The organism is Sporanaerobacter acetigenes DSM 13106, from assembly GCF_900130025.1.
GTDB classification, from domain to species: Bacteria; Bacillota; Clostridia; order Tissierellales; family Sporanaerobacteraceae; genus Sporanaerobacter; species Sporanaerobacter acetigenes.
On the sequence record NZ_FQXR01000008.1, the window covers coordinates 57,672 to 115,342 of the forward strand.

General features: G+C 30.2%; 63 protein-coding genes and 1 riboswitch (2 of these 64 cut by a window edge). Of the genes, 60 read left to right on the forward strand and 3 right to left on the reverse strand.

Annotated features, from left to right (window positions below):
- The 10 genes from fmt to BUA21_RS09215 form a co-directional block, all read left to right on the forward strand.
- Nucleotides 1–822 carry the 3' portion of a methionyl-tRNA formyltransferase gene (gene fmt / locus BUA21_RS09170; protein WP_072744528.1) on the forward strand. 108 nt of this gene lie to the left of the window's left edge, so the window shows 822 of its 930 coding nt (coding positions 109–930); its start codon lies beyond the left edge, outside the window; its stop codon occupies nt 820–822.
- Between the two features lie 38 nt (nt 823–860).
- Complete coding sequence (locus tag BUA21_RS09175) at nt 861–1,553, forward strand: zinc metallopeptidase (RefSeq protein ID WP_072744529.1); 693 nt, start codon at nt 861–863, stop codon at nt 1,551–1,553.
- Between the two features lie 61 nt (nt 1,554–1,614).
- Nucleotides 1,615–2,961: a 16S rRNA (cytosine(967)-C(5))-methyltransferase RsmB gene (rsmB, locus tag BUA21_RS09180; RefSeq protein ID WP_072744593.1), complete on the forward strand. Its 1,347-nt coding sequence runs from the start codon at nt 1,615–1,617 to the stop codon at nt 2,959–2,961.
- Between the two features lie 54 nt (nt 2,962–3,015).
- Nucleotides 3,016–4,062 (forward strand): dual-specificity RNA methyltransferase RlmN, encoded by a 1,047-nt coding sequence (gene rlmN / locus BUA21_RS09185; protein WP_132995901.1) that lies wholly within the window; start codon nt 3,016–3,018, stop codon nt 4,060–4,062.
- 27 nt (nt 4,063–4,089) lie between these two features.
- Entirely contained in the window at nt 4,090–4,827 is a 738-nt protein-coding gene (locus tag BUA21_RS09190) for a Stp1/IreP family PP2C-type Ser/Thr phosphatase (protein WP_072744530.1), read from the forward strand.
- Between the two features lie 14 nt (nt 4,828–4,841).
- Nucleotides 4,842–6,773 carry a Stk1 family PASTA domain-containing Ser/Thr kinase gene (gene pknB / locus BUA21_RS09195; RefSeq protein ID WP_072744531.1) on the forward strand — a complete coding sequence of 644 codons (1,932 nt, stop codon included), beginning with the start codon at nt 4,842–4,844 and terminating at the stop codon, nt 6,771–6,773.
- Between the two features lie 15 nt (nt 6,774–6,788).
- Nucleotides 6,789–7,667, forward strand: a complete 879-nt coding sequence (gene rsgA / locus BUA21_RS09200) for a ribosome small subunit-dependent GTPase A (RefSeq protein ID WP_072744532.1) — start codon at nt 6,789–6,791, stop codon at nt 7,665–7,667.
- Between the two features lies 1 nt (nt 7,668).
- Entirely contained in the window at nt 7,669–8,316 is a 648-nt protein-coding gene (gene rpe / locus BUA21_RS09205; RefSeq protein ID WP_072744533.1) for a ribulose-phosphate 3-epimerase, read from the forward strand.
- Between the two features lie 49 nt (nt 8,317–8,365).
- Nucleotides 8,366–8,466, forward strand: a riboswitch (TPP riboswitch).
- A 76-nt stretch (nt 8,467–8,542) separates the two neighbouring features.
- Nucleotides 8,543–9,085, forward strand: a complete 543-nt coding sequence (gene thiT, locus BUA21_RS09210) for an energy-coupled thiamine transporter ThiT (RefSeq protein ID WP_072744534.1) — start codon at nt 8,543–8,545, stop codon at nt 9,083–9,085.
- Nucleotides 9,086–9,105: 20 nt separating this feature from the next.
- A complete protein-coding gene (locus BUA21_RS09215; RefSeq protein WP_072744535.1) occupies nt 9,106–9,741 on the forward strand; it encodes a thiamine diphosphokinase in 636 nt (211 codons plus the stop codon).
- A 312-nt stretch (nt 9,742–10,053) separates the two neighbouring features.
- Here the strand turns inward: BUA21_RS09215 and rpmB are convergent, their stop codons facing one another.
- Nucleotides 10,054–10,245 carry a 50S ribosomal protein L28 gene (rpmB, locus tag BUA21_RS09220; RefSeq protein WP_072744536.1) on the reverse strand — a complete coding sequence of 64 codons (192 nt, stop codon included), beginning with the start codon at nt 10,243–10,245 and terminating at the stop codon, nt 10,054–10,056.
- 209 nt (nt 10,246–10,454) lie between these two features.
- Between rpmB and BUA21_RS09225 the strand changes: the two genes are divergently transcribed.
- Genes BUA21_RS09225 through BUA21_RS09250 form a run of 6 tightly spaced genes read left to right on the forward strand, consistent with a single transcriptional unit; the run spans nt 10,455 to nt 16,169 of the window.
- Nucleotides 10,455–10,811, forward strand: coding sequence for an Asp23/Gls24 family envelope stress response protein (locus BUA21_RS09225; RefSeq protein WP_072744537.1), 357 nt, complete (start codon nt 10,455–10,457; stop codon nt 10,809–10,811).
- Between the two features lie 18 nt (nt 10,812–10,829).
- Nucleotides 10,830–12,482: a DAK2 domain-containing protein gene (locus BUA21_RS09230; RefSeq protein ID WP_072744538.1), complete on the forward strand. Its 1,653-nt coding sequence runs from the start codon at nt 10,830–10,832 to the stop codon at nt 12,480–12,482.
- Nucleotides 12,483–12,536: 54 nt separating this feature from the next.
- Complete coding sequence (recG, locus tag BUA21_RS09235) at nt 12,537–14,600, forward strand: ATP-dependent DNA helicase RecG (protein WP_072744539.1); 2,064 nt, start codon at nt 12,537–12,539, stop codon at nt 14,598–14,600.
- Nucleotides 14,601–14,657: 57 nt separating this feature from the next.
- Entirely contained in the window at nt 14,658–15,218 is a 561-nt protein-coding gene (rsmD, locus tag BUA21_RS09240; protein ID WP_268801911.1) for a 16S rRNA (guanine(966)-N(2))-methyltransferase RsmD, read from the forward strand.
- A 16-nt stretch (nt 15,219–15,234) separates the two neighbouring features.
- The gene (gene coaD / locus BUA21_RS09245; protein ID WP_072744541.1) at nt 15,235–15,723 is read left to right on the forward strand and encodes a pantetheine-phosphate adenylyltransferase; all 489 of its coding nucleotides are present in this window, start codon (nt 15,235–15,237) and stop codon (nt 15,721–15,723) included.
- Nucleotides 15,723–16,169, forward strand: a complete 447-nt coding sequence (locus tag BUA21_RS09250) for an ATPase (protein WP_072744542.1) — start codon at nt 15,723–15,725, stop codon at nt 16,167–16,169. Before coaD ends, BUA21_RS09250 begins: the two co-directional genes overlap by 1 nt.
- Nucleotides 16,170–16,172: 3 nt before the next feature.
- Here the strand turns inward: BUA21_RS09250 and ylbJ are convergent, their stop codons facing one another.
- The gene (gene ylbJ / locus BUA21_RS09255) at nt 16,173–17,390 is read right to left on the reverse strand and encodes a sporulation integral membrane protein YlbJ (protein WP_072744543.1); all 1,218 of its coding nucleotides are present in this window, start codon (nt 17,388–17,390) and stop codon (nt 16,173–16,175) included.
- Between the two features lie 121 nt (nt 17,391–17,511).
- Here ylbJ and BUA21_RS09260 point away from each other — a divergent pair, with 121 nt between their 5' ends.
- Nucleotides 17,512–18,312, forward strand: a complete 801-nt coding sequence (locus BUA21_RS09260) for a patatin-like phospholipase family protein (RefSeq protein ID WP_072744544.1) — start codon at nt 17,512–17,514, stop codon at nt 18,310–18,312.
- On the opposite strand, the gene BUA21_RS09265 is transcribed toward BUA21_RS09260, so the two are convergent.
- Nucleotides 18,313–19,566: a nucleotidyltransferase gene (locus tag BUA21_RS09265; protein WP_072744545.1), complete on the reverse strand. Its 1,254-nt coding sequence runs from the start codon at nt 19,564–19,566 to the stop codon at nt 18,313–18,315.
- 131 nt (nt 19,567–19,697) lie between these two features.
- Here BUA21_RS09265 and BUA21_RS09270 point away from each other — a divergent pair, with 131 nt between their 5' ends.
- The 43 genes from BUA21_RS09270 to BUA21_RS09480 all read left to right on the forward strand — a co-directional run.
- Entirely contained in the window at nt 19,698–20,888 is a 1,191-nt protein-coding gene (locus BUA21_RS09270; RefSeq protein ID WP_072744546.1) for an acetate/propionate family kinase, read from the forward strand.
- Between the two features lie 73 nt (nt 20,889–20,961).
- A complete protein-coding gene (locus BUA21_RS09275; RefSeq protein ID WP_072744547.1) occupies nt 20,962–21,471 on the forward strand; it encodes a YceD family protein in 510 nt (169 codons plus the stop codon).
- A gap of 18 nt (nt 21,472–21,489) precedes the next feature.
- Complete coding sequence (rpmF, locus tag BUA21_RS09280) at nt 21,490–21,669, forward strand: 50S ribosomal protein L32 (protein ID WP_072744548.1); 180 nt, start codon at nt 21,490–21,492, stop codon at nt 21,667–21,669.
- A gap of 117 nt (nt 21,670–21,786) precedes the next feature.
- Nucleotides 21,787–22,782, forward strand: a complete 996-nt coding sequence (gene plsX, locus BUA21_RS09285; protein ID WP_072744549.1) for a phosphate acyltransferase PlsX — start codon at nt 21,787–21,789, stop codon at nt 22,780–22,782.
- Nucleotides 22,783–22,829: 47 nt separating this feature from the next.
- Nucleotides 22,830–23,069, forward strand: a complete 240-nt coding sequence (acpP, locus tag BUA21_RS09290; RefSeq protein ID WP_072744550.1) for an acyl carrier protein — start codon at nt 22,830–22,832, stop codon at nt 23,067–23,069.
- A 74-nt stretch (nt 23,070–23,143) separates the two neighbouring features.
- A complete protein-coding gene (gene rnc, locus BUA21_RS09295) occupies nt 23,144–23,857 on the forward strand; it encodes a ribonuclease III (protein WP_132995910.1) in 714 nt (237 codons plus the stop codon).
- On the forward strand, nt 23,850–24,938 hold the full coding sequence (locus BUA21_RS09300; protein ID WP_072744552.1) for an elongator complex protein 3: 1,089 nt from the start codon (nt 23,850–23,852) through the stop codon (nt 24,936–24,938). The genes rnc and BUA21_RS09300 overlap by 8 nt, the downstream gene beginning before the upstream one ends.
- A 58-nt stretch (nt 24,939–24,996) precedes the next feature.
- Nucleotides 24,997–28,575, forward strand: a complete 3,579-nt coding sequence (gene smc / locus BUA21_RS09305) for a chromosome segregation protein SMC (RefSeq protein ID WP_072744553.1) — start codon at nt 24,997–24,999, stop codon at nt 28,573–28,575.
- A gap of 19 nt (nt 28,576–28,594) precedes the next feature.
- Nucleotides 28,595–29,704: a signal recognition particle-docking protein FtsY gene (gene ftsY / locus BUA21_RS09310; protein WP_072744554.1), complete on the forward strand. Its 1,110-nt coding sequence runs from the start codon at nt 28,595–28,597 to the stop codon at nt 29,702–29,704.
- An 87-nt stretch (nt 29,705–29,791) separates the two neighbouring features.
- Nucleotides 29,792–30,172 (forward strand): YlxM family DNA-binding protein, encoded by a 381-nt coding sequence (gene ylxM / locus BUA21_RS09315; protein WP_072744555.1) that lies wholly within the window; start codon nt 29,792–29,794, stop codon nt 30,170–30,172.
- Nucleotides 30,172–31,512, forward strand: coding sequence for a signal recognition particle protein (gene ffh, locus BUA21_RS09320; protein ID WP_072744556.1), 1,341 nt, complete (start codon nt 30,172–30,174; stop codon nt 31,510–31,512). Before ylxM ends, ffh begins: the two co-directional genes overlap by 1 nt.
- A gap of 33 nt (nt 31,513–31,545) precedes the next feature.
- Nucleotides 31,546–31,818 (forward strand): 30S ribosomal protein S16, encoded by a 273-nt coding sequence (gene rpsP, locus BUA21_RS09325; RefSeq protein ID WP_072744557.1) that lies wholly within the window; start codon nt 31,546–31,548, stop codon nt 31,816–31,818.
- A gap of 21 nt (nt 31,819–31,839) precedes the next feature.
- Nucleotides 31,840–32,070 carry a KH domain-containing protein gene (locus BUA21_RS09330; RefSeq protein ID WP_072744558.1) on the forward strand — a complete coding sequence of 77 codons (231 nt, stop codon included), beginning with the start codon at nt 31,840–31,842 and terminating at the stop codon, nt 32,068–32,070.
- A gap of 46 nt (nt 32,071–32,116) precedes the next feature.
- The gene (rimM, locus tag BUA21_RS09335) at nt 32,117–32,620 is read left to right on the forward strand and encodes a ribosome maturation factor RimM (RefSeq protein ID WP_233242585.1); all 504 of its coding nucleotides are present in this window, start codon (nt 32,117–32,119) and stop codon (nt 32,618–32,620) included.
- The gene (gene trmD / locus BUA21_RS09340) at nt 32,617–33,354 is read left to right on the forward strand and encodes a tRNA (guanosine(37)-N1)-methyltransferase TrmD (protein ID WP_072744559.1); all 738 of its coding nucleotides are present in this window, start codon (nt 32,617–32,619) and stop codon (nt 33,352–33,354) included. Before rimM ends, trmD begins: the two co-directional genes overlap by 4 nt.
- A gap of 103 nt (nt 33,355–33,457) precedes the next feature.
- Nucleotides 33,458–33,805, forward strand: a complete 348-nt coding sequence (gene rplS, locus BUA21_RS09345) for a 50S ribosomal protein L19 (protein WP_072744560.1) — start codon at nt 33,458–33,460, stop codon at nt 33,803–33,805.
- Nucleotides 33,806–33,860: 55 nt separating this feature from the next.
- Nucleotides 33,861–34,703, forward strand: a complete 843-nt coding sequence (gene ylqF, locus BUA21_RS09350; protein ID WP_072744561.1) for a ribosome biogenesis GTPase YlqF — start codon at nt 33,861–33,863, stop codon at nt 34,701–34,703.
- Nucleotides 34,704–34,719: 16 nt separating this feature from the next.
- Nucleotides 34,720–35,325, forward strand: a complete 606-nt coding sequence (locus tag BUA21_RS09355; protein WP_072744562.1) for a ribonuclease HII — start codon at nt 34,720–34,722, stop codon at nt 35,323–35,325.
- A gap of 24 nt (nt 35,326–35,349) precedes the next feature.
- On the forward strand, nt 35,350–36,759 hold the full coding sequence (locus BUA21_RS09360) for a hypothetical protein (protein ID WP_072744563.1): 1,410 nt from the start codon (nt 35,350–35,352) through the stop codon (nt 36,757–36,759).
- Nucleotides 36,760–36,761: 2 nt separating this feature from the next.
- Nucleotides 36,762–37,040 carry an EscU/YscU/HrcU family type III secretion system export apparatus switch protein gene (locus tag BUA21_RS09365; protein ID WP_072744564.1) on the forward strand — a complete coding sequence of 93 codons (279 nt, stop codon included), beginning with the start codon at nt 36,762–36,764 and terminating at the stop codon, nt 37,038–37,040.
- The gene (locus tag BUA21_RS09370; protein ID WP_072744565.1) at nt 37,033–37,386 is read left to right on the forward strand and encodes a YraN family protein; all 354 of its coding nucleotides are present in this window, start codon (nt 37,033–37,035) and stop codon (nt 37,384–37,386) included. The genes BUA21_RS09365 and BUA21_RS09370 overlap by 8 nt, the downstream gene beginning before the upstream one ends.
- A gap of 67 nt (nt 37,387–37,453) precedes the next feature.
- Nucleotides 37,454–38,983 (forward strand): YifB family Mg chelatase-like AAA ATPase, encoded by a 1,530-nt coding sequence (locus tag BUA21_RS09375; protein ID WP_072744566.1) that lies wholly within the window; start codon nt 37,454–37,456, stop codon nt 38,981–38,983.
- Between the two features lie 4 nt (nt 38,984–38,987).
- Complete coding sequence (gene dprA / locus BUA21_RS09380) at nt 38,988–40,085, forward strand: DNA-processing protein DprA (RefSeq protein WP_072744567.1); 1,098 nt, start codon at nt 38,988–38,990, stop codon at nt 40,083–40,085.
- A gap of 35 nt (nt 40,086–40,120) precedes the next feature.
- On the forward strand, nt 40,121–42,220 hold the full coding sequence (gene topA, locus BUA21_RS09385; RefSeq protein ID WP_072744568.1) for a type I DNA topoisomerase: 2,100 nt from the start codon (nt 40,121–40,123) through the stop codon (nt 42,218–42,220).
- 165 nt (nt 42,221–42,385) lie between these two features.
- Entirely contained in the window at nt 42,386–42,916 is a 531-nt protein-coding gene (gene hslV, locus BUA21_RS09390; protein ID WP_072744569.1) for an ATP-dependent protease subunit HslV, read from the forward strand.
- 15 nt (nt 42,917–42,931) lie between these two features.
- Nucleotides 42,932–44,323 carry an ATP-dependent protease ATPase subunit HslU gene (hslU, locus tag BUA21_RS09395; RefSeq protein ID WP_072744570.1) on the forward strand — a complete coding sequence of 464 codons (1,392 nt, stop codon included), beginning with the start codon at nt 42,932–42,934 and terminating at the stop codon, nt 44,321–44,323.
- A gap of 13 nt (nt 44,324–44,336) precedes the next feature.
- Entirely contained in the window at nt 44,337–45,119 is a 783-nt protein-coding gene (codY, locus tag BUA21_RS09400; RefSeq protein ID WP_072744571.1) for a GTP-sensing pleiotropic transcriptional regulator CodY, read from the forward strand.
- A gap of 320 nt (nt 45,120–45,439) precedes the next feature.
- Nucleotides 45,440–45,847: a flagellar basal body rod protein FlgB gene (gene flgB / locus BUA21_RS09405; protein WP_072744572.1), complete on the forward strand. Its 408-nt coding sequence runs from the start codon at nt 45,440–45,442 to the stop codon at nt 45,845–45,847.
- A gap of 2 nt (nt 45,848–45,849) precedes the next feature.
- A complete protein-coding gene (gene flgC, locus BUA21_RS09410) occupies nt 45,850–46,290 on the forward strand; it encodes a flagellar basal body rod protein FlgC (protein ID WP_072744573.1) in 441 nt (146 codons plus the stop codon).
- Nucleotides 46,291–46,302: 12 nt separating this feature from the next.
- The gene (gene fliE, locus BUA21_RS09415) at nt 46,303–46,602 is read left to right on the forward strand and encodes a flagellar hook-basal body complex protein FliE (protein ID WP_072744574.1); all 300 of its coding nucleotides are present in this window, start codon (nt 46,303–46,305) and stop codon (nt 46,600–46,602) included.
- A 28-nt stretch (nt 46,603–46,630) separates the two neighbouring features.
- The gene (gene fliF, locus BUA21_RS09420; protein WP_072744575.1) at nt 46,631–48,160 is read left to right on the forward strand and encodes a flagellar basal-body MS-ring/collar protein FliF; all 1,530 of its coding nucleotides are present in this window, start codon (nt 46,631–46,633) and stop codon (nt 48,158–48,160) included.
- 12 nt (nt 48,161–48,172) lie between these two features.
- Nucleotides 48,173–49,177: a flagellar motor switch protein FliG gene (gene fliG, locus BUA21_RS09425; protein ID WP_072744576.1), complete on the forward strand. Its 1,005-nt coding sequence runs from the start codon at nt 48,173–48,175 to the stop codon at nt 49,175–49,177.
- Nucleotides 49,170–49,916: a FliH/SctL family protein gene (locus BUA21_RS09430; RefSeq protein WP_072744577.1), complete on the forward strand. Its 747-nt coding sequence runs from the start codon at nt 49,170–49,172 to the stop codon at nt 49,914–49,916. The genes fliG and BUA21_RS09430 overlap by 8 nt, the downstream gene beginning before the upstream one ends.
- 5 nt (nt 49,917–49,921) lie before the next feature.
- Entirely contained in the window at nt 49,922–51,256 is a 1,335-nt protein-coding gene (gene fliI / locus BUA21_RS09435; RefSeq protein WP_199228972.1) for a flagellar protein export ATPase FliI, read from the forward strand.
- Between the two features lie 14 nt (nt 51,257–51,270).
- Nucleotides 51,271–51,711, forward strand: a complete 441-nt coding sequence (fliJ, locus tag BUA21_RS09440) for a flagellar export protein FliJ (RefSeq protein ID WP_072744578.1) — start codon at nt 51,271–51,273, stop codon at nt 51,709–51,711.
- 11 nt (nt 51,712–51,722) lie between these two features.
- Nucleotides 51,723–52,958, forward strand: a complete 1,236-nt coding sequence (locus tag BUA21_RS09445; protein ID WP_072744579.1) for a MotE family protein — start codon at nt 51,723–51,725, stop codon at nt 52,956–52,958.
- Nucleotides 52,959–52,984: 26 nt separating this feature from the next.
- Nucleotides 52,985–54,334, forward strand: a complete 1,350-nt coding sequence (locus BUA21_RS09450) for a flagellar hook-length control protein FliK (protein WP_072744580.1) — start codon at nt 52,985–52,987, stop codon at nt 54,332–54,334.
- A gap of 11 nt (nt 54,335–54,345) precedes the next feature.
- Complete coding sequence (locus tag BUA21_RS14485; protein WP_199228970.1) at nt 54,346–54,714, forward strand: flagellar hook assembly protein FlgD; 369 nt, start codon at nt 54,346–54,348, stop codon at nt 54,712–54,714.
- Between the two features lie 15 nt (nt 54,715–54,729).
- On the forward strand, nt 54,730–55,110 hold the full coding sequence (locus BUA21_RS09460; protein WP_072744581.1) for a TIGR02530 family flagellar biosynthesis protein: 381 nt from the start codon (nt 54,730–54,732) through the stop codon (nt 55,108–55,110).
- 78 nt (nt 55,111–55,188) lie between these two features.
- Nucleotides 55,189–56,556 carry a flagellar hook protein FlgE gene (locus BUA21_RS09465; protein ID WP_072744582.1) on the forward strand — a complete coding sequence of 456 codons (1,368 nt, stop codon included), beginning with the start codon at nt 55,189–55,191 and terminating at the stop codon, nt 56,554–56,556.
- 52 nt (nt 56,557–56,608) lie between these two features.
- On the forward strand, nt 56,609–56,821 hold the full coding sequence (locus BUA21_RS09470; protein WP_072744583.1) for a flagellar FlbD family protein: 213 nt from the start codon (nt 56,609–56,611) through the stop codon (nt 56,819–56,821).
- Between the two features lie 3 nt (nt 56,822–56,824).
- Nucleotides 56,825–57,610, forward strand: a complete 786-nt coding sequence (locus BUA21_RS09475; RefSeq protein ID WP_072744584.1) for a motility protein A — start codon at nt 56,825–56,827, stop codon at nt 57,608–57,610.
- Nucleotides 57,610–57,671, forward strand: partial view of an OmpA family protein gene (locus BUA21_RS09480; RefSeq protein WP_084604225.1) — the start only. 658 nt of this gene lie beyond the right edge of the window; the window shows 62 of its 720 coding nt (coding positions 1–62); its start codon is at nt 57,610–57,612; its stop codon lies off the right edge, out of view. The genes BUA21_RS09475 and BUA21_RS09480 overlap by 1 nt, the downstream gene beginning before the upstream one ends.

The following is a 57,671-nucleotide window of genomic DNA, read 5'->3' on the forward strand; positions in this document are numbered from 1 at the left end:
AAGGGTAGGGGTAAAAAACTATTACCTACTCCAGTAAAGAAAAAAGCTCAAGAATTGAATTTAGAAATATATCAACCTAAAAAAATAAATTGCGAAGAATGCATTCAAAGAATAAATGAGATAAATCCAGATTTTATAGTTGTAGCAGCTTATGGACAAATACTTAAAAGTGAAATTCTTTCAATACCTAGATATGGTTGTATAAATATACATGCTTCATTATTACCTAGATATAGAGGTGCAGCTCCGATAAATTGGGCAATAATAAATGGTGAAGATGAAACGGGAATAACTATTATGAAAATGGAAGAAGGACTGGATTCTGGAGATATTCTTTTAAAGAAAAGCATACCAATAACTGAAGCAGATGATTCTATAACTATTCATGACAAACTTTCAAAACTTGGTGGAGAACTTATCATTGAAGGATTAATGGGAATAGTAGATGAAAGCATAGTAGCGGTCAAGCAAGACCACTCAAAATCCACATATGCACCTATGCTAGATAAAAAATCAGGTAAAATTGATTGGAATAAATCAGGGAAAGATATAAGAAACCTTGTTAGAGGTCTAAAACCTTGGCCTTTTGCTTATACTTTTTACAATGATTTGAATATAAAAATACATGAAGTGAGTATAATAGATAAATATAAAGATGGTGAGATTGGAGAAATAGTCAAAGTTTCCAATGAAGGTGTATTTGTCAACTGCAGTGATTCGACTATTGTGATTGAAGAATTACAATTTCCGGGGAAAAAGAAATTACAGGTTGAGGAATATATTAGAGGAAATACCATTGAAGAAGGTACAATACTTAAATAGTATTTTATATAAATAACCTGTAAAGGAGGCTATTTAAAATGTATGGTGGATATTATTATGGTGGATCCGGAACATATTTGTATTTGCTCATTCCAGCACTAATATTGTCTCTATATGCACAGGCCAAAGTAAACAATACTTTTAGCAAATACCTTAGGGTATCTAGTTATTCAGGCTATACGGGTAGAGAAGTGGCTAGAATGATATTAGATAGAAATGGTTTATATGATGTAAGAATAGAACAAGCTGGGGGACAACTTACAGATCACTATGATCCTAGAACCAAGGTTATCAGATTGTCTTATGATGTATACAATGGAACTTCAATAGCTGCATTGAGCGTAGCTGCTCATGAGGTAGGCCATGCTATTCAGCATGGAGAAGGCTATTTTCCATTGATTTTAAGAAATAATATTGCACCTATTGCGAGTATTGGGGCAAGATTTGTATGGATTTTTATTTTGTTAGGTTTTGCTATAAGTCCATTATTGTTAGAAGTAGGGATAATCTTATATTTGGGCATAGTTCTTTTTCAAGTTGTTACTTTGCCAGTAGAATTTAATGCAAGTAATCGGGCTTTGGCACAATTAGAATCTGGAATTGTGTCTGCAAATGAAATAGGTCCTGCAAAAGAAGTTCTAAAGGCAGCTGCATTGACTTATGTAGCTGCAACATTGGTAGCGATAGGTCAGCTTTTAAGACTTATTTCATTATCGAATAGAAGAGATTAAAGGGGGTTTGCCCCCTTATTTTTTTGTTATATTTGTGTATAATGTTTTTGGAGGGAATGAAATGACAAAAAATGCTAGAGAAGTTGCTTTAAATATATTAATAGAAATAGATGAAAAAGGTGCATATTCGAATATTGTTTTAAATAAAATTGGAAGAGAGAAATTAAGTAAATTAGATGAAAATTTTGTTAGGGAGCTGGTATACGGTGTATTAGAAAATAGATTGTATTTAGATTGGGTAATAAAAAAATTTTCAAAGATTAAATTAAAAAAAATTGAACCAATCATATTAGAAATATTGAGAATGGGGGTATATCAAATCGTGCTTATGGATAAAATTCCAGATAGTGCAGCAGTTAATGAATCAGTTAAATTAGCAAAAAAATATTCTCATATTGGTTCTGCGAAGTATGTAAATGGATTGCTTAGAAATGTATCTAGAAATAAAGATAGTATTAGAGAAATAGATTTAGAAGATAAAAAAGAGTATTTAAGGATAAAGTACTCACATCCAGAATGGATGATAAATAGATGGCTAGAGGAATTTGGAGAAGAATTTACGGAAGATTTGTGTAGGGCAAATAATACTAGACCTAAATTGAATATAAGGATCAACACATTGAAAATAAAAAGGGAACAACTAAAATATATATTAGAAAGTAAGGGTTATATTGTTTCTAACACCAACTATGCTAGTGACGGATTGATAATAGAGAATCCACAAGGAATTATAGATATTGAAGAATTTAAAGCTGGTTTCTTTATCATACAAGATGAAAGCAGTATGCTTGTATCTCAAATTTTGGATCCTAAGGAAGGTAGTCTGGTTTTAGATTTATGCAGTGCTCCAGGAGGTAAAACTACTCATATTGCTCAAAAAATGAATAACCATGGGAAAATTTTAGCTAGAGATATTTATGAACATAAACTAAAACTAGTTCAGGAAAATTCAAATAGACTTGGAATAGATATTATTAAAACAGAAAAATTTGATTCTATAGAATTAGATGAAAATTTAATTGAGAAAGTAGACTATGCATTGATAGATGCACCATGTACTGGATTAGGAATGATACGAAGAAGACCAGAAATAAAATGGAATAGAACAGAAAACGATATTGTAAATATGAGTGATATTCAGTATAAGATATTAAAAAATGCTAGCAAATATTTAAAGTCTGGGGGAACACTTGTGTATAGTACTTGCAGTATAGAAAGAGAAGAAAACATTGATATTATAAATAAATTTATTAGTGAAAATGAAGATTTTAAATTAGTTAGTGTTGACAATTTATTGGATTCGAAGGAAAATGTAAGCACAGCTAAGGATGGATATATTGAGTTATTTCCACATATACATGGTACTGATGGTTTTTTCGTAGCCAAACTTTTAAAGAATTATAGATAAATTTTTGTTGACTGTGATATAATATTTAATTAAGAAAAAGTTAGGAGGGGTTTTTTGTACTATAATGATTTAAAGTCCTTTTCTTTAGATGAAATGAAATCAATATTCGTTGAAATGGGACAAAAGGAATATAGAGCAATACAAACTTTTAAATTTATACACCAAAACATGGTGAATTCCATAGAAGATATAACTGTTCTATCTAAAAGTCTTAGGGACAAGCTGAATGAAAATTTTAGTATTAGCGATATAAGTATTGCTGAAAGATATGATTCAAAACTTGACAATACAAAAAAATATTTGTTTAAGTTGGAGGATGCCAATATAATTGAAAGTGTTGCTATGGAATATAAACATGGAACAACTGCTTGCATATCAACTCAAGTAGGATGTAAGATGGGATGTGCTTTTTGTGCTTCTACAAAAGGAGGCCTTATAAGAAATTTAAGTTCTGGAGAAATACTTAGCCAGGTATATAATATACAGAATGATTTAGATATAAAATTAAGTAATATTGTTTTAATGGGAAGTGGCGAACCCTTAGATAATTATGAAAATGTGATTAAATTTTTAAATATATTGCATGATGAAAATGGCCAAAATTTAAGCTATAGAAACATTACATTATCTACTTGTGGGGTGGTGCCTAAGATATATAAATTGGCAGAACAAGAATTGCCAATTACATTGTCTATTTCTCTTCATTCACCCTTTAATGAAGAAAGAAAAAGGATAATGCCTATAGCAAAAGCTTATTCATTAGATGAACTTTTAGAGGCCTGTAGATATTATATAAATAAGACCAATAGAAGGATAACTTTTGAATATACTTTAATCAAGGAAATAAATGATAGAAAAGAGGATTTAAACGAATTAAGTAGAATACTAAAAGGACTTCTTTGTCATGTAAATTTGATTTCCTTAAATCCAATTGAAGAATTTGCTAAAGACAAAGCTAATAAAAATACTATCGAAATGTTCAAAAGAGAATTAACTAAAAGTGGGATTCCAGTTACCATAAGAAGAGAAATGGGTTCAGATATAAATGCTGCTTGTGGACAATTAAGGAGAAAATACATAAGTAAAGAAGATCACATCTAGGCTCAATTTATTTAGTGAGGTGATGGTATGCAAATAGGAGTTTGTTCAGACATAGGAAAAGCTAGGGAAAATAATCAAGATTCTTATTTTTACTCTCAAAGAATGGATTTTCCGCTATTTATAGTAGCAGATGGTATGGGAGGACATAAAGCTGGTGAAGTAGCTAGTTGCATGGCAGTAGAAATAGTTAAAGATTTTTTTCTTGATAAAAAGAAACAAAATTTATTAGACAATGAAGAAAATCTAATATCTTTTATCGAAGAATCTATTAATAGAGCAAATGATAAAATCTACAAGAAAGCTATAAGTAATGAACAATACAACGGAATGGGTACAACTTTAACTATGGCATATTTTTTAAATGGTAAAGTTTTTATTGGTCATGTTGGAGATAGTCGAGCTTATTTGGTTAGAGATAATGGACTTATGCAATTAACTGATGATCACTCTCTTGTTGCAGAACTGGTTAAAAAAGGCAGTATAAGTAAAGAAGAAGCTCAATATCATCCACAGAGAAATATTATAACTAGAGCAGTAGGGACAAGTGAAGAGATAGATGTTGATATTAAATTTGTAGAAATAAAAAATGATGATATACTTTTGATGTGTACTGATGGATTAACTAGTATGATTGAAGAAAACGAAATTAAAAATTTGTTATTAGTTGGAAGTAATATGCAAGAATCATGTAATGATTTAATTAAAAAGGCTAATGATTTGGGTGGGCTAGATAATATAACAGTAATAGCTATGAAAATTGTATGAATTGGGGTGACAAAATGATTGGAAAAGTTTTGGGTGGACGTTATGAAATAATCGAAAAAATTGGCGGCGGAGGAATGGCTGTAGTATATAAGGCTAGATGTAGGCTGCTTAATAGATATGTGGCTGTAAAGGTATTGAGAGAAGAATTTATAAATGATGAAGAGTTCATAAATAAATTTAGGCGAGAATCTCAAGCTGCTGCTAGTTTATCTCATCCTAATATTGTTAGTATCTATGATGTTGGGATGGAAGATGATATTTATTATATTGTCATGGAATATATAGATGGAAAGACATTAAAAGAAGTCATTGATGAAAAAGGAAAATTGACAGCCAAAGAAACAATAGAGTATTCGATTCAAATTGCAGAAGCGCTGGAACATGCACATAGGAATCATATTGTTCATAGAGACATAAAACCTCACAATATTATGGTTACACGGGATGGCAGAATTAAGGTAACTGACTTTGGCATTGCAAGGGCGGCAAACGCAAGTACTATGACTAATACTTCTACTGTGATTGGATCTGTTCATTATTTTTCTCCAGAACAAGCTAGAGGAAGATTTACAGATGAAAAATCAGATATCTATTCTCTTGGAATTGTAATGTATGAAATGATAACTGGAAAGGTTCCATTTGAAGGTGAAAGTCCTATATCAGTAGCATTAAAGCATATACAAGAAGAAATTGTACCACCTACAGAAATTGACAGTAGTGTGCCTAAAAATATTGAATATATAATTATGAAATGTGTTAGAAAAAATCAAAATGAAAGATATCAAAATGCTAGTGAACTCTTAAAAGATTTGAGAAAAGTAAAATACTCTAAAGAAGACATGAATTTTGTAGATAACATAGATACGCTTGATTCAGCTACTAGAATCATACCTATAGTGAAAGATGAGGGAGAAAATGAGGAAATGAAAACTAAACCTAAGAAGAAGAAATCAAACAAAGGTAGCAACAATGGCGGGAAAAGGGTAATTTTTTGGGCTGTATTTCTTGCTTTTTTATTGACAACAGGATTAGCTTTTGGAATTTATAAATTTAAAGATGGGTTTTCATCAAAAGAAATAGAAGTTCCAGATATTGTAGGGTGGGATGTAGATAAGGCTAGAGAAGAAATTGAAGGAATGGGTCTTAAATTTGAAGTAGAAGATACAGTATATAGTAGTGAGTTTGAAGAAAATAAGATTGTTTATCAAAGTAAAGAACCAGGTACAGTTGTTAAGAAAAATTATCCAATTAAAGTGAAGGTAAGTAAAGGTGGAAAATTAGTCAAAGTTCCAAATTTAATAAATAAAGATATCAATGAAGCAAGCTTATTGTTAAAAGAAAGAAGTTTAGATGAAGATGTTGAGTTTAGAAATGATGACAAAATTCCTATAAATATAGTCATAAGCCAAGATCCTGAGCCTTATGAAGAAGTAAAAGAAGGAACTAAAGTGAAATTGGTTGTGAGCCAAGGCCCAGAAAAGAAAATGACTATTATGCCTAAGCTAGTTGGGATGAAAGAAAATGAAGCTAAAAGGGCAATAGTAGCAAATAGATTAGTATTAGGTAAAGCTGACCCCCAATTTAGTGACGAAGTTCCAAAAGGTACAGTTATATGGCAGAGTTATGAAAGTGGAACAGAATTAGAAGAAAATACTGTAGTTGATATATATGTAAGCGATGGACCAGAAAAGAAAAAAGACGAAGAAAAGAGTAATGAAAATCAAAACGAGGAAATACCTATGAATCTTAGTATTAGTCTTCCTCAAGATAGAAGCCAGACAGAAGTTAAGGTATTTAGAATACAAGATGGTGTGACTGAACAGGTATATAATCAAGTACACAATGTGACTGAAGAAAATTTAATTATTCCTGTTAAGGGAAAGCCAAATGCAAAATTTGATGTGTATTTTGATGGTAATTTTTATGATACTTATGGCAAACAATAAAATCAGGAGGAATATATGCTAGAAGGAACTATAGTTAAAGGTATTGGTGGCTTTTATTATGTAAAAACTTTAGATGGTATATATGAATGTAGAGCAAGGGGAGTTTTTAGAGAGAAAAATATTACTCCCCTTGTTGGGGATAAAGTTATAATCAGAGAAAAAACTACAGATAAAACAGGTTATGTAGAGGAAATATTGGAAAGAAAAACACAACTTCATAGGCCACCAGTTTCGAATGTAACTCAAGCTGTAATTGTTATGAGTATAAAAAATCCAAATCCAAATTTATGGTTACTGGACAGGTTTTTGCTATTGGCGGAGAAAGAAAATTTATATATAACAATTGTGTTTAATAAAATTGATTTGGAAGAGGACTTAAAGACCAATATTTTTATTGACACATATGCTAAAGCAGGATATAGAGTAATAACTACAAGTTGCAAAAAATCTATTGGAGTTGAAGAACTGAAGAGTATTCTTAAGGATAATATAACAGTTTTTGCGGGACCTTCAGGTGTGGGAAAGTCTTCTTTGATAAATAAAATTCAGCCAGGATTAGAATTGAAAACTGGTGAAATAAGTGATAAAACTAAAAGAGGTAAACATACTACTAGACATGTAGAACTTATGGAATTAGATATTGGAGGATACATATTAGATACTCCTGGATTTAGTTCTCTAAATATTGATTTTATTCAAAATGTAGAAGATGTGCAGTACTATTTTAAAGAAATTAAAAAATATAGCCATATGTGTAGATTTAATAGTTGTTTACACATAAATGAACCAGAATGTGAAGTAAAAAGGCAAGTAGAAGAAGAAAATATAGGAAAAACTAGATATGAGAATTATTTGAGCTTTGTAGATGAGATAAAAAGTATTAGGAGGTACTGATATGGCAAAAATTTCACCGTCTATTTTATCAGCGGATTTCAGCAATTTAAAAGAAGAAATAGGAAAAGTTGAAGAAGGAGGAGCAGATTTTATTCATCTAGATGTTATGGATGGTATTTTTGTTCCAAACATTACTTTTGGACCACCAGTTATCAAAAAAATTAAAGCTGTCACAGAAGTTCCTTTTGATGTACATTTGATGATCGATAGACCAGAAAGGTATATTGAAGATTTTATAGTAGCTGGTGCAGATATTATCACTGTTCATGCAGAGTCTACTACACATTTACATAGAACTATTCAGTATATAAAAAGTTATGACAAAAAAGTGGGCGTGGCATTGAATCCTTCTACTTCACTTGAAAGTATCGAATATGTTCTTGAGGACATTGATATGGTATTGATAATGACAGTAAATCCAGGTTTTGGTGGACAATCCTTTATACCAGCAATGAAAAGAAAAATACAAAGATTAAGAAAAACAATAGATGACAACAATTTAGATATTAAAATAGAAGTAGATGGAGGAGTTAAATTAGACAACGCAAAGGAAATCATAGATTTAGGTGTGGATATATTAGTTGTTGGTTCAGGAATCTATGGTGCGGAAGATGTTGTTCAACGAACAAAGATGTTTAAGAATATTTAATGTACATTTTTGGCTATTTGTGATACAATTAATTTGAATTTAATTTAATATGTAACACTGGGGGAGCCTTTTGGCTGAGAGGGAACTAAAATTCCGACCCTTGAACCTGAACTAGGTAATACTAGCGGAGGGAAGTGATTTGTCAGTTTGTATACAAACCCATTACCTTACTTCAGGTGATGGGTTTAATTTTTAAATTAATTATATTTATAGGAGGATGAGGAAAATGGAAAAGAAGTGGAATGTAAAAATGCTTGCTGAAGGAGGCATAATGATTGCATTAGCAACATTATTGAGTTATGTCCGAGTATTTAAAATGCCTCAAGGAGGTTCAGTGACAGCAGGGAGTATGATTCCAATTATGATTTTTGCTATGAGATGGGGAGTAGGACCTGGTATACTTGTAGGAAGTTTATATGGAGTGTTGCAATGCATTCTTGATCCACAAGTATATTATCCTATACAGTTTTTTTTAGACTATCCAATTGCTTTTGGATTTTTAGGACTTGCTGGTATTGCTAAATTGGATAATAAGAGTATGCATAAGCAAAGTTATCTTCTAACAATTTTGGGGGTATTATTATCTATAAGTGGTAGATTTGTTTCACATTTACTTTCAGGTGTTATATTTTTTGCTGAATATGCCGGAGAACAAAACCCTTGGGTTTATTCAGCTATATATAATGGAAGTTACTTGTTGCCAGAGTTTATTATTTCTACTATAATACTTATATTACTATGGAAACCTCTAAGTAATATAAAAAAATAAATGGAATTGGAAGGATTTTCATGAAAGGACTTATTGTTTCGAATGGTGAAATTTCAAATCTAAATTTGTTAAAATCTATTGCTAAAAGTGTAGATATGATTGTATGTGCCGATGGAGGTGCAAATCATATTGCTAAAATTGGTTTTATACCAGATTTGGTAGTTGGCGATTTGGATTCTATAAATGATGACACTTTAAATATTATAAATACTGAAAATGTTCCTATCCTGAAATATAGTACTCATAAAGACTATACAGATACGGAATTAGCAATTGAATATTTAATAGATAAAGGAATGGATGAAATTATCTTTATGGGCGTTACTGGCTCAAGAATTGATCATACATTGGCTAATCTATACTTATTAAATAAGCTACTTAAAAGAGATATAAGAGGAATAATAGTTGATGATAAAAACACAATTTATATAACTAATAGTGTTTTAGAATTAAAAAGGAAAGAAGGAACTTTCGTTTCTGTAATTCCTATTAGTTCTAATGGAGCCAAAGTGACTTTAAAAGGGTTTTTGTATGAAACAAATGAAGTTTTATTTGAATTTTCCTCTACTTTGGGTGTCAGCAATCAGATTGTCAAAGAAAAAGGAATTATAGAAGTTTTAAACGGCACTTGCCTCGTTATTGTATCTAAAGATTAAGCCCCTAAAAGGGGCTTTTTTCGTAACAATCTTTTTTGGAACTAACTATTAATCAAAGAATAATATGTAGTATAAGTTATTTATGAGGTGGTGTTTATGAAGAAATTTTGGAAAAGACATTTTCGCAAGTATTCAAATAAAAAAATATTAGGAATAATTTTGGTGCTTATTGGGATCTTAATTATAGCAAAAGTTATTCCAATGAGTTTTTGGTTGTTTTTAATTGGCTTTGTAATAATGATTTTTGGAATATATCTTATAAAATGTGGATAAAAAAAGGCTTCCTTTGCGTGACATTGGAAGCCCTCTTTTTTAAAGTGCTCTAGTAACATTTCCAGATCTAAGGCATCTTGTACAAACATAAATTCTCTTTGGAGAACCATCTACAATAGCTTTAACTCTTCTAACATTAGGAGCCCAAGTTCTGTTGTTTTTCTTATTTGAGAAAGTCACTTGATTTCCATAGACTTTTCCTTTTCCACATATTTCACAATATTTAGCCATATAAAACACCTCCTTAAATGACTGTTGCAAATATTATTTTAAACAGTACATATATTTACATAAGATAACACAATATATTTTAACACAATAGGTGAGATTATTGCAATATAGATTTAAATATAAAAACTTAAATTGGCAATAGTTGAACTATTTAATACAATAAGGTAAAATATAAACATGAGCAAATAAAAATTAAGGAGGAGATTTATATGCCAGGTAAATTCACAACTAATCTTGGTTCTGTTAGTATAGATGATAATGTTATAGCAACTATTGCAGGACTTTCAGCTATGGAATGTTATGGTATTGTGGGAATGGCTAGTAAAAATGCAACTGATGGTTTTTTTGAAATGGTAAAATGGGAAAATTTATCAAAAGGTGTAAAAATAATTTCACAAGAAAATGAGGTTAATATTGATTTACATGTGATACTCCAATATGGAGTAAAAATTTCAGTGGTTGCAGGAAATATAATTGAAAAAGTAAAATACAATGTAGAAAATTTAACCGGATTAAAAGTGGGTAATATAAATGTATATGTACAAGGAATCAATGTTCAAAAGTAGTATAGGGAGGTAAAAGATTTGAAAATTCAGTTTGTAGATGGTATTTTACTTAAAAAAGCATTTATTGGAGCAGCTAATTTTTTGGAACAAAGCAAAGAGGAAGTCAATGCGTTAAATGTATTTCCTGTACCAGATGGAGATACTGGAACAAATATGTCTTTAACTTTTCAATCAGCTATGAAGGAAATATTGAATTTAAATGAATATAGTGTTGAAAAGGTAGCGATGGCAGCTAGTAACGGTTCTCTTATGGGTGCGAGGGGAAATTCTGGTGTTATATTATCTCAGCTTTTTAGAGGACTAGCTAATGGACTGAAAGGCAAAGAAAAAGCAGATGCAAAAGAATTAGCCAAAGCTTTTAAACTTGCTTCTGATACTGCATATAAAGCTGTAATGAAACCTACTGAAGGGACTATACTTACAGTTGCTAGAGAGTGCGCTGAAGCCGCAATTACTTTGTCTAAGAATGAAAAAGACATTGTTATTTTTTTAGATAAGGTAATTCAACAAGGCAATATTGCCCTCAATAAAACCCCTGATATGTTGCCAGTACTTAAAGAAGCTGGTGTAGTTGATGCAGGTGGAAAGGGATTGATGGTAATACTTGCTGGTGCTTTTAAAGCCTTGACCACCAATGGAGAAATAAAATATGAAACTGTAGCAAGCAAAAAATCTGAAGACACACATTTTAAAAAGGAACTATCTACTGGTGAAATAAAATTTGGTTATTGTACTGAATTTATTGTCAAAAATACTAAGGAAGATGTAGAAAATTTCAAACAAGAACTTTCAAAATATGGTGACTCTCTTTTGGTTGTAGGAGGAAATGATCTTATTAAAGTTCATGTTCATACCAATAATCCTGGACTAGTATTAGAGAAAGGATTATCCATAGGAGAGTTACACGACATAAAAATTGATAATATGAGAGTTCAGCACAGGAATTTGCTAGTTGAGGAAGATTGTGATTGTATTGACAACAAGGTGATAAATTTAAATGAAAAAAAAGAAAAAAAGAAGTATAGTTTTATCACTGTAGCTATGGGAGATGGAATTGCTAGTGTATTTAAGGATTTAAATGTGGACTTTATAATACCTGGTGGTCAAACTATGAACCCTAGTACTGAAGATATACTAAATGGAATAAAAGAAGTTGAAGGAGAAGATATAATTATACTTCCTAACAATGGGAATATAGTATTGGCAGCAGAACAAGCTCAAAAGATGAGTGAAAGAAAAGTTCATGTATTTCCAACTAAAAGTATTCCAGAAGGCATATCTGCACTACTTGCTTTTAATGCAGAAGTTAATGTTGAAGAAAATCTAGATAATATGAAATCAGCAGTACAGAATGTAAAAACAGGGCAAGTAACTTATGCTGTTAGAAATACTGAGATAAATGGAACAAAAATCAGTAAAGATGACATAATAGGAATATGCAAAGGTGATATCAAATCTTCCGGTAAAGATATTCAAGAAACATCTTTAGAATTACTTAAAAAAATGGTTGACGAAGATACTGAATTAATAACTATATTTTATGGAAATACTATTGAAGAAAAAGAAGCCAATAAACTTGGAGAATTGGCAGAGAAAGAATTTAAGGATTGCGATATTGAAGTTATTTATGGAGGTCAACCAATATATTATTATATTTTTTCAGTTGAATAATCATTTATCCCCTACTTTAAAAGGTAGGGGAAATATATTGTTTGAGGTGTTATAATGGATAGATTGTCCATGTCAGTTCAATATGTAAAAGGAGTAGGACCAAAGAGAGCGAGCAAATTGAGAAAGCTAAATATACATACTGTAGAAGATCTGATTTATTATTTTCCAAGAAGCTATGAAGATAGAAGAAACTTTAGTAGAATCAGAGATTGTTCTCATGGACAGAAAGTAAGTTTAAAAGTGTATGTAGCAGGTTATCCTTCTGTTTTAAGACCAAGAAAAAATCTTTCTATTTTGAAGGTACCTGTAAAAGATGAGACTGGAATAGCTTATTTAATATGGTTTAATCAAGACTATCTAGCGGATAAATTTAATATAGGCGAAGAATTAAATGTAAATGGTAAAATAAAAAGGATTGGAAATGAAGTTCAAATTTCAAATCCTGTTTTTGAAAAGAAAAATAGTTACAAAGATAAAGTTGGTAGTATTGTACCTATATATTCACTAACTGAAAATTTAACCAACAATGAAATGGTTTTAATAATGAAAAATGTTTTAAAAGACTACATAGATAAAATAGTGGAGATTTTTCCTAAAGACATGTTGTCAAAACTTGATTTGATGCCAGTAAAACAAGCAATTTTAAACGTCCATTTTCCTAAAAATGGGGAAAGCTATAAAAGGGCAAGAGAGAGATTAGTTTTTGAAGAACTGTTGGTATTGCAATTAGGTCTTTTTATGATAAAGAACAATGTCAAATTTGACAATTTAGGAATTAAATTTGATGCAGTTGAAGAAGTAGAAGACTTTATATCTAGATTACCTTTTCAACTTACTAATGCACAAAAAAAAGTTTTTAAAGAAATTGAGAAGGATATGGAATCTGATAAGCAAATGAATAGATTAATTCAAGGCGATGTAGGTTCAGGTAAAACTGTAATAGCGGCACTTGCTATGTTTAAGGCATGGAAATCTGGTTATCAATCTGCAATGATGGCACCTACGGAGATTCTTGCCTCACAGCATTATGAAAACATAAGCCACATGATGGAAAAATACGGAATGAAATGTGAGTTATTAGTAGGTAGTTTATCTAACAAAAAGAAAGAGGAAGTTCTAGATAAGCTTAAAAATGGTGAAATAGATATACTAGTTGGGACTCATGCAATCATTCAAGATAATGTTCAGTTTAAAAATTTAGGTCTTGCTATTACTGATGAGCAGCATAGATTTGGTGTTAGACAGAGAGCTATATTTTCACAAAAAGGATTAAATCCAGATATAATTGTCATGACTGCTACTCCTATTCCAAGAACTTTGGCTTTGATATTGTATGGGGATTTGGATATTTCAATAATTGATGAATTGCCTCCTGGAAGAAAAGCAATAGAAACTTATGCTGTTGGTTTCAATATGTTAGGAAGAGTGAATGAATTTGTGAAGAAACAAATTCGTGAAGGCAGACAAGCTTATATAGTTTGTCCACTTATTGAAGAATCTGATACATTGAATATACGTGCAGCTTTAGAAATATATGATAAATTTAAAGATGAAACATTTACCGATTTTAAAGTGGGCTTACTTCATGGCAAAATGAAAGCAGATGAAAAAGACAATATAATGAATAAATTTAAAGATGGAAAGATTGATATACTTGTTTCTACTACAGTCATAGAAGTAGGAGTCAATGTACCAAATGCTAATATTATGGTTATATATAATGCAGAGAGGTTTGGACTTTCACAGCTACATCAGCTAAGAGGGAGAGTTGGCAGGGGAGAATATCAATCATATTGCATATTGATAAATGAAGGAAACAATAAAGTTGCAAGAGAAAGAATGCGAATAATGCAAAAAACTAATGATGGATTTAAAATATCAGAAAAGGATTTAGAATTGCGAGGTCCTGGAGAATTTTTTGGAACTAGACAACATGGACTACCTGATTTGAAAATAGCTAATTTATTTACAGATATGGAAATACTAAAATTGGCACAAAGTGAAGCTAGTAAAATAATACTTAAAGATCCTCATCTAAAAGATGAAGAGTATTGTTTAATTAGAGAAAAGATTAAAATAATGTTTAAAGATAAAATAGACGATATAATATTTAATTAATAATTGTTTTATTATAAATTGAAATTGTGTTAAAATGAAATTATTAAAAGGAGTGATTTGTTGAGAATTATCTCAGGAAGCAAAAAAGGTTATAAACTTAAAAGTCCAAAAGGACTAGATACTAGACCAACTCAAGATAGAATAAAGGAATCGCTGTTTAACATATTAGGCGATATAAGAGTGGAAGCAAAAGTATTAGATTTATTTGCTGGTTCTGGAGGAATAGGCATAGAATTTCTAAGTAGAGGAGCTAATGAATGTTATTTTATAGATAATTCCCTTTCAAGTATAAAAATAATTAATGAAAATTTATATGAAACAAACTTAAAATCTAAATCATATGTTTACAAAAATGATGTTTTTAAAGCTATTAAAATTTTAGGTAAGAAAAACATCCAATTTGGCTATATTTTTATGGATCCACCCTATGAGAAAGGGTTAATATTAGAAACATTAAAAATAGTTTGTGAAAACAATATTTTAGAAGATAAAGGCATTATAATAGGAGAACATGAAAGTAAGCTTTTGATAGATAAAAGTGTACTTTGCTTAAATGAAGTGGATAAGAGATTTTATGGTGACAAGGCAATTACATTTTATATGAAAAAGCAGAATTAATTGGGGAGGTAAATTCATGATAGTAATATACCCAGGAAGCTTTGATCCTGTAACAAATGGACATTTAGATATAATTGAAAGATGCTCAAAAAAATTTGATAAAGTCATTGTTGCAATATTAAATAATTCTTCAAAAAAAACTTTATTCACAGTAGAAGAAAGAACAGAATTGTTGAAACAAGCAGTTAAGAAATATGATAATGTAGAAATTGACAATTTTTCTGGGCTTCTTATAGATTATGCTAAAGAAAGAAACGTTACTACTATGGTCAGAGGATTAAGAGCAGTTTCAGATTTTGAATATGAGATGCAGATGGCATTAGTAAATAAAAAACTGTATGGAGACATTGAAACTTTATTTATGGTTTCAAGTGGCGAGTATGCATATTTAAGTTCTAGTATAGTAAAAGAAGTTGTAATGTTTGGTGGGGATGTTTCTTGTTTGGTTCCTAATGTAGTTGAAAAAGCTTTAAAAGAAAAGTTAAAAGGGGGTCAAAGTAAATAATGGACGTATTGGAATTAATTGATGAATTAGAAGATATTGTTGAGGACAGTTCGTCAGTACCTTTTTCTAGCAAGGTTATGGTGGATAAGGGAGAAATATTGGAGATTGTTAAAGAGATAAGGATACAATTGCCGGATGAGTTGAAACAAGCTAGTTGGGTAAAGGAAGAAAGACAAAGAATACTTGCAGAAGCTCAAAAAGAAGCAGATACAATTGTTGGAGAAGCACAATCTCATCTTGAAGAGTTAATAGAAGAAGATGAGATTACAAAGAAAGCACAAGAAAGAGCTGAAGAAATTTTGTCAAAGGCTCAAACAAATGCAAAAGAAATAAGACTAGGTGCAGTAGAATATGCAGATAGTATCTTGACTGAGACTCAATTAAACCTAAAAGATTTAATTGATATATTAGATAAAAATAGGCAAGAATTGCGAGGAATGAAATAATATCTATTTATTTAATATTATATTATTTATTGAACTCATTATAAATCCATACAGTAAAGCAAAAATTAACATATAGAGTCCTAACTGAAGTGATATTTTCAAAGTGTCTAACCACTTTGGAAAAGTTATTATTTCTAGGTAATTTGTTTCAAAGCTAAAGGAAGTATATACTATATTTTTATATTTTAAATTATATAATAGGTATGAAAAGCCTGCTGAAAATAATCCATGTAGCAATTTTGAAAACATATACAATTTGCTATTTAAATCTGTGCTATTGATAAAACTCATGGCTTGACTATGGATAGAAAATCCACTCCAACTAATTAAAAAATTTATTATGACTATTTTAAATAAAAGAGATACTCCATTTAATTCTGCAATTTCTTTGCAGCCTATAGTTATTTCAAGCATACCTGTGAGTAAACCTTTTATCACTTCAGGATTTAAGTTTAAAGGAAGTATAATATTAAAAATTTCAGTAAAAATGTTGAAGAAATTTGATATATATAGTATTTCTACTAGTACAGAATAAAACACAATGAAACCACCAACTATAATTATAGAAGAGACTCCATTTATAACGCCATCAGATAGTATTTTTCCAAGATTTCTATTATCTTTATTTTTTGCTTGGAAAAGTTTTCTAAAAGCATTTTTAAAGAGATTTTTATTAGGTGAAGAATTTATTTTTTCATCTTTCATCTTGTAGAATCTAAATAGTACACCAACTGCAATTGCACCTAAATAATGTGGATATACTATTAGTGGGCTTATTAGTGGGTTGTTTAGCATACCTGTAGATATGGCACCAATCATGAATAGAGGTCCTGAAGTACTTGAAAAGGAAAGAAGCCTTTGGGCTTCAGATTTTGATATTTTTTTATCTTTTCTTAATCGTGTTACAAGTTTTACACCTACAGGATAACCAGAGGTAATACTCATGGCAAAAGGAAATGCACCTTTTCCAGATACATTAAATATAGGAACCATTAGAGGCTCTAGCAATACACCTATAAAATCTACAAAACCTAATCCTATAAGTAATTCAGAGATGACTAAAAAAGGGAAAAGTGATGGAACAACAATATTTATCCACGCCAATAGCCCTTTTGAAGCTGCTTTTATACAATCTTGAGGGTGTATTATTATATTATACAATACAAACAAGCTAATCAATATATATATTATAGTTGAGATATTATTTTTTTTGATTTGCATATTGATAATGCCTCCATTTTTTTAATAAGCAATAGAAAATTTCTAGTTTTCTTATATATTTATATTTAATTGAATTTAACAATATGATTTTTTTAGATAATGTGCCTAAGAGGTGATTTTAATGAACGATGAACCTAAAATTGGTATAGCTTTAGGATCTGGATCTGCTAGGGGTTTTGCTCATATTGGAGTATTAAAAGCCCTTGAAGAAAATGATATTTATGTGGATATGGTTTCTGGTAGTAGTGCTGGTGCCTTGATTGGAGGACTATATTGTTGTGGAATTGATCCAGAAATGATAAAGAATTTGGCCATTCAGATAGATAAAAAGATTTGGATGGATTTTACTATTCCTAAGACGGGAATTTTAAAAGGTGAAAAGATAGAAGAAATACTTAAAATAATTACTGGAGGGAAAAATATTGAAGATTTAGATAAGAAAATAATTATTGTTGCTACAGATCTGCAAAATGCAGAAGAAGTTGTATTTACTACGGGACCAGTATACAAGGCTATTAGATCAAGTATATCAATTCCTGGAATTTTTGAACCTGTAGTTTATAACAGTAAAACATTAGTCGATGGGGGAGTTGTAGATAGAGTCCCTATTTCTATTTTAAAAGATGTAGGTGCTGATGTTGTCATTGCAGTAGATGTAGGGTTTAGTAGTTATCAAAGCAGAGTATTTCAAGTTTTTGATATAATTCAACAATCTATGGATGTTATGGCCAAAAAAATAGTTGAATTAGATAAAATATATGCTGATGTTATAATAGAACCTCAACTTTCTCATATAGATTCTTCAGAATTTGAACGAGTAGATGAATGTGTTGAAATCGGATATGAGGCTACTATAGAAAAAATAGATGAAATAAAAAATGCTATAAATAGTTATATGAAAAAAAACTCAGGGAGCTATTAATCATCCTTGAGTTTTTATATATGGAGATGTGGTAAAGTCTTTATTTCCGTATCTGTTTTTTTCATCATGTAATCCTAAGAAAAATAAATCTGTAGCTAATTTATCATAATGAATCATTTCTTCTAGCATAGAATCATGGTATTTCTTGTAATCGCTAAATTTATTTATAATGGGGATTGTTGTATTATTTTTTATTTCTTTTAACAATTTCATACCATTTTTATTCATGCCTAGAGCTCTTATATATTTTGGATATACATTGTTTAGTCTTAAAAAAGTGGGTTTATCTAAGTTTAGCATTAAATGAGCAAGTATTCTTTGGATTCTTGTTCTTGTATACCTTTTTGTAACTATATTATCAATTACTTGATTTATGTCATTGTATTTAAAACTATATTGTATAAGTCTGTTTTCTAATCCATCTTCCATATCCATTATTTTTGACAAATATTTTTTATCAGTAGTTCTTAAAAGGTATAGAAGTATTTGGGAATAGTTTTCCAAAGCATTTAAAGAACTATATTGAGATAGATAATTCACAAGATGATTATAAGTGTTAGAAGGAATATAGCTTTTTAAATCGCTCAAATTGTTTTTTAATGCTTTTTTCCTTATGGCAGTAGCACTTGCTATTTTATTATTTAATTGCTCTTCTTTATATTCACTACCGATTCTTTTAATTGTTATGGGTACTATGTCAATATTGTATTTGTAAAGAGCCTTTAAATATTCTATTCCTAATATGTTGTTTGGAGAATTCATTATTGATGCTGGATTTAAATTTATATTAGTATCATTTTTAAAATATTCGTCAATAGCCATGCTCCTGGAAACAGGAAATGAATTGCCCTTATCTAAATAATATTTAAGCTTTATCTTAAAATTTTTAGGCTCATCTACTAAAATTTCGGCAATTTTCTTTAAAGATTCTATATTTCCCTCTTCACTCCCAAAACAAAGATAATCTACAATATTCAAGCTATCTAAGAGTTTTATACCACCATAGGCAAATAGTTCTGCACTTTGTACTGCATATATAGTAGGCAATTCTAGCACCAAGTCTATTCCATTGTCTATAGCCATTTTTGCTTTTGTCCATTTGTCTACAAGGGAAGGCTCACCTCTTTGAACAAAAGAGCCGCTCATCACAGCTATTGAAAAATCAGAATTTGTGATTTCTTTTGCTTTTTTCAAATGATATAGATGTCCGTAGTGAAAAGGATTGTATTCAGTAATTAAGCCAATAACTTTCATTTATTTCCTCCATGTTATTTTTTGGGTATATTTTATTAAATTATAACACAAAATTTATATTAGTTGATTTTTTAATATAATTATAATATGATTTATAGTGATATTTAAACAAAAGAAGGAGGTATAATTAAATGAACATATTAGTCATAAATTGTGGAAGTTCTTCATTGAAATATCAGCTAATAGATATGAATGAGGAAAAAGTATTGGCAAAAGGCTTAGCTGAAAGAATAGGAATAGAAGGTTCAAGAATAAAACATAAAACCACTGGAAAAGAAGAAGTAATTATTGAAAAGCCTATGTCTAATCATAAAGTAGTTTTAGAGCTTGTATTAAATGCATTAGTTGATCCAGAACATGGTGCTATTAAGTCAATGGATGAAATAAGTGCAGTTGGTCATAGAGTTGTACATGGTGGAGAAAAATTTGCAAGTTCAGTAAAAATTGATGATAAAGTGATGAAAGCATTAAATGAATGTGTAGAGTTAGCTCCACTACATAATCCACCAAATATAATGGGAATAGAAGCTTGCAAAGAATTGATGCCAAATACTCCAATGGTTGGCGTATTTGATACAGCATTTCATCAGACAATGCCAAATTCTAATTATATTTATCCATTGCCATATGAATTATATGAAAAATATGGTATAAGAAAATACGGTTTTCATGGAACATCTCATAAATATGTTTCAAAGAGAACTGCAGAAATACTTAAGAAGGATATAAAGGATTTAAAGATAATCACATGTCATTTGGGAAATGGTGCAAGTATCTGTGCTGTTCAAAATGGACAGTCTGTTGATACAAGTATGGGCTTTACACCTCTTGAAGGCCTAGCAATGGGAACTAGAAGCGGAGATATGGATCCAGCTATAATTCCCTTTGTTATGGAAAAAGAAAAATTGTCATTGGAAGAAGTAAACAATCTCCTAAATAAAAAATCAGGAGTGTTGGGAATTTCAGGAGTAAGCAGTGATTTCAGAGATATAGAAGAAGCTGCTCAAAATGGAAACAAAAGAGCTAAACTTGCGTTAGATGTATTTGTAAATAGAGTTAAGAAATATATTGGAGCCTATATGATGTTGATGGGCGGAGTTGATGCTATAGTATTTACAGCAGGCATAGGAGAAAATTCAGTAGAAATTAGAGAAATGGTTTGTAGTGGATTAGAAGGATTAAATATAGAATTAGATGCTGAAAAAAATAAAATTAGGGGAAAAGAAGCTATAGTTAGTAAAGATTCTTCAAAAGTTAAGATATTAGTTGTACCAACCAATGAAGAATTGATGATAGCAAGAGATACCAAAGAATTAGCTTAGTTAGAATATATTTCTTGACAAATGTTCTCTACCTTTATATAATAAAACTTGTTAGATTTAAGAGGTGAAAATGATGAATATAGATCTATCAAGGTTTCTTGACCAAACTACTGCAAGCTTACATTTTGATGAGACTCTTGAACTTGATAGTATTGAAGTCAATGGAAGAAAAATAATATTTACTGAATCAATAAATGTAGTAGGAGATATATACAAAGTAGAGGGTAGTGACTATTTAAGCGGTAAAGTTCACTTTAAATATATAGAAAATTGTGCACGTTGCTTAAAAGAATTTACTCAAGAAGTAAGTACTGTTTTGTCAGGAAAACTTATAGAAAAATCGCAAACTAAAGATTTTGACGATGAAGATGAAGATGCAATCTATTATGAAGATTCAAGTATAGATTTGAGAGATTTAGTTATAAATACTATTATTTTATCTATACCTATGAAGGGACTTTGTAGTGAAGATTGCAAAGGACTATGTTCAAAATGTGGAAAGAATTTAAATGAAGGAAATTGTGATTGCGTAATAGAAGACGTTGATCCAAGACTTGCAAAATTGAAGGAATTTTTTAAGTAGGGATAAGGAGGTGTTTCCATGGCTGTACCAAAAAGAAAAGTTTCTAAAGCTAGAAGAGATAGAAGAAGAGCTTCTGCATATAGACTACAAAAAACAACAATAGTTGAATGTCCACAATGTCATGAACCTAAATTGCCTCATAGAGTTTGTAGAGCATGTGGGTATTATGACAACAAAGAAGTAATAGAAGTCGAATAATAAGTAAAAGATAGTGAATATACTCACTATCTTTTATTATTTTTAGTTGCATTTTTATTTTATGTAATATATATTTAATAAGAGTAGTGTTAATCACTTTGGCATGGGAGGATAAAAATGAAGATTGTTGTAGATAGTATGGGAGGAGACAATGGAGTTAAAGAAGTAGTTCGGGGAAGCATTGATGCAGTAAATGAATTAGGAGTAGATATAGCTTTAGTTGGTAAAAAAGATATCTTAGAAAATGAATTACATAAAAATAATTATCATGGAAATAAAATAGAAATAATTCATGCAGATGAAGTAATACAAAATGATGAGTCACCTGCTATAGCTATAAGAAAAAAGAAAAATTCTTCTATGGTAGTAGGATTAAATAGTCTAAAAGAAGGTACTGGCGATGCTTTTATATCTGCTGGAAATACGGGGGCCCTTTTAGCTGGGGGAATATTTATAGTTAAAAGAATTAAAGACATAGAGAGGGCTGCTATAGTTTCTATATATCCTACCAAAAATGGAGTTTCAATATTGTTGGATGCAGGGGCTAATGTAGATTCTAAACCTGAATATTTAGAACAATTTGCTATAATGGGTTCTGTTTATTGTGAAAAAGTATTAAGAATTGCTTCGCCCAAAGTAGGATTAGTAAATGTAGGGGCTGAAAAAGAAAAGGGAAATATTTTAGTTAAAGAAGCTTACAATTTACTTGAAAATGCAAATATTAATTTTTATGGAAATGTTGAAGCTAGAGATATACCAGAAGGTATAGTAGATGTTATAGTTTGTGATGGTTTTGTTGGTAATGTTATACTTAAGCTTACTGAAGGTTTAGGTCAATCAATTTTTTCAACTTTGAAAGAACAATTTGCCGAGAATTTTTCATCAAAACTTGGAGCATTGTTGCTAAAATCTCAGCTTAAGGAATTTAAACAGAGATTTGATTATAGAGAATATGGTGGTGCACCACTTTTAGGTTTAAAAAAACCAGTTATAAAAGCTCACGGTAGTTCTGATGCATTAGCATTTAAGAATGCTATAAGACAGGCTAAAATCATGGTTGAAGAAGATGTAATAAATAAAATAGAATTAGATATAAATAATATTGAAATATAATATTTACAAGTATAAAATAAGGATGTTATTGAAAGGAGGTGTAAGGAATGGTATTTGAAAAGTTAAAAAAAATAATATCTGAACAGTTTGATATAAATGCAAACAATATTACTATGGATTCTTCATTTCAGGACGATTTAAATGCCGATTCTTTAGATGTTGTAGAGCTTATTATGGCTATTGAAGATGAATTTGATTTAGAGGTAGAAGATGAAAGTGTTGAAAAAATTTCAACGGTAAGAGACGTAGTTGAATACATTCAAAACCATATAGGTGAAATAGATTAGACATTTGAATGGGTCTCGATATATTCGAGGCTCTAGAAATATTTTCTAGTTTTGGGGGTAGAAATTTGATAAAAATGTACGAAAGAGAGAAAAAATTGAATGAATTTGAGGAAAAAATAAATTATAGATTTAATGATATAGGATTGCTAAGTAAAGCATTGACTCATAGTTCGTATGCTAATGAACATAAAAAGTCACATATTGTATACAATGAAAGATTAGAGTTTTTAGGAGATTCTGTATTGAGTCTTGTAGTTAGTGATTATATCTATAAAAAATATCCACATTACCCAGAAGGGGATTTAACTAAGTTGAGAGCTACAGTAGTATGTGAACCTGCCCTAGCATTTATAGCTAAAAGGATTAACTTAGGGGATTACTTACTGCTAGGAAAGGGTGAAGAAATTACCGGGGGAAGAGAAAGAGATTCTATTTTAGCAGACTCATTAGAGGCAATTATAGGAGCAGTATACTTGGATCAAGGTTTTAAAAGTGTGAAGAATTTTGTTATTAATCTTATAGAGAGAGAGATTATAAAGGCTTCTAAAGAGGAAGATATATTTATAGATTATAAGACTAAACTTCAAGAAATACTTCAAAAAAACATGAAATCCAAAATTGAGTATAAACTTGAAAAAGAAGAAGGGCCAGATCATGATAAAAAATTTTATATTGTAGCAGTTATAGATGATAGAGTTTATGGAAGCGGGTTAGGAAAAAGCAAAAAAGAAGCAGAACAAATGGCTGCTAAAGAAGCGTTAAATAGGATAGGTGTTCAATATGAGTAAAGATTATTATATAATACCAATATTTGTTCCTCATTTAGGTTGTCCACATGACTGCGTGTTTTGCAATCAGAAGAGGATTACAGGTAAAAGTACAGATATGACTAAAGAAAAAGCGGACAATATAATAAGTGAGCATTTAAAAACTATACCTAAAATGGATAGACAATTGGAAATTGCTTTTTATGGAGGAAGTTTTACGGCAATCTCATATGATTCTCAAAGAGAACTGTTAGATGTAGCATATAAATACAAGAAAAAAGGAATTGTAAATAGAATAAGATTGTCTACTAGACCAGATTATATTGATGAAAGAGAACTTCTTCTTTTAAAGGAATATGGAGTAGATATAATAGAATTAGGAGTCCAGTCTTTAGACGAAGAAGTTTTGTTTCATAGTGGAAGAGGGCATGGAAGTGAAGCTGTTTATAGTGCTTCTAAATTGATAAAAGAATATGGTTTTGGTCTAGGATTACAGATGATGATAGGATTGCCAGGAGATAATAGAGAAAAATCATTGTTTACAGCTAAAGAAATAGTAAAAATGGATCCTATATGTGTCAGAATTTATCCTACGCTGGTTATTGTTGATACTTATTTAGAAAAGATGTATTTGGGTGATAAATATAAACCATTATCTCTAGAAGAAGCAGTGGATATTTCAACGGACTTATTGATGATTTTTACTTATAGTAATATTGATGTTATAAGAATAGGGCTTCAACCTACGGATAATATAACATTGGGGAAAGATGTTATAGCAGGGCCTTTTCATCCAGCGTTTAGGCAATTGGTAGAATCTAATATATATAAGATTATATTAGAAGAATATTTTAATCAAGAAAATCTCTATGATATAGATGAATTAATCTTTGAGGTCAATAAGAAAGATATTTCTAATTTAGCAGGACAGAATTCCAACAATATAAATTATTTAAAAGAAAAATATAAAATAAAGAAAATAACAATTTATGGCAAAGATATTTCAAATAAAAATTTATTTATCAAAAGTAGTGATTTTTATGATAAAATAAATAAAATGGAATTTATACAAAAATATTTGATATCTAATAAATTGATATAAATAAGATGGGTTTCCACTATGGAAACCTTTTTGGATAAAGTATGAAGAGGTGTTTGTATTGCATTTAAAAAAACTGGAGATACAAGGATTTAAGTCTTTTGCTGATAAAACAGAGATAGAATTTAAAAATGGAATAACAGGAATAGTAGGCCCAAATGGAAGTGGCAAGAGCAATATTTCTGATGCTATACGATGGGTATTAGGTGAACAAAGTATAAAGACTCTCCGTGGCAATAAAATGGAGGATGTTATTTTTTCAGGAACTGACAAGAGAAGACCTTTGGGTTTTTCTGAAGTAACTATAATATTTGATAATAAAGATGAGATTATACCTATAGATTATTCTGAAGTATCAGTTACTAGGCGAATGTTTAGATCAGGTGAAAGCGAGTACTATATAAACAAAAATTCTTGTAGGTTAAAAGATATAAAAGAGTTATTTATGGATACGGGAGTAGGAAAAGATGGCTATTCAATTATTGGACAAGGCAGAGTAGATGAAATACTTAGTACAAAATCAGAAGATAGAAGAAACATTTTTGAAGAAGCCGCTGGAATAGTCAAATATAAAGCTAAAAAAGAAGAAGGAGAAAAAAAGCTTGAGAAAACCGAAGAGAATTTATTGAGAATTAATGATATATTATTTGAATTAGAAGGACAGATAGATCCTTTAAGAGAGCAATCAAATATAGCCAAAGAATATTTAAAAAAAGCCAATCAGCTTAAGATTTTAGAAGTCAACTTATTCATAAATGAGATAGACAGATTAAAGCAAGAGTTAATAAATATAGAAAAACAAAAGAAAGACTTAAATCAACAAGTAAATGCCTATACAGAAGAAAAAGAGAAAATTGAAAACAGGTATTTTTCAATTAAAAGTCAAATAGATGATATGGATAAGTCTATTGATGAGTTTCAAAATAAGAAATATTCAATTCAGAGCAATATAGATAAAAAAGAACATCAATTGATATTATATGATGAGAATGAAAAGTTTTATAAAAAAGAAAAGGAACGATTAAAAAAAGGGAAAACTGAAAATTTAAAATTAAGAGAAGAACTTTTAAAAGAAAAAAGAAATCTAATAGATGAAATAGAGACAAAAAAAAGAGAATTGTCTCTATTAAATAATAGATTTTTAGAGGAGAGTGAGATTTTAAAAAAGTTAATTAGCCAAATAGAAACAAAAGAAAAAGATATTGATAAAGAAAAAGACAATATTGTTGAAGCTTATAATTCACTTTCTGATAAAAAAAATAAGGCCAATAGTTTGGAAATCTTCAAAGAAAGTATAAGAAAACGAATAGATGAATTAGATAGAGAAATAAATGCTCTATCAAAAGAAAAAGATGAAATGGAATCTATTGCAAATAAATTGAATATAGAAAAAGAAAAAAAAGAAGAAGAATTGAAAGTTATTTTAAATGATAAAAAAAAGTATCAAGAAAAAGAAGAATACTTAAAAGAAGAATATGAGGTACTATTTAAGAAAATCAATGAAGATAAGAGTTTGTTGCAGGGGAAAATATCAAATCATAACTTATTAAAAAATATGGAAGAAGATTATGAAGGGTACTATAAAAGTGTAAGAAGCCTTTTATTGTCAACAAAAAAAGAGCCTAGATTAGAAAATGGAATAGTTGGTGTAATAGGGGAGTTATTAAAGGTAGATGAAGAATATGAAAAGGCTATAGAAGTGGCCTTGGGTTCTAGTTTACAAAATATAGTTACTAATACTGAAGGAGATGCAAAATTTGCTATTGAGTATCTTAGAAAAAATAATTTAGGTAGAGTTACGTTTTTACCTCTATCTGCAGTTAAGGGCAAAAGGCTAAATATAAATATGGAAGAAGTAAAGCAACAAGGTGGAATAGGAATTGGGTCAGATTTGATAAAATATGATGAAAAGTATAGCGGTATTTTTGATTATTTATTAGGAAGAACATTGGTTGTTAAAGATATAGATTGTGGAATAAAATTATCTAAAAAACATGGATATTCGTTTAGAATTGTTACATTAGATGGAGATGTTTTAAATCCAGGTGGTTCTATAACTGGAGGTAGTATGTCAAAAAATAGCACAAATATATTGAATAGAAAAAACAGAATGACAAGTTTATCTGAAGAAATTCAGACTATTAGAAGTGAATTGAATTTCAATGAAGGAAAAGCAGATAAAATGAAAACAGAACTATATAATATATCTAATTTTATTAAGGGAAAAGATGAAAAAATTCAATCTATGAATATAGAAATAATACAACTTGAGAACAATGGAGATCAAATATTATCAGATATGAAAAAAAATGAGTATAGAATAGAAAAATGTTTAGTTGAAATACAAAATTTAAATAAAGAAATTGGAGATATTAATTCTCAAGTTAGCTCTTTAGAAGATGATATTGTACAATTAGAAAAAGGCAGGGATTTAGTAAAAGACAGTATAAAAGAGATGGTAGAGAATTTTGAAAGACAAAAAAATTTAAGACAAGAAAAGACAGATAAGATAACTGAACTTAAAATTCAAATTAATTCTATAGATAATACAGTAGCATCTTCCAAAGAACGGTTATTATATATAGATAGAGAATGCTCAGATATCTTAAATACTTTGAATGAAATAGATATGGAATATGATGAAAATTGTGTTAAAATACAAGAAGTTAATAAATTTAGGCAAGAAATTTGTGAAGATATAGATGCCAATCGAAAACTCCTAGAAGAATGTATACTCAATTTAAATAAATTGAAAGAAAACAAAAAAGTATTTATGGAAAATTTCACAGATGAACAAGAAAAATTAAAAGGAATGGACGAAAAGATAAATTTACTTGAAAAAAATATAAATAATTTAGATGTAAAATATGCTAAATATAGTGTTCAGATCGAAAACTATAATTCTAGATTAGAAGAAGAATATGAATTAAATTATGAAGAAGCTCTAGGACTAAAAATCGAAATTAAAAACTTTAAAGAAGTCGAAGGAGAAGTAAGGATACTAAAAAATGATATTAAAAATTTAGGTACTGTAAATTTAGGTTCTATAGAAGAATATAAAAAGGTAAAGGAAAGATTTGAATTTATTAATACTCAAAAGGATGATTTACTTTCTGCCAAAAAATCTCTAAAAGAAGTAATTAAAGACATGGAAAGTAAGATGGAAAAGCAATTTTTAGAAAACTTTAGTTTGATAAGAGAAAATTTTCAACTGGTTTTTAAAGAACTCTTTGGTGGAGGAAAAGCTGATGTATATTTGGTAGATGAAGAAAATGTTCTTGAAAGTGGAATAGAAATAATTGCACAGCCACCAGGGAAAAAACTTCAAAGTCTTTCTCTTTTATCAGGTGGAGAAAAGTCCCTTACAGCTGTAGCTCTTTTGTTTGCAATATTAAAAACTAAACCTACACCATTTTGTATACTCGATGAAATAGATGCAGCATTGGATGAAGCAAATATTACAAGATATACCTTGTATTTAAAGAGTTTTTCAGAAAATACTCAATTTATAATGATAACTCATAGAAAGGGAACTATGGAAATTGCTGATACATTGTATGGTGTAACTATGGAAGAAGAAGGAATAAGTAGATTGGTTTCAGTAAAACTTTCTGACAAAATGAAAGAAAAAGCTAGCTAGGAGATGAGGAGGAAAAGATATGGCGAAATTTTTTGATATATTCAAAAAAAAGAAAAAAGAAGATATTGAAGAAGAGATAAATGAACAAGAGGAAGAAGTATATGAAGAAATTGATGTAGTTGAAGATGAAATTGCTGAGGGCGAAGAAATTGGAAAAGCAAATGAAGATGTTCTAAAAGATGATGATTTGATGGAACAAGAGGATTCAGAAGAAAAAGTGGATTTTTTTACTAAATTGAAACAGGGATTAGCCAAGACTAGAAAGGGAATGACAGATAAAATTGACAGTATGTTAAAATCTTATGGGAAAATTGATGAGGAACTATTTGATGAATTAGAAGAAATACTTATTACATCAGATGTAGGTGTAGAAACTACTATGGAGATAATAGATAATTTAAAGACTAATGTAAAGGAAAATAAAATAAAGGATCCAATTGATGTGAAAAAATATCTTAAGCAAGAAATAAAGGATACACTAAATAAGGTGGATGTAGATAGAAAATTAAAAATAGAACCATCACCAGCAATCATGCTTGTTGTAGGAGTAAATGGTGTAGGAAAGACGACTACTATAGGAAAAATGGCTTGCAATTTAAGAAAAGATGGAAAAAAAGTATTAATAGCTGCAGGAGACACTTTTAGAGCAGCTGCAATTGAACAATTAGAGGAGTGGGCAAATAGAGCTAATGTTGATATAGTAGCTCATAGTGAAGGTTCAGATCCAGCTGCAGTGATTTATGATGGCATTCAAGCAGCTAAAGCTAGAAAGTGTGATGTTTTGATATGCGATACAGCTGGTAGATTGCATAATAAGAAAAATTTGATGAATGAATTAAATAAAATTTTCAGAGTGGTTGAAAAAGAATATCCGGAAGCAACAAAAGAAGTATTGTTAGTAGTTGACGCAACTACAGGGCAAAATGCTATACTCCAAGCAAAAGTATTTAAAGAAGTCTGTGACATTACTGGAATAGTGCTTACAAAACTTGATGGTACTGCAAAGGGAGGAGTTGTTATAGCTCTACAATCAGAACTGAATGTTCCAGTTAAATTAGTTGGAGTAGGTGAAGGTATAGATGATCTACAAAACTTTGATCCAGAAAGTTTTGTAGAAGCTATTATTTAAAAAAGCGTTGACAAAATGAGAGATATATAATAAAATATCACTGTCAAGTTTATTACTTGACAGTGATATTTTATGTAAGGTGATGCTATGGTAGAGAAAATAGTTGAGATTGGAATATTATTTGATTTTTATGGGAAACTTTTAAGCAAAAGTCAATATCAAATTATTGAATTTTATTATATTCATGATTTATCGCTAGGAGAAATTGCGGAGGAATTGGGTATTAGTAGACAAGGTGTATATGATACATTGAAAAGGGCCGAAAATAAACTATATGAATATGAAGAGACATTAGGACTAGTTAAAAAATTTGATTTTACCAAAGAAAAGATAAAAATCATACTTAAATATTCAAATGAGATTGAAAAAAGTGCAGAAAATTTAAAACATGAATACACAAAAGAACAAGCTAAAAATATTAAAAAAATTGCTTTGGAAATATTAGAAAATGACCAGGAGGGTATGTGATGGTATTTGAAAGTTTATCAGAAAAACTTCAAAATGCTCTTGGAAAATTAAAAGGCAAGGGGAAACTTACTGAAAAAGATGTAGATATTGCTATGAGAGAAGTCAAATTAGCACTTCTAGAAGCAGATGTCAATTTTAAGGTAGTAAAAAAATTCATAAATGATGTAAAAGAAAGAGCAGTGGGTTCAGAGGTGATGGAGAGTTTGACTCCCGGACAGCAAGTGATAAAGATTGTAAATGAAGAATTGACAAAGTTGATGGGAGAGAGTGAAAGTAAGCTTGAATTTTCTTCAAATCCGCCAACGGTAATACTTATGTGTGGGCTTCAAGGAGCAGGTAAAACTACCACTGCAGGGAAATTGGCATTACTTCTTAAAAAACAAAATAAAAGGCCGTTATTGGTGGCTTGTGATGTATACAGACCAGCAGCTATTAAGCAGCTAGAGGTTGTTGGAGAGAGAGTAAGTGTACCGGTATTTACCATGGGAGATAAAAACGACCCTGTAGATATTGCCAAAGCTGGAGTAGAGCATGGAAAGAAAAATGGAAATGATATTGTTATAATAGATACTGCAGGTAGACTTCACATAGATGAAAATTTGATGGAAGAACTCCAAAATATTAAAGAAGCAGTAAATCCAAGAGAAATATTATTAGTAGTGGACTCAATGACAGGACAAGATGCTGTAACTGTAGCAGAGACTTTTAATGAAAAACTAGATATTACTGGGGTTGTTTTGACCAAGTTAGATGGAGATGCTCGTGGTGGAGCGGCACTATCTATAAGGGCAGTTACTGAAAAACCAATTAAATTTGCTGGTATGGGAGAAAAAATGGAACAATTGGAGCCTTTCCATCCCGATAGAATGGCGTCAAGAATTCTTGGTATGGGAGATGTACTAAGTCTTATAGAGAAGGCCCAAGAATCTTTTGATGCTAAAAAGGCTCAAGAACTTGAAAAGAGAATCAGAAATCAGCAATTTACCTTTGATGATTTTTTAGATCAATTAGAACAGATGAAAAATTTGGGACCATTAGATGAAGTAATTGGTATGATACCAGGTGTCAATACTAAAAAGTTAAAAGATTTGAATGTAGATGAAAAAGAGTTGGATAGGATACAGGCCATTATTCAGTCTATGACTCCAAAAGAAAGAGAGGATCCATCCATAATCGATAGTAGTAGAAGAAAGAGAATAGCTAATGGTAGTGGTACATCAGTTCAAGAAGTAAATAAACTATTAAAACAATTTAAAGAGACAAAAAAAATGATGAAAAAATTTACCGATATGGAAAAGACAATCAAGAAAAAAGGGAAATTTGGTTTCCCATTTTTTTAATAGATGATATTCAAATTTAAAGGAGGTGAGAAAATGGCAGTTAAGATTAGACTAAGAAGAATGGGTGCAAAGAAAAATCCTTTTTATAGAATTGTAGTTGCTGATTCCCGTTCTCCAAGGAATGGAAGATTCATAGAAGAAATAGGATATTATAATCCTTTAACAGAACCTAAAATTGTAAAGGTTGACGATGAAAAAGCTATGAATTGGTTAAATAATGGTGCTAAACCTACAGATACAGTTGAAAGACTTTTTAGGGAAGCTGGAATTTATGAAAAATTAAATGAAAATAAAAGCCAAGAATAATTCCTTTAGGGGGTGAAATGAGTGGGAGAGTTAGTAGAAATGATTGCTAAAGCTCTTGTAGATGATCCAAATGCAGTTGAAGTCAATGAGGTTGAAGGTACTCAGTCAGTAATTATTGAACTAAAAGTAGCCCCAGATGACATGGGGAAAATAATTGGTAAGCAAGGAAGAATAGCAAAAGCTATTAGAACAGTGGTTAAAGCAGCTGCTATAAAGGAGAACAAGAGAGTAGTTGTAGAGATTATTCAGTAAGGGATTAGAAAGCTAATCCCTTTTCTACTATATGGTAGGTGAAATTATGGATTTTATACAAGTTGGGAAAATTACAAACACTCATGGAATTAAGGGAGAGATTAAGGTTTATCCTCTAACTGATGATATAAATCGATTTGAAAAGCTTAAAAATTTATATATAGGGGATAAAAAGGTAAAAGTTACTATTGAAAAAACGTGGTATCAAAAAAATTTGGTGATACTAAAGTTTAAAGAGTACAATAATATAAATGAAGTTGAAGTATATAAAAATGAATATTTATATATAGACGAAAAAGACAAAATATCACTTCCAGATGATACTTATTTTATATTTGATATTATTGGCTGCAAAGTAATTGATACCAATAACAATGAAATAGGAATAGTTACTGAAGTTTTGACTAATATAAGCAATGATGTATATGTAGTAAAAGATTTGCATTCCCATAAAGAACATTTAATACCTGCAGTAAAGCAATTTGTAAAAAAAATAAGTATAGAAGAAAAAAAGATAGTTATAGAGCCTATTGAAGGGTTGATAGAATGAAAATAGATATTTTGACATTGTTCCCTGAAATATTTGAGAAAATTTTCAAATGGAGCATTATAGGGAGAGCAGTGAATAAAAATTTGGTTGAACTCAAGTCTACCAATATAAGAGACTTTTCTAAAGATAAGCATAGAAAAGTTGATGGCTATCCCTTTGGTGGAGGTCCAGGCATGGTTATGAGACCTGAACCAATATATGAAGCTATAGAAAGTGTTAAAGAAAATGATTCTGTAGTGATATATCTTTCGCCAAAAGGAAAGGTTTACAATCAGGAAATGGCTAATAGATTGTCCAAAGAAAAACATTTAATTTTACTTTGTGGTCATTATGAAGGTATAGATAATCGCATAATAGATAACTATATAGATGAGGAAATATCAATAGGAGATTTTGTATTGACAGGTGGCGAAATTCCAGCCATGCTTCTAGTGGATTCTATAGTTAGGCTTATTCCTGGGGTGCTAGGTAGCGAAGAGTCATTTATGGAAGAATCGCATTATGATGGATTGCTAGAATACCCTCAGTATACTAGACCTAGAGAATTTAGAGATTTTTCTGTGCCCTCAATACTTTTATCTGGAGATCATGAAAAAATTGATAAATGGAGAAGATATGAGTCTCTAAAAGCCACGTATTTAAATAGAAAAGATTTATTAAAAAAAAGAGAACTTACATCTGAAGAAAAAGAAATGATAGAAAAAATTATTGAAGAATATAAAAATAATATTTAGTTGTAATTTTACAATACATGTGCTATAATACACAAGGTAATGGTATAAGGGACGGTCCTCTGTCGAAAGGATAAGAACGTCTAGGGAGAAGGGAGGTTTAGGCATGGATATTATTAAAATGATTGAAGATGAACAAATCAAGAAAGACATACCCGAATTTAACGTAGGTGATACAGTTCAAGTTCACTACAAGGTCAAAGAAGGAACACGTGAGAGAATTCAGGTATTTGAAGGAACTGTTATAAAAAGACAAGGTGGAGGCGCTAGAGAAACTTTCACAGTTAGAAGGCTTTCTTATGGTGTTGGAGTAGAAAGAACATTTCCTCTACATTCTCCAAGAATTGAAAAGCTTGTTGTAACAAGAAAAGGTAAAGTAAGAAGAGCAAAATTGTATTATTTAAGAGGAAGACAAGGAAAAGCAGCTAAAGTTAAAGAGAAGACAAACTATTAATATATTGGGACTAGACAAGTCCCAATATTTATTTATATAATAGGCTGGTGATATAATGAATATAAATTGGTACCCAGGTCATATGAAAAAAACTAAAGAATCTATAAAGAAAAATCTACAATTAGTAGATATTATATATGAATTACTAGATGCTAGAATACCAATAAGTAGTGAAAATCCGGATATTGATAGCATTGTAGGGGATAAACCAAGGATAGTCATATTGAATAAATCGGACTTGAGCAGTCATGAAGGAAATATGAAGTGGCAGCAATATTATCAGAATAAAGGTATATCCTCAGTACTAGTAGATTCATTAAATAATAGAGGCCTCAATGAAGTCATTAATATTTCCAATGAACTCATGAAAGAAAAAAAGCTTAAATTAGAGAAAAAAGGTATCAAAAATAAACCTATTAGAGCCATGATAGTTGGTATTCCTAATGTAGGAAAATCTACATTGATAAATAGTTTATCAGGTAGAAAAGGAGCAAAAACTGGAAATAGACCTGGGATTACAAAAGGTAATCAATGGATTAAACTTAAAGGAAATTTAGAATTATTAGATACTCCGGGTATACTGTGGCCTAAATTTGAGGATGAAAGCGTAGGCCTTAATTTGGCTTTTACTGGAGCTATAAAAGATGAACTGTTAGATATAGAAAGTTTAGCATTTAAACTAGTTGAAAGATTAGTTGAAACTTATCCTCAATTTTTAGAAGATAGATATAATATAAATGTCCATGAAAAAACAACATATGAAATAGTGGAAAATATTGCTCAAAATAGAGGATGCATAGGAAAAGGACAAGAAATTGACTTTACAAAGGTTAGCAATATTATTATAGATGATTTTAGGAAAGGTAGAATTGGAAGAATAACACTTGAATTGCCTTAATTTTGGAGGAATATATATGTTTGAAATAGAAAATGAATTTTGGAGCAAGGGATATAATTATATTGCTTGTATTGATGAAGTGGGAAGAGGATCATTAGCAGGTGATGTGCTGGCATGTGCTATTATTATGTCTAAAGATGCATTCATACAAGGAGTTAAAGATTCAAAAAAGCTTTCTCCCAAAAAAAGAGAAAAGTTATATGATGAAATATTAGAATTTACGTATGCTGTAGGCATAGGACGGGTAGATCCTAATACCATAGATCAAATAAATATCAAGGAAAGTACTAGACTTGCTATGAAGAAAGCAGTACTTAATTTAAAAGATAAAAATGGGAATACTGTTATACCTGATTATATTTTAATAGATGCTGAAGAGGTTTATTTAGATATACCACAGACAAGCATAATAAAGGGGGATGAAAAATGTTTTGGAATCTCTTGTGTTTCTATTATAGCTAAGGTTTATAGGGATAGACTATGCAATATTTGGGGAAAAGAGTATGAAGGATATTTTATTGAAAAAAATAAGGGATATGGGACAAAAGAACATAGAGAAGCTATAAAAAAGCTTGGTCCTTCCCCAATACACAGGTTAACTTTTTTGAAAAATATTATTTAGTGATATAATATCAAGGTGAAGTAAATGAGAATAGATAATTTTTATTCACTGAAAAATTTCATATTTGAACTGAACAATAGTATATTAAAAGAGGGAAGTATTGTAAATGGAGAAATAATTGATATACTAGATGAATATGTAATTTTAGATATTGAAGATATTGGCTTGATTAGAGCTGAAAATAGATTAGATGTTTCTGACTTAAAAGGAGAAAATATAAGTTTTATTGTAAAATCTACAAAAAACGGTAAAATAGAGCTTGTACCTTCATTAGATGAAAGTGCCCAGAAAGTAGTTTCAAATAAAAATCATTTTTATAAAAATGATAATATTAAAGAAGAAGTGATAAATAGAATATTAAAAGAATACGGAATGTTAGAAGATGATACTACAAGAGAATTGGTAGAGACACTGTTTGAATATAATGTTCCTATAAATAGGGAGATTATAAATAGGGAAATAAAAATTATAGACAAGCTTGAAAATATTTTTAACAAGAACCTAAATGAAAAGATAATACTTTTTAATGATAGTCTAGATCCTTTAAAAGAGGATGTTAAAAATTTCATAATAGTAGGGAAAGACGAATATCCTGAAAAGAATAATTTGAACTTTATATATGATGAAATAAGAAATTTAATGCCTAATGATAAAGTATCCAGTGAGTTTATAAAAATCATAACTTTTTTAGTAAAAAATCAAATAGATGTATCAGTTAATAATTTAAAAAATTTAAATGATATCATGGAAAATAAAGAGCTTATACCTGAAAAGCTTTTAAATATAGTTAATATCATTGAAGTAAAAGATGGGGAAAATGTTTATGAAAAACATGATATGCAAAAAGTATTTCATAATGGGAAAATAAACATTAATTTTTCTAAAGAAGATGCTGTAGCTATTAAAGATTATTATAATGATTTGGGAAATGAAATAAAAAAAATAAAAAATATTTTAGAAAATAATATTATTAAAGAAAGTTCCAATATAGACAAAAATATTGAGAAAAATATAAAAGAATTGGAATATAAAATAGATTTTCTAAATGAAATAAATAAAAAAATGACTTTTGTCTATATACCTATAGAAATAAAAAATTTTAAAGAAGAAAGTTCTATTACTATGTTAAAGAAGAAAAAAGAAAGTTTTACTGGGAAAGATAAAGTAAATCTTTTTATAAATTTAAATATGAAGTATTTAGGTAATGTTAGAGTATATTGCGAAGTATTTGATGATTTGATAAATTTGAATTTTAGTTTGGATAATGACAATGTTCATTTATTTAAATCTAATGAGGAGTATTTGACCTATAAATTAAATGAAAAAGGGTATAGATTAAATTCTATAAACTATGTATTAGATGAAAAATTTAACCTTATTGATACCTTAATTGAAAATCATGAACCTCATTATTTTTTAGATGTGAAGGTGTAATTATGGGTAATGATAAAAAAAAGAAGGCAGTTGCATTAAAATATACAAAAGAATCTGTAGCTCCAACAGTGATAGCAAAAGGTGAAGGGTATATTGCAGAAAAAATCATAGAAAAGGGAAAAGAAGAGAATATAAATATTTATGAAGATGAAAATGTCATAGATGATTTAATTAAATTAAATATTGGACAAGAAATTCCACCTGAATTGTATGAAGTAGTTGCAGAAATAATTGCATTTGTTTATTATTTAGATAAGAAAAAAGGTGATGTAGATGAATAATAATATAGAAAAAGGGATTATAGGAGAGGAAATAGCTTGCAAATACTTGATGTCTAAGGATTATATTATATTAGAAAGAAATTATAGAAATAAAATGGGCGAAATTGATATAATTGCTAAAAACGGAGAATTGATAGTGTTTGTAGAAGTAAAAACTAGAACAAGTACCAATTATGGTTATGCTTATGAAGCAGTAAATAAAAAGAAACAAACGAAGATTATTAATACTGCATTGTGTTATATAAAGCAATATAATTTAAAAAACTTTCAATTTAGATTTGATATAATAGAAATTTATCTGGGAAAAGAGAATAAAATAAATCATTTTGAGGATGCTTTTGTTTAATTGGGAAAGAGGTTTAGTCTGTTTTTAATATATTGAATATTTAAATAAATTAGAAAAGGGGTTAAAAATGTACTCAAAAGTAAAAACTTGTGTTCTTCAGGGACTTAATGGGTTTATTATAGAGGTTGAAACAGATATATCAAGAGGATTGCCCACATTTAATATAGTAGGACTACCCGATACGGCTATAAAGGAATCTAAAGAAAGAGTAAGGACTGCTATAAAGAACAGTGGGTATGAGTTTCCACTAAATAGGATCACAATTAACTTAGCTCCTGCCAATTTAAAAAAAGAAGGTTCTCAAATGGACTTATCTATTGCAATTGGTGTATTGTCGGCAATGGGAGTTGTAAATAATTGTGATTTAAATGGGATATCATTTTTAGGAGAACTTTCTCTGGATGGAAAGATAAATAAAATCGAAGGGGCACTCCCTATGGTTATTTCTCTTAGAGAGATGAATATAAAAAATATAGTATTGCCCTACGACAATAGAGATGAGTGCGGAGTAATTGATGATGTAAATATTATACCTATAAAAGATTTAAATGAATTGATAATGTATCTAAATGGAGAGTTCAAAATCGAATACTATAAAAAAGACATAAGAGACTTATTTGATGTTAATGATAATTTTGCTGATGATTTTAGTGATATAAAGGGGCAAGAAGGTTTAAAAAGAGCATTAGAAGTATCTGCAGCTGGATCTCACAATATACTTATAATTGGGCCTCCGGGTTCAGGAAAAACTATGGCTGCTAGGAGACTTCCTAGCATACTTCCAAATTTGACTTTTGAGGAATCAATTGAAATAACTAAAATATATAGTGTTGCAGGATTGCTTAATGATGAGTTTTTAGTAAGTAGAAGGCCTTTTAGGGCTCCTCATCATACTGCATCAGCTACAGCCTTAATTGGTGGAGGTAGGGTGCCTAAACCTGGAGAAGTTTCATTGGCTCATCATGGTGTATTGTTTTTAGACGAATTACCCGAATTTCAAAAAAATGTTCTAGAAGTTTTAAGACAACCTATGGAAGATGGTTTTGTGACCATATCTAGAGTAAATGCAACACTTTCATATCCTGCTGAATTTATGCTAGTGGCTAGTATGAATCCATGTCCGTGTGGTTATTTTGGAGACCCTTATCATGAATGTACCTGCTCTGAAAGTAGTATTGAAAAATATTTGAGTAAAATAAGTAATCCGCTATTAGACAGGATAGATATACATACTGAAGTCATGCCTGTAGATTATTCCGACTTAGAAAAAAATATAAAGGCTGAGTCTTCAAAGAATATAAAAAAGAGGGTTGATGAAGCAAGAAAAATACAGATTGAAAGATATAGGAATGAAGGAATTTATTCTAATGGTCAATTGAGTTCTAAAAATATTAAAAAATATTGTAAACTAAATAGTGGTGCAGAAAAAATCATGAAGGAAGCATTTAAAAAATTTAAATTTAGTGCTAGAAGTTATAATAAAATACTAAAGGTGGCTAGAACTATTGCAGATTTAGATGGAGAAAAAAACATAATGGAAAAACATGTTTTAGAAGCTATTCAATACAGGAGTTTAGATAAAAAGTATTGGGGGTAAAGAGATGAATAGTTTCAACAATAGGGAAACACTTATATGGTTAAATAATATAAAGATTGGAAATAGGGCTGTTGAAAAAGTACTAAAATATTTTAAAAATATTTCTGATATTTGGCAAGCAAATAGCTCTGAAATCATGAGCATAAAAGGTATTACTGAAGAGATAAAGAAACGAATTATTTTTCATAGAAACCCTAATCAACTAGATGAAGTGTTGGGAAAAATAAATGAATTAGGAATAAATGTGATTACAGTACTTGATGAAAATTATCCAATTAACTTAAGATATGTTTATGACAATCCTATGGTTTTATATTGTAAGGGAGATTTCATAGAAGAAGACAATTTATCTATTGCAATTGTAGGCTCTAGGAAAGCTACTGCTTATGGAAAATGGGCCAGTGAAAAATTTTCGCACGAATTGGCTAAACTAGGTATAACGGTTATCAGTGGAATGGCAAAAGGTATAGATACTTGCGCTCATAAAGGTGCGTTAAATGGAAATGGTAGAACTGTTGCCATACTTGGCAGTGGAATAGATGTTATTTATCCAAAGAGCAATAAAGATTTATATAACGAAATATCTCAAAATGGAGTTGTTGTATCTGAATTTCCTATTGGTACTGAACCCTATGCTACAAACTTTCCATTGAGGAACCGTATAATAAGTGGAATATCATTGGGTGTAATAGTGATAGAAGCTACTGAAAAAAGTGGTTCTTTGATAACTGCAGAGCATGCCATGGAACAGGGAAAAGAAGTTTTTGCAGTGCCAGGGAATATAAATAGTATGTTTAGCAGGGGAACGAATACCTTAATAAAAGACGGTGCCAAGATTGTCTTAGATATAGAGGATATTTTAGAGGAGATTTATGAGTTGAAGGAAAAACCTACATCTATGCAAGAAAAAGATGCAAGCTATTCGGATTTAAGTATAATTGAAATGAAAATTGTAAATTGCTTAAAGGAAAAACCTACTCATTGTGACAATATAGTATATATGACAGGATTGGATATATCTACTGTAAATAGTACTTTGACCATTCTTGAGTTAAAAGGAATAGTTAAGGAACTCCAAGGCAGAATATATACACTGTCATAATTGTAAAATATATTTATACTCTGGAGGTGCGAAATTTGGGAAAAAATTTAGTTATAGTAGAATCACCTGCAAAAGCAAAAACTATTGAAAAATTTTTGGGGAAAAAATATACCGTTAAGGCATCTGTAGGTCATGTAAGAGACCTGCCTAAAAGTAGTTTAGGAATAGATATAGAAAACAATTTTGATCCTAAATATATAACTATCAGGGGTAAAGGACCAGTAATAAAAGAGCTTAAAGATGTAGCTAAAAAAGCAGATAAAATTTATTTAGCAACTGACCCTGATAGGGAAGGAGAAGCCATATCTTGGCATTTATCCCATTTATTGGGATTAGATGAAGATGAGCCTATAAGAATTGAATTCAATGAGATAACTAAGGAAGCAGTATCTGAGGCTATAAAAAAACCAAGGCCAGTAAACAAGGACTTAGTAGATGCACAACAGGCAAGAAGAGTGTTGGATAGATTAGTTGGATATAAAATAAGCCCTCTTTTATGGAAAAAACTCAGAAAGGGATTGAGTGCTGGAAGAGTTCAGTCTGTAGCCGTTAAACTAATATGTGATAGAGAAAAGGAAATAGAAAACTTTATACCAGAAGAATACTGGAGTATTAAAGGTATTTTTGATAAAGATAACGAAATGCTTGAAGCTGATTTTTATGGGAAAATTATAGAAAATAAAGAAGTAAAAATGGAATTAAAATCCAAAGAAGAAGTTGATAAAATACTTGAAGGTCTTGAAGATGAGAAATACTACATTGATGAAGTGAAAAAAGGAACAAAGAAAAGAAATCCATATCCCCCTTACACTACTAGTACATTGCAACAAGATGCATCTAAAAGACTTGGATTTTCTACCAAAAAAACCATGATGGTAGCTCAACAATTGTATGAAGGTATTGATTTAAAAAAAGATGGCACTATAGGTCTTATAACGTATATCAGAACTGACTCTACAAGAATTTCTGACGGGGCCATAAAGGACACAGATGAATTTATCGTGGAAAATTACGGCAAACAATATTCTAATGGAGGACGAAAATTCAAAAATAAAAAAAATGGGGACATTCAGGATGCTCATGAGGCTATAAGACCTACCTCTGTTAGAAGAGTGCCAGATAACATTAGAGAATACTTATCATCTGATCAATATAAATTATATAAACTTATATGGGAGAGATATGTATCTAGTCAAATGAGTTCAGCTATATATGACACTATGTCAATAAAAATTTTATGCAGAGAATACATTTTTAAATCTACAAGCTCTAAAATAAAGTTTGAGGGTTTCATGAAAGTCTACAATATAAATGAAAAGGATAATAATAAGGTGATGACTTTTCTTTTGCACAAAGGAGAAGAATTGAAATTATATAAATTAGAACCAGCACAACATTTTACTCAACCACCTGCTTCATATTCAGAAGCTACATTGATAAAGACATTGGAAGAGTTGGGAATAGGTAGGCCTAGTACTTATGCACCTACCATAAGTACTATTTTAAGTAGAGAATATGTTGTATTAGAAAATAAATATTTTAAGCCTACGGAATTGGGTATTTTAGTCAATGAATTATTAGAAGAATATTTTAAAAATATAGTAAATGAGGAGTTTACTGCGGAAATGGAAGAAAAGCTAGACAATGTAGCAGATGGCAAATATCCATGGAAAAAGGTAGTTGAAGACTTTTATAAGGACTTTAGCAAGGACTTAATAGTTGCTGAAGAAGAAATTGATAAAATTGAAATTGAAGAAGAAGTTACTGATGTCATATGTGAGAAATGCGGAAGAAATATGGTTGTTAAATATGGAAGGTATGGAAAATTCTTGGCTTGTCCGGGATATCCAGAGTGCAAAAATACCAAACCTCTTTTGCAAGAATTAGATGTAGAATGTCCATTGTGCGGAGGCAAAATAGTGGAAAGGAGATCTAAAAAAGGTAGATTATTTTACGGATGCAGCAATTATCCTAAATGTAATTTTGTATCTTGGGATAGACCAATTAAAGAAAAATGTCCCAATTGTGGAGGTTTACTTGTTCAAAAAAGAAATAAAAATAGTACAACTGTTAAGTGTATAGACAAATCTTGTGGTTTTTCAAAAGTAGAGAAAAATGTTAAAAAAAATATATGAATTTAGTTCTGTACTTTTATAGAAAAATGTAGTAGTCTATATATAGATTGATAATTTAAACAAGATTAAATATTCTGAAAATACCACATGAAATAATCTTGCAGTTATGTAGAAAATGTGATAGTATTTCATTGGTCTAGTGATGCTTATAGGAGTGTGGTTTTTATGATGATGGGAACAACTATTATAGCCATTAAAAAAGGTGAAAACATAGCTATTGCCGGAGATGGACAAGTGACTATGGGTGATAGCACTATAATGAAGAGTACAGCCAAAAAAGTTAGAAAAATATATAATGGAGAAGTCGTAATTGGATTTGCGGGTTCTGTAGCAGATGCAGTTACTTTAGCCGAGTTGTTAGAAGAAAAGCTTGAACAGTATGGAGGTAATTTAAAAAGGGCTGCAGTTGAATTGGCTAAGGAATGGAGAAGAGATAAAGTACTTAGAAAGTTAGAAGCCATGCTTATTGCAGGGGATAAAGATAACTTATTACTTATTTCAGGAAATGGTGAAGTCATCGAACCTGATGAGGGAATTGTAGCAATAGGATCTGGAGGTAATTTTGCTTTAGCTGCTGGTAAGGCACTTTCCAAGCATTCAGAATTGTCTATTGAGGAAATAGTAAAAGAATCATTACACATAGCTTCTTCAATTTGTATTTATACAAATGATAATATAACTGTTGAAGTTATTTGAGGAGAGTGATTGTCTATGAAAGAATTAACTCCTAGAAAAATAGTGGAAGAATTGGATAAATATATAGTTGGCCAGGGAAAAGCTAAAAAAGCTGTTGCTATAGCTATTAGGAATAGATATAGAAGAAATTTACTTGAAGAAGATTTTAAGGAAGAAGTTAGGCCTAAAAATATTTTAATGATTGGACCAACGGGTGTTGGGAAAACTGAAATAGCTAGAAGATTGTCGAAACTTATACAGGCACCTTTTGTCAAAGTTGAAGCAACTAAATTTACTGAGGTGGGATATGTAGGTAGAGATGTAGATTCTATGGTTAGAGATTTGGTAGAGGTATCTGTTCAAATCGTGAAAGAAGAAGAAATCATAAAAGTATTTGATAAAGGTAAAGCTATAGCCGAAAATAGAATCATTGAATTGTTAGTTCCTTATCCAAAGCAAAAAAGAAGTACTGATAATCCCTTAGAAATGTTGTTTGGAAATTTGGAAGTTGATGATAAAAATGATAAAAATGAAGAATATATATATATAAAGAATAATAGAGACGAATTGAAAAAACGTCTTGAAAGAGGGGAATTAGAAGACCAACTTGTTGAAATAGAATTAGAAGAGTCATTAAATTCCACAGTAGAATTTTTTAGTGAGCTTGGTATAGAAGAATTCAATATAAATATGAATGATATGCTTGAAGATCTTATTCCAAAGAAAAAGAAAAAGAAAAAAATAACTGTGAGAGAAGCTCGAAAAATATTAGAAGCACAAGAAGCACAAAAACTCATAGACATGGATGAAGTGGTAGAAAAGGGAATTAAGAGAGCTGAGGAAAGTGGCATAATATTCATAGATGAAATTGATAAAATTGCAGGAAGCAATTATTCATCAGGTCCAGATGTATCAAGAGAGGGTGTACAGAGAGATATTTTACCTATAATTGAAGGAAGTACAATTGTTACAAAATATGGTCCTGTTAAAACTGATCATATACTTTTTATTGCGGCAGGAGCTTTTCATGTTTCAAAAGTAAGTGATTTAATTCCAGAAATTCAGGGCAGATTTCCTATAAGAGTTGAACTTGACAATTTAACTGAAGAGAATTTCAAAGAAATATTAACAAAGCCTAAAAATGCCTTAATTAAACAATATCAGCTTTTGTTAAAAACAGAAGATATAAATTTGACTTTTACCAAAGATGCTATAGAAGAAATTGCTAGATTTTCTTATATTTCAAATGAACAATATGAGAATATTGGTGCAAGAAGACTTCATACAGTTATTGAAAAATTATTAGAGGAAATATCTTTTTATGCACCAGATTTAGAAGAAAAAAATATCATTATAGATGCTGAATATGTAAAGAAAAAATTCATTAATGATTTACAACAAAAAGACATATCAAAATACATATTATAAGAGGAGGATTAATATGAGCGAAAGTTTATTACAAAAAACGAGGAGACTAAATAAAACATTGCAGAGTTCTGGTTCAAAACCTGTATCTTTTCCTGAATTAAGCAAAATACTCAGTGAGATACTAGATGCAAATGTTTATATAGCAAGCAGAAAGGGAAGAGTGCTTGGATATGAATTATCAACTGGATTTGATTGTGATATAATTCAAAGTGAAATAGTAAAAGAAAAGAGATTTCCCAAGGAATACAATGATCAGTTGTTGAAAGTCAGTGAAACCAGAGAAAATATTGAAGAAATATCAGAATGTGTATTTGATCAAATTTCAAAATGTGACTATCCTGATAAGATAACCACTATAATACCAATAAATAGTGGAGGAGTTAGATTAGGGACATTAGTAATATCTCGATTTGGAAGAAGTTTCACAGAAGATGATTTAGTATTAGGAGAATATAGTGCTACAATAGTAGGAATGGAAATACTCAGATCTAAAAATGATGAGATTGAAGAAGAAGCTAGAAAAAGAGCAGTAGTACAAATGGCCATAGGTACATTGTCTTATTCTGAATTAGAAGCTATGGAACATATATTTAATGAATTAGATGGCGATGAAGGTCTACTGGTAGCAAGTAAAATAGCAGATAGAGTTGGTATCACTAGATCAGTAATAGTTAATGCACTGAGAAAATTTGAGAGTGCCGGGGTTATAGAGTCTAGATCCTTAGGAATGAAAGGTACTCATATAAAAATATTAAATGATAAATTAATTGAAGAGCTTAAAAAAGCTAGGGAATAGTAGGTAGATTTACCTACTATTTTTTTGTTTTAAATATTGAATTTCATTAGTTGGAAAAGCTAGGACTTATGTACCAAAATAAAAAATGTTGTACAAATTTGTAGTAACTAAAAGGGTTTTTGATTATAATGTAGAATATATGCTTGTATAATGTAGAAATAAGTTGATGTAAAAGAAATTTGATTGAAATATATAGTATAATGTAAATATGGCTTATTTGTTACAAAACATAGTAAGAAAATGTTCCATAATAATATAACATATTATTATGGAAGTATATTTTCAAAGCAGATAATCTAAAAAATTAGAGGTGAATTCATATGCTAGAGAAATTATATTCAAGTACAAATATTTTAGAAAAAGCATTGAATGGAACTTGGACTAGAAATAAAATTATTTCACAAAATATTTCCAATGTAGATACTCCTAATTACAAGAGAAAAGAAGTAGTGTTTGAAGACTATTTGAAACAGGAGCTTTATGAAAACAAACAAAGACTAGTGACTACTAATGAAAAGCATATAAAGGGCCTTGGAATGAAAACAGAGTTTGTTCCAAAGATTATTGAAGATAAAAGTACATCTTACAGATTTGATGGCAACAATGTAAATATTGACACGGAGTCAGCAGAATTATCTAAAAATGTCATAATGCATGATGCATTAGTCAGACAAATTACTGACGAGTATGAAAAAGTTAAAAATGCTATTATAGAAGGGAGCAAGTAATTATGGGAATGTTTGATTCTTTTTATACAAGTGCTTCGGCTTTGACAGCTGAAAAGACAAGAATAGATATAATATCTAAAAACTTAGCAAATGTAAATAGTACCAGAGGTACTGGTGGTATGCCATATAGGAGGCAAATGGTAGTATTTCAGGAGAAAAAACTGAATCCTTTTTCAAACTATTTATCAAGCAAACTTAATAAGGTAAATAATGAAGGCGTTGTAATTAGCAAAATAGTTGAAGATAGTAGTCCTTTTAAATTAGTTTATGAACCAGGTCACCCGGATGCAGATGAAAATGGGTATGTAAAGATGAGTAATGTGGAACCTGTAAAAGAAATGGTAGACATGATAGATGCACAGAGAGCTTATGAGGCTAATATTACAGCTATGAATGCTACAAAGGCGTTGCTCATGAAGTCTCTTGAAATTGGTAGAAAATAGGAGGGTTAAATCGTGAATATAAATCCAATACAACACAATAAGGATGCTACTTTTATTTTAAATAAGGATATAAAGAACGAGAAAAATAATGAAATTTCTTTTGGAGATTATCTAAAAAATTCAATAGATGAAGTCAATAGACTACAAGTAGAATCTCAAAATTATAAAAATTTATTGGCCACTGGAGAAGTAGACAATTTGCATGATGTGACGATAGCCGCAGAGAAGGCAAACATAGCTTTGCAATTGACTATGAGTATTAGAAATAAAGTAGTAGATGCTTATAGAGAAATAATGAGAATGCAGATATAAATAATGTAGCAGGAAATGGGGTGATTTGGTGGGAGAAACTATCGAACAAATGAAGAAGCAATTAAATGAATTTTGGACGGGTATGGACAAAAAAAAGAAAATAAAATTAGGTATTAGTAGTGTGTTAGTTATTGTTGGAGTTATAATTCTCATAAGTATATTGGCGCGACCTAAATATGAAGTACTTTATGACAATTTATCCCTAAAAGATATGGGACAAGTCACAAAAAAACTAGATGAAATGAATATTAAGTGGAAGACAGATGAAAAAAACAACAGTATTTTAGTACCTGCAGATGTCAAAAATAAAGTAAAGATTGAACTTGCTTCTGAAGGTTTACCTAAAGATGGATATGGTTTTGTTGATGCTTTTAATGATAGTAGCTGGACTATGACAGATTACGAAAAAAAAGAGAGATATAGATATGCCCTACAAAATGAATTAGCTTCTACAATTTCGGAAATTGATGGCATTGAAAGTGCCACTGTTTACATAGATGAAAAAGAGGATAGAGGTTTTGTTTTAGAAAATGATATAAATGAAAATACAGCTTCAGTTTTTATAAAGAAAAATGAGAATAGGCCTTTACCCAAAGAAACCGTTTCTGCTATTAAAAATCTTGTGGCAGGTTCAATAAATATGGAGCCAGATAAGGTTTTTATTATTGATGATTCGGGAAAATTGTTAACTGACAATGGAGATGAAGATAATTATCTTATGACGGAACAATTCAATATGAAACAAAATATTGAATTGAGGACAAATGAAAGCTTAAAAAGGTTTCTAGAAAATGTCTTTGGTTATGGAAATGTAGATGTAAGAACAAGTGTTAAAATTGATTTTGATAGTGAGACGACAAAGATAGTAGAATTTTCACCACCTATAGAAGGCAATGAAGAAGGACTCATAAGAAGTATGGAAGAAGTAGAGGAACATATGGTAGGTGGAGCAGAAGGCGGAGTACCCGGTATAGATGGAAACACACCAGACTATCAAATGGAGAACAACGGAAACTCTAAGTATGACAAAGCAAGTCGTACTATTAACAATGAATTAAATGAAATAAATAAAGAAATACGCAAGTCACCTGGACAAGTAGATTCAATAACTGTGGCAATATTAGTAAATAAAGATTCTTTGCCAAGCGGAGAAATGACAGATGAAATGAAAAAAGAAATATCTGATCTAATTACTGCTGCTACAGGGTTAGATACAAAAGAAGTCCAAGTAAGCGCTGAAAGTTTTAATGGTGGACTTATGGCAAAAGAAGAAGAAACAAAAGAAAAATCCAATCTAGCTATGTGGATAATTTTGGGAGCTGTATTAGCTTCAGCTATAACTGGTTTCATTGTGTATAGGAGAAGGAAAGCTATAGGGGAAGAGGAAAATTATGAAGATATTGAAAAAGTATTAGAAGAAAAAATTGATGAGGAAACTGCAATACAGGAACTTGATTTTGAAGCGGAAAAATCAGAGATGAAAACTCAAATAGAGAATTTTATTGGAAAGAAGCCAGAAGCTGTTGCTCAATTATTGAGATCATGGCTAAATGAGTAGGGAGTGACTAGTATGCCAAGAAAACAATTGACAGGTAAGGAAAAAGCAGCGATTCTTCTTATTGCTCTGGGGCCTCAAATGTCAGCTGAAATCTTTAAACATTTAAATGAAGAGGAAATAGAGGAGTTGACATTGGAAATTGCAAATATGAGAATGGTTTCACCTGAAGAAAAACAAGAAGTAATAGAAGATTTTTATCAGTTGTGTTTAGCTCAAGAGTATATATCAGAAGGTGGAATAAATTATGCAAAAGAGGTTCTAGAAAGGGCGTTGGGAGGAGATAAGGCTGTAGATATTATAAGTAGGTTGACATCATCGTTACAAGTTAGGCCTTTTGAGTTTGTTAGGAAAGCAGATCCGAATCAGTTGCTAAATTATATACAAAATGAACATCCTCAAACTATTGCATTGATATTATCTTATTTGTCTCCACCTCAGGCGGCCCAAATACTATCAAGTTTGCCACAAGAAAAGCAAGCAGAAGTAATGCGCAGAATAGCTATAATGGATAGTACATCTCCTGAAGTAGTAAAAGAAATAGAAAGAGTTCTTGAAAGTAAATTTTCAAACATTGTATCTCAAGATTTCACTGTTGCAGGTGGTGTTCAAACTGTAGTAGATATATTAAATTCTGTAGACAGAGGAACTGAAAAATATATTATGGAAGAACTTGATATCAAAGATGCAGAACTTAGTGATGAAATTAGAAAGAGAATGTTTGTATTTGAAGATATTGTTGGTCTTGATAATAGAAGTATTCAAAGAATTATCAGAGAAGTTGACAATAGTCAATGGGCTATTGCACTTAAGAGCGCAAGTGATGAAGTTAAAGAAGCTATTTTTGCAAATATGTCCAAACGATTAGTTGAAATGATTAAAGAAGACATAGAATTCATGGGACCTGTCAGACTTAAGGATATAGAAGAAGCACAACAAAATATAGTCAATGTAATCAGAAGACTAGAAGAAGAAGGTGAAATCATTACTCCAAGAGGAGGGGATGAGATAATTGTCTAAAATCATAAAATCTTTTAGAGTTGTAGAAGAAGAAAATACTTTTGTAGAAGAAGAGATAAAAAATGAAGAAGAAAATATATTTTTAGAAGAAGCAAAAAAAAAGTACGATGAGATAATTTCAAAAGCTCTAAAAGATGCTGACAGAATAGTTGAAGAGGCCAATGAAAAAAGTGACATATACTTAAATCAAGCTTACGAAAAATCTAAAAAAATATTTAATGAATGGAAAGAAAAAGGATATAAAGAAGGATATGATATTGGACACAAGGAAGGCTACAATGGTGGCTATGAGAGTGGTGAGAAAGTATCTAACAAATTAATTGAAGAAGCTTTGGAATTAAAAAGCAATTATATAAATAAAAAAGAAAATATTTATAGAGAAATAGAAGAAGATGTCATAGAACTTGTCATTAATATATGCGAGAAGATTATTTATGACAAAGTAGAAGAAGATAGTGAGTATATAGTTACATTGGTATTAAAAGGTATTGAGAGTCTTAATTCAACGGATAATTTAACAATTAGAGTTTCAAAAGAAGATTACGATATTGTTGAAATGTCTAAGGACAAAATATTAGCTAAGGCTAGCTTAGTGAATGATTTAGAAATAAGACTTGACAGCAATTTAAGTAAAGGTGACTGTATTATAGAAACAGCTAGTGGAAGTGTAGATGTGAGTATTAAAGATCAAGTAGAAGAAGTAGAGCAACTATTAAACGACATTTTAAACAGTGAGTGATTTATATGAATACTACAATTAATATGAAAAAATATATAAATGCGGTAAGTCAAAAAAGGCTTATCAAATATACAGGGAAAATCACTAAAGTGACAGGGCTAACCATTGAATCAAATGGACCAATGGCTAGTATAGGTGAATTGTGTCACATCTATCCTCACAACAGCAAAACACCTATAATGTCAGAAGTAGTAGGTTTTAAAGATGATAAGATTCTACTTATGCCATTGGGAGATATGGAAGGCATAGCTTCTGGAAGCACAGTAGTAGGAAGCGGCAAATCATTGCAGGTAAATGTGGGAGAAGAATTGATTGGAAGGGTATTGGATGGCTTGGGAAATCCTATAGATGGGAAAGGACCTATAAAGACATTGAAAAGTTATCCAGTTTCTAAATTTCCTCCTAATCCATTAGAACGAAAAAAGATAAGTGAACCTCTGGCATTGGGAATAAAATCTATAGATGGATTGCTGACTTGTGGCAAAGGACAGAGAATAGGAATTTTTGCTGGTAGCGGTGTTGGAAAAAGTACACTTATGGGAATGATTTCAAGAAGTTCTACTGCTGATGTGAATGTCATAGGGCTTATTGGAGAAAGAGGTAGAGAAGTAAGAGAATTCATAGAAAATGATTTAAAAGAAGAAGGACTAAAAAAATCAGTAGTAATTGTAGTCACATCAGATCAACCTGCACTTATTAGAGTTAAAGGTGCTATGGTGACTACTGCTATAGCAGAATATTTCAGGGATCAAGGCTTAAATGTAATGCTTTTAATGGATTCTTTGACACGTTTTGCAATGGCTCAAAGAGAAATTGGACTAGCTATAGGTGAACCACCAGTTACAAGAGGATATACTCCATCGGTATTTGCTCTTTTGCCCAAATTGTTGGAGAGAACTGGGACATCTTCTAAAGGTACAATTACAGGTCTTTACACTGTGCTAGTTGATGGTGACGATTTGAACGAACCTGTTACTGATACTGTCAGGGGAATACTTGATGGGCATATAGTATTGTCTAGAAAACTTGCAAATCAAAATCATTATCCTGCTATAGATATATTAGCTAGTATCAGCAGAGTTATGCCAAGTATAGTATCAAAAGAACATATGAATATGTCCAATACTGTTAAAGACATTTTAGCCACCTATAAGGAATCGGAAGATTTAATAAATATAGGAGCATATAAGAGGGGAAGTAACAAAAAATTAGATATAGCCATTGATGTGATTGATAATATAGATGAGTTTTTAGTCCAAGAAACAGTGAAAAGTTATGATTTTGATGAAACTTTAAATATGCTTGTAGATATCAATGAAAAAGTCCAAGATATTAAATAATGGAGGATTGAGATATGGACAAGTTCAATTTTAAATTAGAAAAAGTGTTGGATTATAAAAAAATTATTGAAACAGATAAAAAAGGTGAATATGGTAAGGCTAAACAAAAATTGATTAAAGAAGAGAATGTGTTAGAAGATTATAATAGATACAAAGACAATATTAAAAACGAAAGGAATCTATCTATATATAAAACTAATATAGCAAATTTGAAATTATATAATGATCATTTATTAGATATAGATAGACATATTTTGGAACAAGAAAGAGTTGTGGATAAAACAAAGGAAAAATTAGAAATAGCTAAAGATGAATTACTTGAAGCTACCAAAGAGAAAAAAACATTTGAAAAATTAAAAGAAAATAGATACGAAGAATATTTGTATTCTATTAAAAAGGAAGAAGAAAAAATAATTGACACAATAGTTACATTTAAGGGAAGTGCCCAACAATAGGGGGTGGTATTTTGGAAAGCACAGAAAAGCCAAAGAAAAAGAAAGTCTCTAAAATTATTTTAATACTCATTATAGCACTTGTAATAGTACCTCTAGGAGTTGGCTCTGTAGTTTATAATACAAATAAATCCTTTAGAGATAAGATGAATACAAAATTAATTAAAGCTCCAGGATTTGTAGGAAAATATTTTAGAAACTATCCTACTGAAAGTGAAAAACAAGACAAAAAAACATATTTAGCTAGCTATTATCTCTCTCTAGATTCAAGTAGAGCTGCAGATAAAATATACATAGTCAAAAAAAATGATGAGGAACTGTTTAGTGATATTATAAAGATAATGAATGGAATGTCTCCTAGCAAGACCTCTGAAATTTTAAAATTAGTAAGAAGCATTGAATTGAGGAAAGATTTACTTTTTTCTATATATGATGAGATACAGGAAGAAAAACAAAATCAGTTGAAAGATGAAATATCAAGGCTAGAAAAAAATGATATATTAGTGTCGGTAAATGAAATAGGGAAAAGGGTAGCTGAAGAGAGTGGGTATTTAGAAAAATTACCCAGTATAATAAATTTCATGAATGAAGACAAGGCTTCTTCGATACTCTATTATCTAGATGAAAATATAGTTGATACAGTTTTATCTAAATTAGAGGATGAAAAAAAATCTAAACTGCAAAATGGGATGCTCATAAAAGAAATTGAAGATGAAAAATGGAGAGATCTAGCTAGTCTATATGAGGCGAAGCCACTAGATACAGCTATTGAAGAAATTGGCAATGAAAAGATATATTCCATGGATAAATTAGGTAGTATATATATGAATTTATCAGTTAAAAAAGCGGCAGAAATTCTTTCTAATGTAGAAGATGATAACTTTACTGAAGAACTTTTTACTGCTATAAGAAGAGAAGAACAGTTGAAAAAAGTTGAAAATTCAAAGACTATAGATATAAGTGAGGCTATACAATTTGTAAGTGAATACAATAGGAAAATTGATGAATTGGTAATAGTATATGAAAAAATGAGTCCTGATGCAATTGCTAAAATTGTTGAAAATATGATGGATAACACAAAGACTGTCACATCTTTAGAAATTGATTCTACATCTATATATGAAATATCTGATTCAACTATTATACTTGATGTATTGAGTAGAATGAAAAAACCTACAGTATCTAAAATAATTAACAATATGAGTACTAAAAAGGCTACTCAGCTAACTCAGTTGTTAGCTAAACCATAAAAACATTATGTAAAGGAGGTGAAAAGTTGAAAGACATAAATATACCAATTTTAGATTCAAAAGTAGAAAGTGATTTTTTTGTTTCCACTAAAAGCAATATTATAAAAAATGATAGTAAAGATTTTTCTAACTGTCTAAAACAAGCTCAAAACGACATTCAAGATGGTCATAAAGTAAAAAGTGAAGCCAACTCAAAATTTCAATACAAAAAAGCTATTTCTAGTAAAACTGTAACTAAAGGGAAAAATGAAAAAATAAGCACAGGGGAGCTAGAAGATGATGTAGAAAATATGAGTCCAATATCTGATGAATTGGAAAGTTTGAATTGCCAAATACAGAACTTGATACTGCAATTGTTAGGATTTTATACTAACAATGATGAAAACAATGAGAATGAAGTAAAAAAAAGTATTGAACAAGTTAAGGATATAGTTGAAGAATCAAAGTTTATTTTAAATGATGATTTTAAGCCAATGGATAAAATTGAATTTGAAAGTTTAGAAGATATAATGGATGGATTAGATGAATTAGAAAATATTGTAGAAAAGCTAGAAAATAAATTTAACGATGTACTAGACGTAAAAACAAATGAAAACTTAAAAAGTAATATATTAGCTTTGCGAAAAGAAATCAAAACAGCATTTGAAAATACATTATCTAAAGAAATACCAACTGATATAAATATAGAGACGATAAAAAGTGACAATCAGGTGGAAACAAAAGATGTATTTTTCTCAAATCAAAATTCAGAAGAAAATGTTAAAAAAAATACTGTAGCTGAAATTGAAACCAAAGGTGAAGAAAATTTACTTGAAGAAGATTTAGATGAAAAAAGTACAGAATCAAATGAAATCAGAGAAGAGCCATTACTTGCAAATTCAAAAATCAAAACGAATTTTGAAGGTAAAATAGAAGCAATTCAAAAGAAAGAAATAGAGATGCCTAAAGATGAAATAATAAAACAAGTATTAGATAAGGGCAAAGCTATATTAGATGAAAACAAATCTGAAATAAGGATAAAGCTCAAACCAGAAGTCTTGGGAGAAGTTTTGCTCAAAGTAGAAGTGGAAAAAGGAGTAGTAGTAGCAAAAGCAATGGTTGATAACTATAGAGTTAAAGAACTATTAGAGGCAAATATTTATCAGCTAAAAGAAGGATTAGAAGAACAAGGATTAGATATAAAAACCTTTGAAGTGCAAGTAGGTACCAACTCAAATTTTGAAAATCAAAAGAGAGAAAAATACAGTTCTAATGGCAAAAATAAGAAAATCAAAATTAAGAAATTAGATTTAAGCAATTTAAGTACCTATGAAGAAAACAATGTATTCAATAATGAAAATATAACACAGGAAGGTTCATTAGATTTAATGGCTTAGGAGGTGAGATTTTGGAAATTAATAATGTAGACCAAAATGAACATGTTTATAAATTTGACGAAAAAAAAGATATTTCTAAAACTGAAACTAAAAAAACAGGAGAACTAGACAAAGATGCTTTTTTAAAGCTATTGACGACCCAATTAGCAAATCAAGATCCGCTAAATCCAATGGAAGACAAAGAATTTATAGCACAAATGGCACAATTCAGCACTCTTGAACAAATTCAAAATATGAACAAAAATCTTCAAGTATCTCAAAAGGAAATAAAAGAATCTATAAATGCTATAAATAAAAACCATGTAGATGCAAGTATTGAAATTTTAAAACAATTGATAGATATAAGAAAAATGCTAGAATCCTATGGTGGAAAAGAATAATTTGGAGTTGATTTAATGAATGATATCAATATAAAACAACTTGAAACTAGACTTATAAATACATCTTTACAAAAACCAAATATAAAAGTAAATCAAAGCAAAAACTTTGAAGATGTATTAAAAAAAATACAATCAAATAATGATGAAATAAAATTTTCAAAACATGCAATAGACAGGATGAATGAAAGAGATGTAAAATTAGACGGATATGAAGTTGTAAAATTGGAAGAGGCTTTTAAGAAGGCAGAAGAGAAAGGTATAAATGAAGCTTTGATATTGATTGGGGATAAAGGATTTATTGCAAGTGTTAGAAACAAGACTGTTATCACTACAATATCTAATGATAAGCTTAAAGAAAATGTATTTACAAATATAGATGGGGCAGTAATATTATAACTGGACCTTTTATGGAGGTTATTTATGTCTGACTGACAGAGGACATAGTACTGCCTAAGTAATGGGAGGTATGTGTTTATGATGAGATCAATGTACTCGGCTGTTTCAGGCTTGAGGGTACATCAAACCAAAATGGATGTTATAGGAAACAATATAGCCAATGTAAATACTGTTGGATATAAAAAAGGTCAAATGACTTTTCAGGAAGTATTTAGTCAAGTAATAAGAGGTGCAGGAGCACCACAAGGTGGAAAAGGAGGTACAAATCCACAACAAATAGGACTTGGAGTAGGGATAGGATCTATAAATACTATTCACACCAAAGGGCCTACTCAAACTACTGACAATCCAACAGATCTTATGATAGATGGAGAAGGATTTTTTGTAGTAACTGATGATACAAATTATGAAAACAAATATTATACAAGAGCTGGAAACTTTACATTAGATAAAGCTGGAAACTTAGTCACTCCAGATGGTTTCAAAGTGCTTGGATATAAAGTAGATGAGAATGAAAACATTACAGATGAAATAGGTCCTATAGTTATAAATAGATCAGAAACAAAATCACCTACAGCAACAAATAAGATACAATTTAGAGGAAATCTTGATTCTAGAAATGATGAAACATTTACTACTGATACTGTAATAAAAGACAGTTTGGGAAATTCATATATTGTGAAATTTAATTTTAAAAAAGATGAAGCTGCACCTAACAAGTGGAATATGTCATTGGATGGGATAAAAAGCCAAGATGGAAAGATAACAATACCTGTTGGGAATAGCGGAGTTAAAATTGAACCTCAAAGTGATAATGGTGTGGTTCTTAAATTTAACGAAGATGGGAAGATAATAGGAATAGGAGCAGGAGCAGGAGCAGAAGATGCTATAAATGGTCTGAAATTAGATTTTAATGGTGTAACTAAAGGGAAAAATGGAAAAGGAGAAGAAATTTCTTTAGGTGCAACTTTTGGTGAGGGTGGAAAAATCACAATATTTGACCCAGATGACAAAGACTCCTACAACAAACTTACTCAATATGCAAATGATAGGGATATTAAACCTTATGCCGAAAATGGAAATTCATCAGGTAAAATTGAAGGATTTTCTATAGATCCATCTGGAGTTGTTTCAGGTATATTTACAAATGGAGAGAGAAAAGCTTTGGGACAAGTCATGTTGGCTAAATTTGACAATCCTATGGGACTTCAAAAGCTTGGAAACAATTTCTTTGTTGATACAAGAAACTCTGGAGAAGCTCAACTTGGAAAGCCAGGAACCAGTGGTTTTGGAGCAACAAAATCTGGTTCTCTTGAAATGTCAAATGTAGATCTTTCTATGGAGTTTACTGAAATGATAACAACTCAAAGAGGATTTCAAGCAAATTCAAGAATCATAACTGCTTCAGATGAAATGCTTCAAGAGCTTGTAAACATGAAGAGATAGTTAAATAGTTGGGTAGGATTTTCTACCCAACTACATAAAAAGGTGGGATAGTATGATTAGAGTAAAACGATTAAATGGCAAGGAGTTTGTTGTAAATAGTGATCTAATTGAATTTGTAGAAGAAACTCCGGATACTGTTATTTCACTTACAACAGGGAAAAAGGTAGTGGTTCAAGAGTCAGTAGATGAAGTAATAGAAAAGGTAATTGAGTTCAAAGGAAAATCAATAGAATATATTAGAAGAGAACAGGGAAAAGAGGTGTAACTGTTGGATATAGCAACTGTCGTTGGATTGATAAGTGGATTTGGTTTTATAATTTGGGGTATTGTGACTTCTGGAGACTTAGGTTCTTTTGTAAGTGTATCATCTATTATAATTGTATTGGGAGGAACAATCGCTTCTACTCTTATAAGTTATCCGTTTAAGAGTATTTTAGGTTTAAATAAGGTTTTGAAAAATGCTTTTTTTCAAAAAGAAATTTCTCCTGATGAAGTCATAGGTGAAATAATCAATTTAGCAAATGTAGCAAGAAAGGAAGGACTACTATCTCTAGAAGAGTTTGGAGAAAAAATTGATGATGAATTCTTAAAAAAAGGGATAATGCTTATTGTAGATGGAACAGATCCTGAGCTAGTAAGAAATATACTGGAAACAGAGCTTGTTTTCATAGAAGAAAGGCATTCAGAAGGACAAAGTATATTTGAAACTATGGGTGCTCTTGCACCAGGATATGGAATGTTGGGAACCTTGATAGGACTTATAAATATGCTAAAGAACTTAGATGATGCATCTACTATTGGACCTAATATGTCAGTTGCATTAGTCACAACTTTTTATGGTTCACTGCTAGCAAATTTATTATTTATACCTACAGCAAATAAATTAAAGATAAGAAGTAAAAGAGAAATATTAGTCAAAGAGTTGATGGTGGAAGGATTGTTAGCTATTCAAGCAGGAGAAAATCCAAGAATTATAGAAGAAAAGCTTAAGACTTTTATCCCACCAGAAATGAGAAAGGACTATAGAGGCCAAGCTGAAAGAGAGGGAGCATAATGAGAAAGAGAAAGGTTGAAGAAAAATCAGGTGGTGCAGCAGAATGGTTGACAACTTATAG

Coding starts and splice junctions, on each gene's coding strand:
- BUA21_RS09250 (WP_072744542.1), top strand. CDS start 15,723: ATGGACGTATTGGAATTAATTGATGAATTAGAAGATATTGTTGAGGAC.
- ylbJ (WP_072744543.1), bottom strand. CDS start 17,390: ATGCAAATCAAAAAAAATAATATCTCAACTATAATATATATATTGATT.
- BUA21_RS09355 (WP_072744562.1), top strand. CDS start 34,720: ATGTTTGAAATAGAAAATGAATTTTGGAGCAAGGGATATAATTATATT.
- rimM (WP_233242585.1), top strand. CDS start 32,117: ATGGATTTTATACAAGTTGGGAAAATTACAAACACTCATGGAATTAAG.
- ffh (WP_072744556.1), top strand. CDS start 30,172: ATGGTATTTGAAAGTTTATCAGAAAAACTTCAAAATGCTCTTGGAAAA.
- trmD (WP_072744559.1), top strand. CDS start 32,617: ATGAAAATAGATATTTTGACATTGTTCCCTGAAATATTTGAGAAAATT.
- ylxM (WP_072744555.1), top strand. CDS start 29,792: ATGGTAGAGAAAATAGTTGAGATTGGAATATTATTTGATTTTTATGGG.
- coaD (WP_072744541.1), top strand. CDS start 15,235: ATGATAGTAATATACCCAGGAAGCTTTGATCCTGTAACAAATGGACAT.
- BUA21_RS09460 (WP_072744581.1), top strand. CDS start 54,730: ATGAATGATATCAATATAAAACAACTTGAAACTAGACTTATAAATACA.
- rplS (WP_072744560.1), top strand. CDS start 33,458: ATGGATATTATTAAAATGATTGAAGATGAACAAATCAAGAAAGACATA.
- rpmB (WP_072744536.1), bottom strand. CDS start 10,245: ATGGCTAAATATTGTGAAATATGTGGAAAAGGAAAAGTCTATGGAAAT.
- hslU (WP_072744570.1), top strand. CDS start 42,932: ATGAAAGAATTAACTCCTAGAAAAATAGTGGAAGAATTGGATAAATAT.
- fliJ (WP_072744578.1), top strand. CDS start 51,271: ATGGACAAGTTCAATTTTAAATTAGAAAAAGTGTTGGATTATAAAAAA.
- recG (WP_072744539.1), top strand. CDS start 12,537: ATGGATAGATTGTCCATGTCAGTTCAATATGTAAAAGGAGTAGGACCA.
- thiT (WP_072744534.1), top strand. CDS start 8,543: ATGGAAAAGAAGTGGAATGTAAAAATGCTTGCTGAAGGAGGCATAATG.
- rsmB (WP_072744593.1), top strand. CDS start 1,615: ATGACAAAAAATGCTAGAGAAGTTGCTTTAAATATATTAATAGAAATA.
- flgC (WP_072744573.1), top strand. CDS start 45,850: ATGGGAATGTTTGATTCTTTTTATACAAGTGCTTCGGCTTTGACAGCT.
- BUA21_RS09275 (WP_072744547.1), top strand. CDS start 20,962: ATGAATATAGATCTATCAAGGTTTCTTGACCAAACTACTGCAAGCTTA.
- BUA21_RS09370 (WP_072744565.1), top strand. CDS start 37,033: ATGAATAATAATATAGAAAAAGGGATTATAGGAGAGGAAATAGCTTGC.
- pknB (WP_072744531.1), top strand. CDS start 4,842: ATGATTGGAAAAGTTTTGGGTGGACGTTATGAAATAATCGAAAAAATT.
- rpe (WP_072744533.1), top strand. CDS start 7,669: ATGGCAAAAATTTCACCGTCTATTTTATCAGCGGATTTCAGCAATTTA.
- BUA21_RS09270 (WP_072744546.1), top strand. CDS start 19,698: ATGAACATATTAGTCATAAATTGTGGAAGTTCTTCATTGAAATATCAG.
- ftsY (WP_072744554.1), top strand. CDS start 28,595: ATGGCGAAATTTTTTGATATATTCAAAAAAAAGAAAAAAGAAGATATT.
- BUA21_RS09225 (WP_072744537.1), top strand. CDS start 10,455: ATGCCAGGTAAATTCACAACTAATCTTGGTTCTGTTAGTATAGATGAT.
- BUA21_RS09470 (WP_072744583.1), top strand. CDS start 56,609: ATGATTAGAGTAAAACGATTAAATGGCAAGGAGTTTGTTGTAAATAGT.
- BUA21_RS09365 (WP_072744564.1), top strand. CDS start 36,762: ATGGGTAATGATAAAAAAAAGAAGGCAGTTGCATTAAAATATACAAAA.
- fliI (WP_199228972.1), top strand. CDS start 49,922: ATGAATACTACAATTAATATGAAAAAATATATAAATGCGGTAAGTCAA.
- rpsP (WP_072744557.1), top strand. CDS start 31,546: ATGGCAGTTAAGATTAGACTAAGAAGAATGGGTGCAAAGAAAAATCCT.
- rnc (WP_132995910.1), top strand. CDS start 23,144: ATGTACGAAAGAGAGAAAAAATTGAATGAATTTGAGGAAAAAATAAAT.
- BUA21_RS09375 (WP_072744566.1), top strand. CDS start 37,454: ATGTACTCAAAAGTAAAAACTTGTGTTCTTCAGGGACTTAATGGGTTT.
- BUA21_RS09465 (WP_072744582.1), top strand. CDS start 55,189: ATGATGAGATCAATGTACTCGGCTGTTTCAGGCTTGAGGGTACATCAA.
- rpmF (WP_072744548.1), top strand. CDS start 21,490: ATGGCTGTACCAAAAAGAAAAGTTTCTAAAGCTAGAAGAGATAGAAGA.
- hslV (WP_072744569.1), top strand. CDS start 42,386: ATGATGATGGGAACAACTATTATAGCCATTAAAAAAGGTGAAAACATA.
- acpP (WP_072744550.1), top strand. CDS start 22,830: ATGGTATTTGAAAAGTTAAAAAAAATAATATCTGAACAGTTTGATATA.
- rsgA (WP_072744532.1), top strand. CDS start 6,789: ATGCTAGAAGGAACTATAGTTAAAGGTATTGGTGGCTTTTATTATGTA.
- dprA (WP_072744567.1), top strand. CDS start 38,988: ATGAATAGTTTCAACAATAGGGAAACACTTATATGGTTAAATAATATA.
- BUA21_RS09360 (WP_072744563.1), top strand. CDS start 35,350: ATGAGAATAGATAATTTTTATTCACTGAAAAATTTCATATTTGAACTG.
- fliG (WP_072744576.1), top strand. CDS start 48,173: ATGCCAAGAAAACAATTGACAGGTAAGGAAAAAGCAGCGATTCTTCTT.
- flgB (WP_072744572.1), top strand. CDS start 45,440: ATGCTAGAGAAATTATATTCAAGTACAAATATTTTAGAAAAAGCATTG.
- BUA21_RS09265 (WP_072744545.1), bottom strand. CDS start 19,566: ATGAAAGTTATTGGCTTAATTACTGAATACAATCCTTTTCACTACGGA.
- codY (WP_072744571.1), top strand. CDS start 44,337: ATGAGCGAAAGTTTATTACAAAAAACGAGGAGACTAAATAAAACATTG.
- BUA21_RS09190 (WP_072744530.1), top strand. CDS start 4,090: ATGCAAATAGGAGTTTGTTCAGACATAGGAAAAGCTAGGGAAAATAAT.
- plsX (WP_072744549.1), top strand. CDS start 21,787: ATGAAGATTGTTGTAGATAGTATGGGAGGAGACAATGGAGTTAAAGAA.
- ylqF (WP_072744561.1), top strand. CDS start 33,861: ATGAATATAAATTGGTACCCAGGTCATATGAAAAAAACTAAAGAATCT.
- BUA21_RS09260 (WP_072744544.1), top strand. CDS start 17,512: ATGAACGATGAACCTAAAATTGGTATAGCTTTAGGATCTGGATCTGCT.
- BUA21_RS09175 (WP_072744529.1), top strand. CDS start 861: ATGTATGGTGGATATTATTATGGTGGATCCGGAACATATTTGTATTTG.
- BUA21_RS09300 (WP_072744552.1), top strand. CDS start 23,850: ATGAGTAAAGATTATTATATAATACCAATATTTGTTCCTCATTTAGGT.
- BUA21_RS09215 (WP_072744535.1), top strand. CDS start 9,106: ATGAAAGGACTTATTGTTTCGAATGGTGAAATTTCAAATCTAAATTTG.